Below are 56,822 nucleotides of genomic sequence, written 5' to 3'. Positions count from 1 at the left end.
TCGTCGATGGCCTGCTTGCCCAGGATCACCACGTCCGGCTGCTCCTTCTCGATCAGCTTGAGCAGGGTGCGCGCGGCGGTCAGCGGCGAGACCGGGCCATCGGCGACCACGTGCACGGCGCGATTGGCGCCCATGGCCAGGCCGTTGCGCAGGTGCGCGGCCGCGTCGGCCGGGGCGATGGTCGCCACGACCACTTCGGTGGCCACGCCCTTGTCGCGCAGGCGCAGAGCCTCCTCCAGGGCGATCTCATCGAAGGGGTTGGGGGAGAGCTTGACGCCCTCGGTCACCACGCCGGAGTTGTCCGGCTTGACCTGGATGCGCACGTTGTAGTCCACCACGCGCTTGTAGGCGACGAGAATCTTCATCTGAAAGGGGTCCTTCAGCAGCAAGGGGGAGCATCCGGTCTCGAAATGGAAAGCCGGTCCGGAACGCCAAGTCTAGCTGGCTTGCGTTGACCGTGCGACCGCGTATGGCAGGGCTCGCACTGTCTTGAGCCGGTTCAAGTGGCTACTCTAACCTTCGGTTACGTCGTCCATCCCAATGTCCTCATCCACGGTGCGTCCGCCATACGGCCTCCTGCTCGCAATTGCCGTTGCCGGCATGGTCTTGCGCCTACTGTTCGTACGGGCGATTCCCTTGCAGCCCGTGGCGGATTTCGCTCGCTACGTGGAAGTTGCAAGCAGTATCGCTAGCGGCGAAGGGTTCCGTATATCTGGCATTCCTTATATTTCCCAGCCGCCTTTGTATCCGGGAATCTTGGGTTTTTGGTTCATGCTGACCGGCGTCAGCATAGAAGCGGGGAAGATTCTCAATCTCGTTCTATGGATTGGGACGTTCTCAACCTGGATTTGGCTGGGCGCTAGACTGCAGCTGCGTCCAGCTTGGCAAGTTGCCTCGTTAACCGTGCTTGCGTTTCATCCGGCGTTGATCGCTTATTGCAACGTGCTTGGAACCGAGTCGTTGTCAGTCTTTCTCGCCGTGCTAGGCATAGCGGTGGCGGTCGCGCGCGTGCCCAGTCGCCCACTGCTGCTAGGCGCCGTCTTGGCGTTGACCGCGTTGAACAGGCCGCAGATGTTGCCGTTGCCGGCGTTCGGGGCCTTGGCTTTGTTTCTGCGCGATGGAAATCATCTTGCGACGTGGCGACGGGTCGGCGCGATGCTGCTGGGCTTTGCGTTGATGCTTGGCCCTTGGGTTGCGCGCAATACAGCGATTTTTGGTGAAGTTGTTCCTGTAAGCGCCAATAGTGGATACGTCCTATTGGTCAACAACAACGATGCCAATGTCCAGAGTGGATGGATGCCGTTGGGGAGTGTGCCGTTGCGAAATGAGGATAGAGTCCTTTTCGAAAAGGCAGGATTCTCAGACGATTTCTTTTCGGCGCAGAGCGAAGACTGGAAGCTTCGCCACTGGACGCCTGCTGCCGACGCCATTGGGGCTGGCGTTGCGCGTCGCTGGATTGCTGAGCATCCCGGCCGCTTTCTGAAGTTGGCTCTGCTTCGCCTGTCGGGATCCTTTGATGTCGGAAGTCTTATGCACTGGCCCTTCCTGGAAAGGGGAGGCTCGCCTGTCTGGCTGGGTAAGTTGACAGCGGTATTGAATATCGGGGTGGCGGTTTGGGCGGTGATCGCACTACTGCGCATGAGCCGTCGTCCAGACGACTGGGAGCTTGTGGACTGGCTGGCGGTTGCTACGCTCGGATTGGGTGTGATATCGATCTTGGTGTTCGAGGGGCAGGGTCGCTATCTTCTGCCTCTCATGCCGGCAGCAGTGTTCGTTATCGCTGCTTCGGGAAGGCTTACGTCGCCGGGGCGGTTGTCCGGCTCGAAGCGTACATTGGGTCCTGCGGGCGGTTGAATCCCCGCGCGATGCCCACTAAGAGAGTATGTAGACGGTACTTGATTGGTCACGGGTCGCGCTGGCTTTATCTGTACGAGCTTCATCTTTGACGCGGTGGCGCTCGGTGCCAAGGCAGCCAACTCTGGCGCGCTAACCCCTTGTGAACTGTCCTCCAGGCGGCCGCTAGCTGGCGCGGGGCTTCTAGCCGGGTGGGCGTGACCGTGCGACAGCGTATGGTTCCCAGGCGCCGAAGTCCGGTCTCGATGACCGTCCTGTTCACGGAGCATGCCCGACACGCTCTATCCTTTCGCGCTGCCGCCAAAGGTGGCCCTCATGCATGATCAGGAGACATCAGTGGGACAGACGTGGTTGGTCACCGGAGGAGCTGGTTTCATCGGCGGGAACTTCGTCCTCGAGGCAGTCGCCAGAGGCGTCAAGGTGGTCAACCTCGACGCGCTGACCTATGCCGGCAATCTCCGGACCCTGGCCTCGCTGGAGGGCAACCCGGGCCACGTATTCGTCCGCGGCGATATCGGCGATGGCGCGCTGGTGTCTGCGCTGCTGGCGGAGCATCAGCCCGACGCCGTGCTGAACTTCGCGGCTGAGAGTCATGTCGACCGCTCCATTGATGGACCCGGCGCGTTCATCCAGACCAATGTGGTCGGTACGCTCGGTCTGCTGGAAGCCGTGCGGGACTACTGGAAGTGCCTGCCGGCCGCGCGCGCCGAGGCGTTCCGTTTCCTGCATGTGTCCACCGACGAGGTCTACGGCACGCTGGGCGAGACCGGCAAGTTCACGGAAGAAACGCCGTATGCGCCCAACTCGCCCTATTCGGCGTCCAAGGCGGCCTCCGACCACTTGGTGCGTGCGTTCCACCATACCTATGGGCTGCCGGTGCTGACCACCAACTGCTCCAACAACTACGGCCCGTATCACTTCCCCGAGAAGCTCATCCCCCTGGTGATCACCAAGGCGCTGGCCGGCGAGCCGCTGCCGGTGTACGGCGATGGCAAGCAGGTGCGCGACTGGCTGTTCGTGTCCGATCACTGCGAGGCGATCCGGACGGTCCTGGCCAAGGGACGCGTGGGCGAGACCTATAACGTCGGCGGCAACTCGGAAAAGCAGAACATCGAGGTCGTCAAGGCCATCTGCGCGCTGCTGGATCAGCGCCGACCGCGCGAGGACGGCCAGCCGCGCAGCAGCCAGATCACCCATGTCACGGATCGACCGGGCCATGATCGCCGCTACGCGATCGACGCCTCGAAGCTGAAGAACGAGCTGGGCTGGGAACCCCGCCACACCTTCGAGCAAGGCATCGCGCAGACGGTGGACTGGTACCTGGCCAATCAGGACTGGGTCAACGGCGTGCTCGACGGCAGCTACCGGCTCGAGCGCATCGGAGGTGTGCAATGACCACTTCACTGAGAAGTCCGCGCATGGATGCGAGGTCCGTTGCGAAGGATGCGCGTCGCGGCATCATCCTCGCCGGCGGCTCGGGCACGCGGCTGTATCCGATCACCAAGGGCGTCAGCAAGCAGCTGCTGCCGGTGTACGACAAACCCATGATCTACTACCCGCTGAGCGTGCTGATGCTGGCGGGCATCCGGGAAGTGCTGGTCATCAACACCCCGCACGAGCAGGCGCTGTTCCGGCAGCTGCTGGGCGATGGCTCGCAGTGGGGCATGGAGATCCAGTACGCCATCCAGCCCAGTCCCGATGGCCTGGCCCAGGCCTACACGATCGGTCGTGACTTCGTGGACGGCAAGCCGAGCTGCCTGGTGCTGGGAGACAACATCTTCCACGGCCACGGCCTGACCGAGACGCTCCAGCGCGCGGATGCGCGCCGTGAGGGTGCGACGGCGTTCGGCTATTGGGTCAATGACCCGGAGCGCTACGGCGTGGCCGAGTTCGATGCCAGCGGCAAGGTGATCGACATCGAGGAGAAGCCGGCCAAGCCGCGCTCCCATTACGCGGTGACGGGGCTGTACTTCTATGACGGCCATGCGCCCGAGCATGCGGCGTCGCTGAAGCCCTCGCCCCGTGGCGAGCTGGAGATTACCGATCTCAACCGCCGCTATCTCGAGGCCGGGCAGCTGCATCTGGAAGCGCTGGGCCGCGGCTACGCCTGGCTGGACACCGGCACGCACAAGTCCTTGCACGAGGCTTCCAACTTCATCGAGACCATCCAGCAACGGCAGGGCCTGCAGGTCTGCTGCCCGGAGGAGATCGCGTTCGGGAACGGCTGGATCGACGCCGCGCAGCTGGAGCGTCTGGCGGCGCCGTTGCTCAAGAACGACTACGGCCGTTACCTGCACGCGCTGGCTGCCCGAGGAGAAGTGGTTTGAAGCTGATCGAGACGTCGCTTCCAGGCTGCACCATCATCGAGCCGGCCGTCTTCGGCGACGAGCGCGGCTTCTTCATGGAGACCTGGAACGCCGCGCGCTACGGCGAGCTCGGCCTGCCCGATCGTTTCGTGCAGAGCAATGTCTCGTCCTCGTCCAAGGGCGTGCTGCGCGGCCTGCATTACCAGTGGCCCAATCCGCAGGGCAAGCTGGTCAGCGTGCTGGAAGGCGAGGTCTACGATGTGGCCGTCGACGTCCGCCTCGGTTCGCCCACCTTCGGTCGCTGGGCCGCCGTGGTGCTGAGCGCGCAGAACAAGCGCCAGTTCTGGATCCCCGAAGGCTTCGCGCACGGTTTTGCGGTGCTGTCCGAGCGCGCGCTCTTCAGCTACATGTGCACCAACGTCTACGACAAGACCGCCGACGCGGGCGTGCGCTGGGACGATCCGGCCATCGGCATCGACTGGCCGATCGGCTCGCCGAACCTGTCCGACAAGGACGCGGCCGCCTCGCTGCTGGCTGAGGTGCCGCAGGCGCGCCTGCCGGTCTACACGCCGTGACGCTCCTGCTGCTGGGCGCCAACGGTCAGGTCGGCCGGGAGCTGCGCCGCGCGCTGGCGCCGCTGGGCGAGGTGGTCTGCACTACGCGCAGCGGCACGCTGGAAGACGGTGCGGCATGCGAAGTCGCCGATTTCGATCGGCCCGAGAGTCTGCCGGCGCTGCTGGATCGCCTCGCGCCTACCGTCGTGGTCAATGCCGCGGCGTACACCGCGGTGGACAAGGCGGAAGAGGATCGCGATGCGGCATTTCGCGCCAATGCGGAGTCGCCTGGCGCCCTGGCGCGCTGGTGCGCCGAGCATGGCGTGCCGCTGGTGCACTACTCGACCGACTACGTGTTCGATGGTCAGGGCACCGCGCCTTACGCCGTCGATGCGCCGACCGCGCCGCTAGGCGTGTATGGCGCCAGCAAGCTGGCGGGAGAAGAGGCGGTCCGCGCGGCCGGCGGCCAGCATCTGATCTTCCGCACGGCATGGGTCTACGCCTCGCATGGCAAGAACTTCCTCCTGACCATGCTGCGCGTCGGCGCGCAGCGCGATGAGCTGCGGGTGGTGGCCGACCAGATCGGCACGCCCACCTCGGCGGCGCTGATCGCCGACGTCACCGCGCAGGTACTGCGACAGGGAACGAAAGCCTCCGGCACCTGGCATCTGACCACGGCGGGCCAGACCAGCTGGCATGGGTTCGCCGAGGCCATCTTCGCCCGCGCCGTGGCGGCCGGCCTGCTGCCGCGCGCTCCGCAGGTGGTGGCGATCCCGACGTCCGAATATCCGACCCCGGCGCGGCGTCCGGCCTATTCCTGCCTGGACACGACGACGCTGCGACGCGACTTCGGTATCGACCTGCCGGCGTGGGAAACCGCGCTCGACAGCGTGGTGGCCGAACTGAGGTAAGGCTTTCGTGACGGCTGTTGCGCTTTGCGCGGCGGCCTTCGCACGCAGATCGTGCTCGTCTGGCCAAGCCATCGGCGGTTATGGCGCCGTGCCGTATCGTAGGCTCGCTTCCATCCCCCACGAGGTTGCGATTCATGAAGATTGCGGTGGCCGGTACCGGCTATGTTGGCCTGTCCAATGGCGTGCTGCTGGCGCGGCACCATGAGGTGGTGGCGCTGGACATCGTGCCGTCCAAGGTCGAGCTGATCAATCAGGGCCGCTCGCCCATCGTCGATGCCGAACTGGAGGCCGCGCTGGCGCAGGGCGGCCTGAACTTCAAGGCAACGCTGGATCCGGTCGAGGCCTATGCCGACGCGCAGTTCGTCATCATCGCCACGCCGACCGACTACGATCCGGACACCAATTACTTCAACACCCGCTCGATCGAGGCGGTGATCGCCCAGGTGCTGAAGATCAACCCGGCCGCGACCATGGTGATCAAGTCGACCGTGCCGGTGGGCTATACCGAGAAGGTGCGCCAGCAGTTCGGGACGGACAACATCCTGTTCTCGCCGGAGTTCCTGCGCGAGGGCAAGGCGCTGTACGACAACCTGTATCCCTCGCGCATCATCGTCGGCGAGCGTTCGCCGCGCGCGGAGGTGTTCGCCGGCCTGCTCAAGGAAGGTGCGCTGAAGCAGGACGTGCCGGTGCTGTTCACCGAGCCGACCGAGGCCGAGGCGATCAAGCTGTTCGCCAACACCTACCTGGCCATGCGCGTGTCCTACTTCAACGAGCTGGACACCTATGCGGTGACCCATGGCCTGGACAGCCGGCAGATCATCGAAGGCATCTGCCTGGACCCGCGCATCGGCTCGCACTACAACAACCCGTCCTTCGGCTACGGCGGCTATTGCCTGCCCAAGGACACCAAGCAGCTGCTGGCTAACTACCAGAGCGTGCCGCAGAACCTGATCCGCGCCATCGTCGATTCCAACACCACGCGCAAGGACTTCATCGCCGCCGACGTGCTCAAGCGCAAGCCGCGCGTGGTCGGCATCTACCGCCTGATCATGAAGGCCGGCTCGGACAACTTCCGCGCCTCCAGCATCCAGGGCGTCATGAAGCGGCTCAAGGCCAAGGGCGTGGAGGTGATCGTGTACGAGCCCACGCTGAGCGAGGCGGAGTTCTTCCGCTCGCGCGTGGTCAACGATCTGGACGCGTTCAAGCGCGAGGCCGACGTGATCATCAGCAACCGCATGGCGCCCGCGTTGAACGATGTCGCCGACAAGGTCTATACGCGCGACCTGTTCGGCGACAACTAGGGCAACGATCGGCGCAGCAGAGTGAGAAGTGAGTAGCGCATGCCGCTCACTTCTCACTCCCGAGTTTTCACCCCTGCAGCAGCGCCGAAATCTCGTCGGTCTTCTGCTTCAGCAGCGCCGCGTCGCCGCGGGTTTCCACGTTCAGGCGCAGCAGCGGCTCGGTGTTGGAGCTGCGGATGTTGACACGCCAGTCGCCGAAGTCGGCGCTGGTGCCGTCGGTGTAGTCCAGCTGCGGCTTGAGGTCGGCGTAGTGGTCCATGACGCGCTGCACGGCGGCCTTGGCGTCGCTGACCTTGAAGTTGATCTCGCCGCTGCACGGGAACTTGGCCACGCGATCGGCGACCCAGTCGCCCAGCGAGCGGCCCGAGGTGGACACCAGCTCGGCGATCAGCAGCCAAGGGATCATGCCCGAGTCGGCGTAGGCGAATTCGCGGAAGTAGTGGTGCGCGCTCATCTCGCCGCCGTACACGGCGTTCTCGGTGCGCATCTTCTCCTTGATGAAGGCGTGGCCGCTCTTGCACAGCACCGGCACGCCGCCGGCGGCCTCGACCATCTCGACGGTGTTCCAGGTCAGGCGCGGGTCGTGGACGATCTTGCCGCCGGGCTGCTTCTTCAGGATCGCCTGGGCCAGCAGGCCGACCAGGTAATAGCCCTCGATGAACTGGCCGTGCTCGTCGAAGAAGAAGCAGCGGTCGAAGTCGCCGTCCCAGGCGATGCCGAAGTCGGCGCCGTGCTGCTTGACCGCATCGGCGGTGGCGGCGCGGTTCTCCGGCAGCAGCGGGTTGGGGATGCCGTTGGGGAAGTGGCCGTCGGGCTCGTGATGGATGCGGATGAACTCGAGCGGCAGGTGCGGGGCGAGCAGGTCGACGATGGCGCCGGCGCCGCCGTTGCCGGCGTTCACCACCACCTTGAGCGGCTTGAGCGCGTCGGGCTTGATGTAGCTCAGCAGGTGCTGGATGTAGGCCGACTTGTCCGCGCGGTGTTCTTCCTTGGCGGTCGGCGCGGTGGCCGGCGCGGTGTCGGCCTCGGCCTTGTCGCGGATGTCGAACAGGCCGGTGTCCGAACTGATCGGGCGGGCCTGCTCGCGCACCAGCTTCATGCCGTTGTAGTCCATCGGGTTGTGGCTGGCCGTGACCATCACGCCGCCGGCTGCCTTGAGGTGATCGGTCTGGAAATAGACCTCCTCGGTGCCGCACAGGCCGATGTCGATCACCTCGCGGCCCTTGGCTCGCAGGCCCGCGGACAGCGCGTCCTGCAGCCCGGCGCTGGTCAGGCGCACGTCATGGCCCAGCACCACCGGCCCGGCGTCCAGCATGTCGGCCAGCGCCACGCCGATGCGGCGGGCCAGGTCCTCGTCCAGCTCGTCGGGCACGCGGCCGCGGATGTCGTAGGCCTTGAATGCGGGTAGCGCCATGGGCGGGAGTCCTTAAGAAGATTTGGGGGGCGGGGAGTGTAACGGGCCGAAGGGAAAGGACGCGTGGTGCCAGCAGGGGCGGCGCGGCCTCGGCGGCCATGCGTTCGGCAGCCCGGTGGGCGGCTGAGGGGTCGATGGAGGAAGCCCGGAGACGTCGTTCCCTGCACGGCAGTGGTCGTCTTTCGCCGGCTCGGCCGTGGGCGCGTGGCGGCGCATGGTCGCGCAGAGCGGCGCTCGAAAGACGCGTCAGAGCGGACGCAGCCCAGCGATTGGCGCGGAAGCACCAGCGTGGCCGCGTAAGAGAGATCCTCGTCCGGTCGGCCGGCGCAGCGCGGGCCGCCTGCTGCAGAGCAAGAAGGGCGCTGCCTTGGCGCATCCCGTCCTGCCTGCGCGCGGTCACGGCACGCAACGCATCGGTAGCCCAGGATGGGCATCACGCATGATGATGAATTCAATAATTAATCATTACTTGTTCTGATTGAGCTGCGCTTTGTAGAGTCGGTCGCACTCGCCCCAGGCCGCGATCCGCTCGCGACCGGCAGGGGCACGACCACAGACGCACCAGGCGTGCGTCGACACCGGGAGGGTGTGATGTCCGACGGAACCGCGAAAGCGGAGGCACGGTCGCGCGTCGACAGTGCTGCCGACCTGTTCGTCCAGGCCCTGGCCAGGGTCGGCGTGCGCTATTTCTTCGCCAACGGCGGCACCGACTTCCCGCCGATCGCCGAGGCCTTCGCCCGTGCGGCCCTGGATGGCACGCCCAGCCCGAGGCCGATGGTCATCCCGCACGAGAACGTCGCCGTGGCCATGGCGCACGGCAGCTACATGATCGACGGCCAGCCGCAGGCGGTGATGGTCCACGTCAATGTCGGCACGGCCAACACCATCAATGCCGCGCTCGATGCCAGCCGCGACCAGACCCCGGTGCTGCTGTTCGCCGGGCGTTCGCCGTATTCCGAACGCGGCCGCCACGGCACGCGCACGCGCTACATCCACTGGGCGCAGGAGATGTTCGACCAGGCCGGCATGATCCGCGAAGCGGTCAAGTGGGACTACGAACTGCATCTGCCCGAGCAGGCCGGCGAGATCGTGCAGCGCGCGCTGCAGGTGGCGATGACCTCGCCGCGCGGCCCGACCTATGTGACCCTGCCGCGCGACGTGCTGGCCGAAGCGGTCGGCGCGCATGCGGTCGCACCGCAGCCGCTGAAGCCGCCGGCCGCCCCGCGGCCCGATCCGGACGACATCGCCACGCTGGCCGGCTGGCTGCGCCAGGCGCAGCGTCCGCTGATCGTGACCGCCAGCGCCGGTCGCACCGAGGCCGGCTTCGCCGCGCTGTCCACGTTCGCCGAGCGCTTCGGCATCCCGGTGGCGGTGTTCCACCCGCGCTTCCAGAACATCTCCGCTGAGCATCCGCTGTTCGCCGGCTACGACCCGGCGCCGCTGGTGGCCCAGGCCGATCTGATCCTGGCGCTGGACTGCGATGTGCCGTGGGTGCCCGCGGTGCAGAAGCCGCCCGCCGATTGCCGGGTCGCGCATCTGGGCGAGGATCCGGCCTATGTGCGCTACCCGATGCGCAGCTTCCGCACCGATCTGGCCCTGTCGGGAACCACCGCAGTCCTGCTGCAGGCCCTGACCCAGGCCCTGCACGACGCCGGTGGCATCGACCCGCAGGTGGTGCAGGCGCGCACCGAGGCCTGCGTCGAACGCACCGCCGCGCTGCGCGCGCAGTGGCGGCAGGCCGCGGCGAACCCCGCGGGCGCGATCACACCGGAATGGATCAGCGCCTGCATCGCCGAGGCCGTCGGCGAGGACGCGATCATCGTCAACGAGTACCCGCTGCGCCAGCCGCAGTGCTCGCAGACCCGGCCCAATACCTACTTCGGCCTGAGCCCCGCCGGCGGCCTGGGCTGGGGCCTGGGCGCGGCGCTGGGGGCCAAGCTGGCCGCGCCGGACAGGCTGGTGGTGGCCACGCTGGGCGATGGCGCCTACATGTTCGCCAATCCCACCGCCTGCCACTGGGTCAGCGAGGCGCATGCGCTGCCGGTGCTCACGGTGATCTTCAACAACGCGCTGTACGGCGCGGTGCGCAACTCGACCAAGGCGATGTACCGCGATGGCCACGCCGCGGGCGACGCGCACCGCATGCTGGCCGAACTCTCGCCTTCGCCGCGCTTCGAGCATGCCGTGGAAGCCAGTGGCGGCCTGGGCCTGCGCGTGGAGCACGCCGACGATCTGCCGACGGCCCTGGCGCAGGCGGTGGCCGCGGTCCGTGGCGGCCGCCAGGCGCTGGTCAACGTGATCTGTGAGTACTGAGCAGGCCATCGCGATGTCGTCCCCGGTGCGCGAAGCGAACGCGGCCCCGGCACATGGCTGGGGCACTGGCGGCCTGAGCGGCGCGGCCGCCGCGCTGCGTCGTCGCTATCCCACCATCGACGACCTGGAGCGCGCCGCGGGCCGGCGTGCGCCGCGCTTCGCGCGTGACTTCGTCGCCAATGGCCTGGGCGACGATGTGTGCCTGCGCCGCAACCGCGCCGCGCTGGACGCGTGCCAGATCGTGCCGCGCTACGGGCTGGACGTGCGCCAGGTCGACACCGGCGTGAGTTTGTTCGGGCAGCGCTACGCCATGCCGCTGGGCGTGGCGCCGATGGGCCTGGCCGGCCTGCTGCGCGCCGGTGCCGACGAGGCGCTGGCCGCGGCGGCGCAGGCGGCGCGGGTGCCGTATGTGTATTCCTCGGTGGGCAACGCGACCATCGAGCGCATCGGCCAGCTCGCGCCGGACGTGTTCTGGTTCCAGCTCTACGCCGTACCCGCGGACGACCACCGCGTCTCGCTCGACCTGGCCCGGCGCGCGGCGCGCGCGGGCGCCAGGGTGCTGGTGGTGACGCTGGACGTGCCGGTCCGCGCCAAGCGTTCGGGCGATGTGCGCAACGGCCTGGTGGTGCCGTTCAAGCCGCGCCCGCGCACCGTGCTGGACGTGCTGCGCGCACCGCGCTGGGCGCTGGACCTGCTGCGCCACGGCCAGCCGCGCTTCGGCAACTTCATTCCCTATGCGGGCGACGCGCCCAGCACCCGGCAGCTGGCGAGCTATGTGTTCCAGCAGATGGCCGGGCCGATGACCTGGGATGCGCTGGTGCGCATCCGCGATGCATGGCCGCACGCGCTGGTGGTCAAGGGCGTGCTGCATCCGGACGATGCGCAGACCGCGCTGTCGATCGGCGCGGACGGCGTGCTGGTGTCCAACCATGGCGGGCGCCAGTTCGATGCGGCGCCGGCGGCGCTGGAGGCCTTGCCGGCGATCGTCGAACGCGTCGGCCAGCACGCCACGGTGCTGGTCGACGGTGGCCTGCGCCATGGCGTCGATGTGCTGCGCGCGCTGCGCTGCGGTGCCCACGCCGCGCTCGCCGGCCGCGCCTTCCTGTGGGGCCATGGCGCGGCCGGTCCGGCCGGCGCGGCGCATGTGGCCGCGCTGTTCCAGGAGGAATTCAGGATCGCGCTGGCCCAGGCCGGCGTGCGCACGCCCGAAGAAGCCCGCGCAGGAGGCCGCGCGGCCAGCTCCTGATCCGATGTCTTCGCTTACCACCATCCACACGATCCGCAGCGTCACCACGCGCCCTGGGAGGGGCAGGTCGATGAACAAGCAGCACCGGCAACTCGCGCCGCGCCCGGCCACCCGGCAGGACGTGCGCGCATGAACCTCACCCTCATCGCCATCGTCGGCGGCTACATGCTGGCGCTGGCCGCGATCAGTTTCTGGGCCCGACGCTATGCCAAGACCGCGCACAGTTTCACCAGCGGCGGCAGCAACTTTCCGGCGATCCTCATCGGCTTCCTGCTGATGAGCGAATTCATCGGCACCACCGCCAGCGTAGGCACCGCGCAGGTGGCTTACAAGCAGGGCATTTCCTCGGCCTGGAACCTGGCCGCGCTCGGCGTGGGCTTCGTCCTGTTCGCCTTCCTGATGGCCCGGCGCTTCAAGGACATGCAGGAAAACACCATCTCCGGCGCGATGGCGCGCACATACGGGGAGCCGGTGCGCTTTGCGACCTCGGTGATCATGATCTTCGCCCTGCAGATCGTCGCGATCTCGGTCTACACCAGCGGCGGGGCGGTGCTGGCCGGGCTGCTCAAGATCGACCGCACCCTGGCGATCGTGATCGTCGGCGTGATCGGGGTGCTGTACGTCAGCCTGGGCGGCATGCGCTCGGTCATCTACACCAACGTGCTGCACGCGATGGTCAAGTACCTAGGCATCGCCATCGCGCTGGGCTATGCCCTGTCCAAGATCGGCGGCTACGAGCAGCTGCACGCGCGGCTGCCGGCCAGCATGTTCAGCCTGACCGGCGTGGGCTGGGGCCAGATCGGCGCGTGGATGGTGGCCGGCGTCGGCGCGGTGCTGGCCACCCAGTACGTGGTGCAGGCGATCGCGACCGTGCCCGACGGCCGGCGCGCGCGCGCGGCCAGCTTCTACTCGGCCCTGCTGATCGTGCCCTTCGGCATCGCCGCGGCGATCGTCGGCATGTGCTGCGTGCTGCTGTTTCCCAACATCAATGCGCTGCAGGCCTTCCCGACCCTGGTCGCGTCGATGAACGACTTCATGGCTGGCCTGGTGGTGGCGGGCCTGGCCGGATCGCTGTTCGGCACCATCTCGGCGCTGAGCATGGGCACGGCCACGCTGATCTACAAGGATTTCTACGCGCGGTTCTTCCAGCGCGACAAGACCGATGAGGTCAGCGCGCTGCGCTTCGTGCGCATCGCCACGATCGTGGTCGGGCTGATCCCGATCCCGCTGGCGGTGGCCTCCACGGAGGTGCTCAACGTCACCTTCCTGGCCAAGTCGCTGCGCGCCACGCTGGCCGTGCTGCTGCTGATCGCCTTCTATGCGCCGCGCTTCGGTTCGCCGCGCGGTGCGCTGGCCAGCATCCTGCTGTCGCTGTTCGTGACCATCGGCTGGTACCTGGCCGGCAATCCGTTCGGCATCGACAACGCCTATGTCGCCCTGGCGATTCCCCTGGTGGTCATGGCGCTCAGCCATCCCTTCCGCGGCAAGGGCCGGGTGGCGGCGGGCGTGAAGCTGGAACACGGAACACGATGACGCAAGCCGACACCCGCTCGCACGACGAAACGCTGGCGCCCGGCCAGTGGACCGGCCGTTCCCTGCCGCGCGTGGAAGATGCCGCCCTGCTGAGCGGGCGCGGCCGCTACTTCGACGATCTCGGCACGCCGCCGCGCACCCAGCATGCGGCGATCCTGCGCTCGCCGCATGGCCATGCGCGCGTGCTGCACGTGGATGCCGACAAGGCGCGGGCCCTGCCGGGCGTCTGCGCGGTGCTGACCGGGGCTGACATCCAGCGGCTGACCACCAGCCTGGTGGTCGGCGTCAAGGCGCCGATCGAATGCTGGCCCATCGCCACCGACCGCGTGCGTTACGTCGGCGAGCCGGTCGCGGTCGTGGTGGCGCGCGACCGCTACCTGGCCGAAGACGCGATGGAGCTGATCGAGGTCGAGTACGAGGCGCTGGACGCGGTGGTCGATCCGCAGCTGGCCATCGCACCCGATGCGCCGGTGCTGCACGAGGGCCTGGGCGGCAATATCGCCAGCGAGCGGTCCTTCCGCTACGGCGATCCTGAGACCGCCTTCGCACAGGCCGCCCATCGCGTGTCGGTGGAGGTGCGCTATCCGCGCAACAGCTGCACGCCGATCGAATGCTATGGCGTGCTGGCCGAGTACGACCCGGGCATCGACGGCTACGACGTGATGGCCAACTTCCAGGGCCCTTTCAGCATCCATGCGGTGATCTCGCGGGCGCTGAAGGTGCCGGGCAACCGCCTGCGCCTGCGCACGCCGCCCGAGTCGGGCGGTAGCTATGGCATCAAGCAGGGCATCTTTCCCTACATCGTGCTGATCGCCGCTGCCGCGCGCGTGGCCCAGTGTCCGGTGAAGTGGGTCGAGGACCGGCTCGAGCATCTGTCCGCCTCGGTCTGCGCGACCAACCGCGACACGACGCTGACGGCGGCGGTCGACGCCGATGGCCGCGTGCGCGCGCTGGCCTGGGACCAGCTGGAGGACTGCGGCGCGCACCTGCGTGCGCCGGAGCCGGCCACCCTGTACCGCATGCACGGCAACATGACCGGTGCCTACGCGATCGCGCACGTGTCCATCCGCAACCGCGTGGTGCTGACCAACAAGATGCCAACCGGCCTGAACCGCGGCTTCGGCGGTCCGCAGGTGTACTTCGCTTTGGAACGGCTGATGCAGCGCATCGCCATCGAACTCGGCCTCGATCCGCTCGAGGTCATCCGCCGCAACCTGGTGCCGGCCGAGGCGTTCCCGTATCGCACCGCCACCGGGGCGCTGCTGGATTCGGGCGACTACCGCACCGCGGTGGACCGCGCCGTCGAGGAGGGCGGCCTGGCCGAGTTGATCGCACGGCGCGATGCCGCGCGCGCCGAAGGCCGCCACTACGGCATCGGCTTCACCGCCGCGGTCGAGCCCAGCGTGTCCAACATGGGCTACATCACTGCGGTGCTCACGCCCGAGCAGCGCGCCAAGGCCGGGCCGAAGAACGGCGCGCAGGCCACGGCGACCATTCAGATCGACGCGGTCGGCTCGGTCAGTGTGCACGTGGCCTCGGTGCCGCAGGGGCAGGGCCATCGCACGGTGCTTGCGCAGGTGGTGGCCGATGCCTTCGGCCTGACCCCGCGCGAGATCCGCGTGGTGACCGAGATGGACACCGCGCGCGATGCCTGGTCGATCGCCTCGGGCAACTATTCCAGCCGCTTCGCCGCCGCCGTCGCTGGCGCCGCGCATATCGCCGCCATGCGCCTGCGCGAGAAGCTGGCCAGGATCGCCGCCGCCCAGCTCGGCTGCGCGTGGCAGCAGATCGAATTGGTCGAGGGCACGCTGCGGCACAAGGGCAGCGATGCAAGGCCGCTGCCCTTCGCGCGCGTGGCCTCGTCCAGCCATTGGGCGCCGGGGACCCTGCCGGACGAGGTGGACCATGCGATCCGCGAGACCGCGTTCTGGACGCCGCCGCAGCTCACCGCGCCCGATGCGCAGGACGGCGTCAACAGCTCGCTGTGCCACGGCTTCATCTTCGACTTCTGCGGCGTGGAGATCGACCGCGACACCGCACAGGTGCGCATCGACAAGTACGTGACCATGCACGACTGCGGCCGCATCCTGCATCCGGGAATGGTCGAAGGCCAGGTCAACGGCGGCTACGCGCATGCGCTGGGCGCGGCGCTGTACGAGGAGCACAGCTACGGCGCCGACGGCAGCTTCCTGTCCGGCACCTTCGCCGACTACCTGGTGCCGACCGCGATGGAAGTGGTCCCGCCGCTGATCCTGCATCACGAGACGCCGTCGCCCTTCACGCCGCTCGGCGCCAAGGGCGTTGGCGAGGGCAACTGCATGTCCACGCCGGTATGCCTGGCCAATGCAGTGGCCGACGCGCTGTCGATCGCCGATGTCGAACTGCCGCTGCTGCCCGCGCGCCTGGCGCTGCATCTGCACGGGGAGGAGGCCCCGCCCTCGCGGCCGCTGGCCAAAAAGGCCGCGCCGCCGGCCAAGCCGGGCGAGCGCAAGCTCACCGGCGAGGGCTTGGCCAGGGTTGCCGCGTCGCGTCAGCAGGTGTGGAACATGCTGCTGGATCCGGACACGCTGGCCTCGGTGATCCCCGGCGCGCACGGCATCGAACGACCTTCGCCGACCGAGTTCACCGCCGATGTCACGCTCGGCATCGGCCCGGTCAAGGGCCGCTACAAGGCCAAGGTCGGCCTGCACGATCTCGACGAGCCCGAATCGCTCACGCTCAAGGGCACCACCACCGGTGCGCTGGGCTTCGGCAACGGCAGCGGCGCGGTGACCCTGAAGGAACCATCGCCGGGCCACACCGAGATCCATTACCGCTACGAAGTGGTCATCGGCGGCAAGGTCGCCTCCATCGGCGGGCGCCTGCTGGACGGCGCGGCCAAGGTGGTGATCGGCCAGCTGTTCGACGGCTTGGCCGCGAAGGCCGGCGGCGGCAAGGGCGGTATCGCCGGATGGTTCAAGCGCGTGCTGCGCAGGTTTGGAGTGGGTCTGTGAAGCCGGCGCCGTTCGACTATCTCCGCGCCGAATCGCGCGAGGAGGTGCTGGCGCAGCTGCACGAGCACGGCGATCAGGCGCGCATCATCGCCGGCGGCCAGTCGCTGGTGCCGATGCTGAGCATGCGCCTGGCTAAGCCGGCGCTGCTGGTGGATGTCATGCATGTCGAATCGCTGGCCAGGATCGAGGCCACCGAGGCCGGCATCCGCATCGGCGCCGGCGTGCGCCAGGCGGCGCTGCTGGAATGGAGCGCACGCGATCCGCGCCTGCCGCTGCTGGCCAGGGCGCTGCCCTGGGTCGGCCATGCGCAGACACGCAACCGCGGCACCGTGGTCGGCTCGATCGCCCATGCCGACCCCAGCGCCGAGCAGCCGCTGTGCCTGCTCACCCTGGGCGGCACGCTGCAGCTGCGCCAGCGCAGGAAGGCGCGTTCGATCCCGGCCTCGGAGTTCTTCGTCGGCATGATGGCCACCGCACGCGGCGATACCGAGCTGATCGAGTCGGTGACCTTTCCCGCCGCGCAGCCGGGCACCGGCTATGCCTTCGGCGAAGTGGGCCGCCGGCACGGCGACTTCGCCATCGTCGCCTGCGCCGCGGTCGCCACCGAACATTCCGTGCGCCTTGGCGTGGGCGGGGTGGCCGACGTCCCCACCGTGCGCGAGCTGCCGCTGCCGGGCGCGTCGGATTTCGACGACGCCCTCAACCAGTACGCCTGGGACCTGGACGCCCGCGACGATCTGCACGCCACGGCGCGCTATCGCCGTGCGCTGGTGCGCCGCCTGGGCCGCGAGACCATCGAGGAGGCCCTGCGATGCCGAAACTGATCGCCAGCCTGCGCCACACCGTCAGCCTCACGCTCAACGGCCGCCGGGTCGAGGGGCAGGCCGAGCCGCGCATGCTGTTGTCCGACTTCCTTCGCCACGAGCTGGGCGCCACCGGCACCCATGTGGGCTGCGAACACGGCGTCTGCGGCGCCTGCACCGTGCTGATCGACGGCGTGCCGGCGCGCTCGTGCCTGGCGCTGGCCGTGCAGAGCGACGGTGCGCAGGTGCAGACCGTGGAAGGGCTCTCGCCCGACGGCGGCCACACGCTGGGCGTGCTGCAGGAGGCCTTCCGCGCGCACCACGGCCTGCAGTGCGGCTTCTGCACGCCCGGGATCCTGATGTCGCTGGACGGCTTCCTGCGCGCATCGCCCGACGCCAGCGAGGACGAACTCAGGGAGATGCTCTCCGGCCATCTGTGCCGGTGCACCGGCTACGCAACCATCATCAAGGCCGCCCTGCACGCGCAGCGGCTGTTGAAAGAGGAACGCGCACATGCTTGATCTCGGCACCAGTTTCCTGGCCAGCGTCGAACGCGACCCCAAGGCCCTGGCCATCGTCGATGGCGACACGCGCCTGACCTATGCGGCCTGGTACCGGGCCATCTCCTCGGTCGTCGCGGCGCTGGACGCCGCCGGCGTGCGCCACGGCGACCATGTGGTCAGCGTGCTGCGCAACCGCTGGGAAGCGGCCACGCTGCACTGGGCCTGCCAGTTCGCCGGCGTGATCCTGACCCCGCTCAACTGGCGCGCCACCGCCGAGGACGTGGGCTTCTGCGTGCACGACGCCGAGGCGCGCGTGATCGTGTACGAGGACGCGCCCTCCAAGTCGATCGCCGCCGCCGGCCTGGACGAGTCCGTGCTGCACGTGACCCTGGACATCGAGCGTCCCGGCGCGCAGCGCTTCGCCAGCTGGCTGGCCCTGGACGCGCCGCCGGCCACGCCGCGCGCCACGGCCGATGACTGGTCGCTGATGCTCTACACCTCGGGCACCACCTCCAAGCCCAAGGGCGTGCCGCGCCGCCACCGCGCCGAGCGCGCCGCGGCCATCGCCCATGTCGCGCAGAATCTCTACGGCAACGGCGAGCGCACCTTGGGGGTGATGCCGCTATACCACACGATGGGCGTGCGCTCGCTGCTGGCCAGCTCGATCATCAACGGCGTATTCGTCTGCCTGCCCAAGTTCGACGCGGCCCGCGCGCTGGCCCTGATCGCCCAGGAGAAGATCGACAACCTCTATCTGGTGCCGACGCTGTACCACGACGTGGTCCATCACCCGGACTTCGCCGGGACGGATGTGTCCTCGGTGCGCAAGCTCGGCTATGCCGGCGCGTCGATGACCGATGGCCTGCTCAGGAAGCTCGATGAGGCGTTCAGGCCGGACCTGTTCGTCAACCACTATGGGTCCTCGGAGGTCTACACCTTCACCATCGAGGACGACGCGGCCGGCAAGCCCGGCAGCGCCGGACGCTCGGGCATCAACCAGATGGTCCGCGTGGTCAAGCTGGAGGCGAGCACGGGCGAGGAGCGCGCCGCGGTCAACGAGGAAGGCCAGATCGTCGCGCTGCTGGCCGGCGACGAGGCCTTCGAAGGCTACTGGCGCCGCCCGGACGCAGACGCCAAGGCGCTGCGCAACGGCTGGTACTTCACCGGCGACACCGGCTATGTGGACGAGGAGGGCGATCTGTTCGTCACCGGCCGCGTCGACGACATGATCATCTCCGGCGGCGAGAACGTCTCGCCGGTGGAGATCGAGAGCCATCTCTCGCTGCATCCCAAGGTCGATGAGGTGGCCGTGGTCGGCCTGCCGGACGAGCGCTGGGGCAGCGTGGTCACCGCCTTCATCAAGGCCAATGCGCCGGTCACCCGGGAAGAGCTCGACGCCTGGTGCCGCGATTCCAAGCTGGCCAACTTCAAGCGCCCGCGCGACTTCGTGTTCGTGCAGGACATTCCCAAATCGCCGGTCGGCAAGCTGCTGCGCCGCAAGCTCACCGCCGGCGAATACGCCCTGGCCCCTTGAAGCCTCTTCTTTCCCCTACCCACAAGGCAGAACCCCATGTCCAAGACCATCGAAACCCTCGACGGCTTCCGCATCGAAGTCGACGCCGACGCCCAGCGCGGCGACATCGTGCTGGACCGCGCGCCGTTCAACACCATCAGCATGGACCAGCGCGACGCGCTGCGCCTGGCGTTCGAGCGGCTCGACGCCGATGCGCGCGTGCGCGTGATCGTGCTGCGTGCCGAGGGCGAGCACTTCTCCTCCGGCGGCTACATCATGGGCTTCCTGGAGGCCTCGCCGGAGCATGTCTCGCATCTGGCCTGGAACATCGCCGCCCCGGCGCGCGCCAGCAAGCCGGTCATCGCCGCCAACCGCGGCTACACGTTCGGGGTGGGTTTCGAGATCTCGCTGGCCTGCGATTTCCGCATCGTCTCCGAGACGGTCGAGTACGCGCTGCCGGAACAGAAGCTCGGCCAGATCCCGGGCTCGGGCGGCTCGGCGCGCCTGCAGAAGATCGTCGGCATCACCCGCACCAAGGACATCGTCATGCGCTCCAAGCGCATCAAGGCGCAGCAGGCCTACGACTGGGGCATCGCCACCGAGCTGGTCGCCGACGGCGAGCTGGAAGCGGCCACCGACGCGCTGGTCAAGGAGCTGATCGGCTTCTCGCCGCTGGCCCAGCGCACCGCCAAGAAACTGCTCAACGATACCGAGGACGCCTCGCTGTCCATCGCGATCGAGCTGGAAGGCCATTGCTACAGCCGCCTGCGCAGCTCGGACGACTTCCGCGAAGGCGTGGAGGCCTTCCACGCCAAGCGCAAGCCGAACTTCCAGGGCCGCTGATCGCGGGCAACGGCGCAGGCGCGCTGTGCCCCGCGCCACCACGCGGGTGCGGCGCGCGTCGATCTTCTTCCTGGCCAGCGCCGGTTGCGGTGGGCCGCGTAGGGTAGTGCGATGACGCAAGTGTTCGACGAGGTGATCGTAGGCGGCGGATCGGCCGGCTGCGTGCTGGCCAACCGGCTCTCGACCCATCCCGCCCGGCGCGTGCTGCTGGTCGAGGCCGGCATCGACACGCCACCGGGCCAGGTGCACGAGGCGTTGCTGGACAGCTATCCGATGGCGCTGTTCCATGGCGAGCGCTACATCTGGCCCGGGCTGTCGGCCTCGACCACGCGCGCTGCGGATGGCCGCGTGCTGTCGCGCGCCTACGAGCAGGGCCGGGTGATGGGCGGCGGCTCGTCGATCAACGTGCAGGCGGCCAATCGCGGATTGCCGCGCGATTACGACGCCTGGGCCGCGCTGGGGGCCGAGGGCTGGGACTGGGACGGCGTGCTGCCGTACTTCCGCAAGCTTGAGCGCGACCTCGACTGCGACGGCCCGCTGCACGGCCGCGACGGGCCGATTCCGATCCGCCGCATCAGGCCACAGGCATTCCCGCCCTATGCGACCGCGGTGACGCAGGCGCTGTCCGCCAGCGGCCTTTCCATGCGGCTGGACCAGAATGGGGACTTCGAGGATGGGCTGTTCCCACCGGCGTTCTCCAACGAGCACGACCGGCGCGTGTCCAGCGCGACGGGCTATCTCGACGCGAGCGTGCGTGCGCGCCGCAACCTGGCGATTCGCGCCAACACACGCGTGGTCGGGCTGAAGTTCGAAGGCCGCCGCGTGGTCGGTGTCGAGCTGGAGCGAGACGGCGTGCGCGAGTTGGTCTACGCCGGGCGCGTCAGCCTCACCGCCGGCGCGCTGCAGTCGCCGGCGCTGCTGATGCGTGCGGGCGTCGGCGATGGCCAGGCGCTGGCGGCGCTCGGGATCCAGGTCATCGCCAATCGCCCCGGCGTGGGCCGCAACCTGCACGATCATCCGGCGCTGACGCTGTGCCAGTACCTGCCGCGCGCGCTGCGCCTGCCGCCGAGCTATCGCCGCGCCAGCTTCGTGGCCATGCGCTACAGCTCGGGCATCGAAGGCGGCAGCGCATCGGACATGTACCTCACCGCCTCGGCGCGCGCCGGCTGGCATGCGCTGGGCCAGCGCCTGAGCCTGTTCTTCCTGTGGTGCAACCAGCCGCACTCGCAGGGGCGCGTGCAGCTGGTCTCGGCCTCGTCCGACGACTATCCGAAGGTCGATCTCAACCTGCTCTCCGCGCCGGCCGATCTGCGACGGATGATGCACGGCGTGCGCCAGCTGGTGCGGCTGGCCGTGTGCGAGGCGCTCAATCCGGACATCGACGATCTGTTCCCGGCCGGCTTCACGCCGGCGATCAAGCAGCTCAGCGCGGTCACGCGCCGCAACGCGCTGCTGACCGGGTTGCTGGGCGCGCTGCTGGACGTGCCGGCGTCGCTGCGCCAGCGGGTGCTGCGCCGGGTGATGAACGGCGGGCGTTCGCTGGCGTCGGTGCTGGGCGACGATGCGCGGCTGGAAGCCTTCGTGCGCGCCAACGTGTTCGGCGTGTGGCACGCCAGCGGCACCTGCCGCATGGGCCGCGCGGACGATCCGAGCGCGGTCGTGGATCCGGCCGGCAAGGTGATCGGCGTGGACAACCTCTACGTCGCCGACGCCTCGGTGATGCCGCGCCTGCCGTCGGCCAACACCAACATTCCGACCATCATGATCGCCGAGAAGATCGCGGACGGCATGCGCAAGGCGGTGTGAGCCGCACCAACGTCCAAAGCCGAAGCAGAACCCCCAGCGCGTCATTCCCGCGAACGCGGGAACCCAGGGACTTCGCTCTTCGCCTTTGCCGGCGCGTCAACGGACGCTCGCCGCCTCACCCACTCAGCAGCGCTCGCCGCAAACCTACTGCCCCGCCTCCGCATCCACGCCCTGCCGCCACCGCTTCACCGTCCCCGTCTCGATCTCGAACAGATCCAGCACCCGCCCCACCGTATGGTCGACCATCGCATCGATCGACTCGGGGCGCGCATAGAACGCCGGCACCGGCGGGGCGATGATCGCGCCCATCTCCGAGAGCTGGGTCATGCTGCGCAGGTGGCCGGTATGTAGCGGCGTCTCGCGCACCATCAGCACCAGGCGACGGCGCTCCTTCAGCACCACGTCGGCGGCGCGCGTGAGCAGGCTGGAGGTCACGCCGGTGGCGATCTCGGACATCGAGCGCATCGAGCACGGCGCGACGATCATGCCGCGCGTGCGGAACGAGCCGGAGGAGATCGAGGCGGCGATGTCCTGGTGCGCATGGACCTGCGTGGCCAGCGCCTTGACCTCGGCGATCTTCAGGTCGGTCTCGTGGGCGATGGTGATCTCTGCGGACTTGGACATCACCAGGTGCGCGGGGATCCGCAGCGCCTTGAGCATCTCCAGCAGGCGCACGCCATAGATCACGCCGCTGGCGCCGGAGATGCCGACGATGAGCGGCGGGTTCTGCTGCGGGTCTGCACGCATCGGCTGGTCTCCAGAGTCGGCCATCACGGCGTGGCGCCGGCCACGCCCGGCGCCTGGTAGATGTGCTTGAGTTCGGTGAAATCGGCCAGCGCGTCGTAGCCGTGCAGACGGCCCAGGCCGCTCTGGCGATAGCCGCCGGTCTCCACTTCGGCCAGCAGCCGGTTGTGCTCGTTGATCCACACCGTGCCGTTGCGCAGGGCGCGGGCCACGCGCAGGGCGCGCGCGCCGTCGTGCGTCCACACGCTGGCCGACAGGCCGAACACGGTGTGGTTGGCCCGCGCGATGGCCTCGGCCTCGTCCTCGAACGACTCCAGCACCAGGAACGGGCCGAAGATCTCGTCCTGGACGAAGTCGGCACCGCTGTCGCGGTGATACACCAGCGCGGGCTTGAAGAACGCGCCTTCGGCCAGCGCGCCGTCGGGCACGCCGCCGCGCAGCAGCACCTGGTCGGCGAGCTCGCAGGCCTGGGCGACCTGGGCGGCGACGCCATCGCGCGCGCGCCGGTCGATCAGCGGGCCGATCTGCGAGGCCGGATCGATGCCGGGGCCCAGGCGCAGCGACTCCAGCGCGCCGGTCAGCGCCTGCTTCATCTCCGAGAGCCTGCTCTTGTGCACCAGCACGCGCCGCGCCGCGGTGCACTGCTGGCCGGAGAGGATGGTCGCGGCGGCGGCCAGCCTGGGCGCGACCGCGTTCACCTCGGCGTCGGGGAACACCAGGCAGGCCGAGTTGCCGCCGAGTTCCAGCGAGAGCTTCTTCATGCTGTCGGCGGCGTTGCGCATGATGGTCTTGCCCACCGCGGTCGAGCCGGTGAAGCAGATCACGTCCACCGCGTGCGAGGTGGCCAGCAGCGAAGCGCCGGCGCTGCCGGCCTCGCTGAAAACGTTGACCACGCCGGCCGGCAGCTGCGGATGCTGCAGCAGCGGGGCCAGGATCGCGGCGTTGAACAGCGTGGTCTGCGCGGCGGGCTTGACCACCACCGTGCAGCCGGCGGCCAGCGCCGGGCCGAGTGCGCGCACCAGCAGCACCGCCGGCGCATTCCACGGCACGATGATGCCGGCCACGCCGGCCGGCTCGCGCAGCACGGTGGACAGCACGCCGGGCTCGGGTTCCAGCACATGGCCGGGAATGTGGCGGGCCAGGCCGGCGTAGTACTCGATCTCGGAGATCGCGCCGGCCACCTCGCCGCGCGACTGCGCGATGACCTTGCCGTTCTCGAGGGTCAGCAGCTCGGCCAGTTCATCGGCGCCTGCCTGCAGGGCGGCGGCCCAGTCCAGCAGCACGCGCTGGCGCAGGCGCGGCGAGGCGGCCCAGGCGCCGTGGTCGAAGGCGCGGCGGGCCGCGTCGATGGCGGCCTGCGCCTCGGCCGCGCCGCCGTCGGCGTACTGGCCGAGGGCCTGGCCGTTGGCCGGGTCCTGGCTGGGAAGGAAGGCGGTGCCGACGGCCTTGCCGTCGATCCAGTGCATGGCGGGGGAACGGGTCACGGAAGCGTCCTGGGTGCATGGCGCACGACGATCCGGACGCGTCTGTGGCGGGACATCCCGCGCGGGACGGCGCCGGCCCGCGGCCGCGCCGATGCGCGCTGCATCCCACCGCGCCTCCCGACCGCCGCGCCCGGAGGAAATCGAGGCTCGGCGGCGGCGCGCCCGCGGACGGCGCGCCACTCCCGAGGGCGACGCTAGCGCGGGCTAGGCATCAAGTCTAATAATCAGTCTTTATTTTTTTTATCAGATGATCTGATAAGGATCGGCTCCAGCGCCTCGCGCGTCTCGTGCAGCGCCTCGCGCAGGCGCTCGACCAGCAGCATCGCCGCCGGCCCCAGCGGATGCCGCGCCTGGTGGATGACGACCAGATGGCGGGTGATGCGCGAGCGGCCGATCGAATATCCCACCAGCGAGCCATCCAGCAGCTGCCGGTGCACGGCGATGCTGGGCAGCACGGTGAACCAGTCGCTGCGCGCGACCAGGTCGGCGATGGAGTCGGTCGAGTCGATCTCCAGCTGCGGTTCCAGCTCGACGGTGAGCCCGGCCATGTGGCGCTCCAGCTCGGCGCGCAGGCCGTGGCGCTTGGACGGCAGCACCAGCTTCAGCGCGGCCACGTCGCCGAGCGAGCGGATCTTCGGCGGGGCGTTGCCGCGCGCGCCGACCAGGACCATCTCTTCTTCCAGCAGCGGGATCATCTCCAGCCCCAGGCGGCGCGCCGGCCGGTTGATCACCGCCACGTCCAGGCGGCCGGCGTTGACCCATTCGATGAAGGTCTGCGAATAGCCATCGGCGATGGAGATCCGCACGTCCGGATAGTCGGCCGAGTAGGCCATCAGCACGCCGGGAATCACGCTGCGCGTGACCGAGGACAGCACGCCGATGGAGACCTCGCCGGAGACGGTGCCCGACAGGTTGGCCATATGCGTCATCGCCGCGGCCAAATCGCGCTGGATCGGCGTCACCAGCCGGTGCAGCGTGCGGCCGGCGGCGGTCGGCACCATGCGCTTGGGGGTGCGCTCGAACAGCTTCTGCTCCAGCTCGCGCTCCAGCTTGGCGATCTGCATCGACAGCGCGGGCTGGACCACGTTCATGCGCTGCGCCGCGCGCGTGACGCTGCCTTCTTCGTACAGCGCCAGGAAGTAATTGATCTGTCGCAGGTCCATCGCCCCCTCCGGGATGAGGTCAGAAAATCTGATGGATCATATCTAAATTCATTATTTGGAATTATCGACTTCCTGGGCGAGGCTGCGGCCGTTGCCCCTTCCGGGGTGCGCCCGTCGGGCTGGCCATCGCCGCCAAGCGCGACGCCGGCGCGGCTTCGCCGCGCACGGCCACAACTCGAGCAACGTTCATCCATTTCCGAGGAGGGGAAACATGAGCGGAACCACGACCTCGCCAGGCGGGGCGACGGGGGCGGCTGCGCCCATTCCACCGCGCAAGGTGCTGCTTGCGGCCTTCGCCTCCACCTTCGGGTGGGCGCTGGATCTGTTCGACCTGTTCCTGCTGCTCTACGTCGCCCCGATCGTGGGCCGGCTGTTCTTCCCCTCGCACACGCCCACGCTGTCGCTGGCGGCGGTCTATGCCTCGTTCGCGGTGGCGCTACTGGTGCGCCCGCTGGGCTCGGCCGTGTTCGGCGCCTATGCCGATCGCAAGGGCCGCAAGCTGGCGCTGATGGTGGCGATGGTCGGCGTCGGCCTGGCCACCGCGGCCTTCGGCGTGCTGCCGACCATCGAGCAGGTCGGCCTCCTGGCGCCGGTGCTGTTCCTGGTGCTACGCGTGGTGCAGGGCCTGTTCGTCGGCGGCATCGTCGCCTCCACCCACACCATCGGCACCGAGTCGATCCCGCCGCGGTATCGCGGTCTGGTATCCGGCCTGGTCGGCGGCGCCGGCGCCGGCATCGGCGCGCTGATGGCCTCCTTCGCCTACTTCGTGCTGTCGGGCATCTTCCCCGATGCGCAGTTCGACCAGTGGGGCTGGCGCTTCATGTTCTTCACCGGGCTGATCAGCACGGCCTTCGGCCTGATCATGTTCAAGTTCCTCGAGGAATCGCCGGTCTGGAAGCAGTTGCAGGAAGCCAAGTCCAGCGGCAAGGTCGCCGCCGCGCCGAAGGTCTCGCCGCTGCGGCGCGTGTTCGGCCGCGAGTACCGCAAGGTCATGCTGGTCAACCTGCTGATCACCTTCGGTGGCGGTGCGACCTACTACCTGACCTCCGGCTACCTGCCGACCCTGCTCAACCTGGTGGCCAAGGTGCCGCACGGGGAGAGTTCGCACATCCTGATGTGGGGCTCGGTGGCGGTGATCGTCAGCGCGCTGTTCTTCGGCTGGCTCAGCGACAAGGTCGGGCGCAAGCCGAGCTTCATCGTCGCCGGCCTGGCCGCGCTGGTCGGCCTGCCGCTGCTGTTCCATGGCGTGAGCGGTGCGGCCGGTTCGGTCGACACGGTGCTGCTGTACGCGGTGGCGATCTCGCTGATCGGCGGCGCGGCGATCGCGCCGATCATGATCTTTCTCAACGAGCGCTTCTCGACCGATCTGCGCGCCAGCGGCACTGGACTGAGCTGGAACATCGGCTTCGCCCTGGGCGGGACCATGCCGACCTTCGTGTCCCTGGCCAGCGCCACGCCCGCGCAGATTCCGACGGTGCTGGCGGTGTTCACCGGCGTGATCGGCCTGATCTACCTGATCGGCGCGGTGGTCATCCCCGAGACGCGCGGCAGGACGCTTTAGACCGCGCGCGATCGCCCAGGCCCCGCGCCGGGTGGTCCGCTCGCGACTCCTTGCCGGCACCCGGGCGTGCCGGTGTTCCCACACGGCGCGCGTAGCCCCTGGCGTGCGGCCGACCGATGGAGGCAACCATGGCTGATTCCAATCCCCGATCCGGCAACACGCACGGCGCGCTGTCGTTGCGTCAGTGGCTGGACCGCCTGTCCGCGCGCGGCGAGCTGGCCGTGGCCCGCGACGGGCTCAGGCTGCGGCACGAGATCGCGGCGGTCGCGCACAAGCTGGACGGGCGCCAGGCCACGTTCTTTCCCCGTCCCGATGGCGCGCATGCGATCCCGGTGATCTCCGGCATCGTGTCCGACCGTGGCTGGATGGCCGAGGCGCTGGGCGTGGCGCAGGACGAGCTGCTGGCGCGGTTCCAGCACGCCGCGTCCAACCCGATTCCGTGGAAGGAGGTCGGCGACGCCCCCGCGCAGGAGGTGGTGCACACGCAGATCGATCTGCTCAGGCAGCTGCCGATCCCCACCCACAACGAACACGACAGCGGCGCCTACATCACCGCCGGCCTGCTGATCTCGCGCAGCCCGGAAACCGGCATCCAGAACGTCGCCATCCACCGCTGCCAGATCAGCGGCAAGAACCGCATCGGCGTGCTGCTGCTGCCGCGCCACACCGACCACTACTACCGCATGGCCGAGAAGGACGGCAAGCCGCTGCAGATGGCCATCGCCATCGGCGTGGACCCGGCCACGCTGCTGTCCTCGCAGGCGATCGTGCCGGTGGACCACGACGAGCTGGAGATCGCCGGCGCCTTGCACGGCCAGCCGCTGGAAGTGGTCAAGTGCACCACCAACGAGGTGCGCGTGCCGGCGCAGGCCGAGATCGTCATCGAGGGCAGGCTGCTGGCCGACGAACGCGAGGAGGAAGGGCCGTTCGGCGAATTTCCGCAGTACTACGGCGAGCGCGCGCGTCGCCATGTGATCGAGGTCGACGCGATCACCCATCGCCACGATGCGGTGTTCCACACCATCGTCGGCGGCGGCCTGGAGCACCTGCTGCTGGGCGCGATCCCGCGTGAGGCCACCATCCTCAATGAGCTGCAGCGCAGCTTCCCCGGCGTGCGCGATGTGCACCTGGCACTGGGCGGGGTCGGCCGCTATCACCTGTACGTGAAGCTGGACAAGCGCCAGAACGGCGAGGGCAAGAACGTCATCCTCGGCGCGTTCGCCGCGCACTACGACATCAAGCATGTGGTGGTGGTCGACACCGACGTGGACATCCATGACCCGCAGGAAGTCGAGTGGGCGGTGGCCACGCGCTTCCAGGCCGATCGCGATCTGGTGGTGATCGGCAACAGCCAGGGCTCCAAGCTCGATCCGTCCACCGACGATGGCGTGGGCGCCAAGATGGGACTGGACGCCACCATCCCGGTCGATGCGCCGGAGATGAAGTACAAGCGCATCCGCATTCCCGGCGAAGACACGCTGGACCTGCAGGCCGTGATCACCGGCCGCCAGGACTGGCGCGGCCCATCCGACCGCGCCGCATGAACACCTTCGGGAGGGGGAGCGCCATGCGCAAGTGCAAGATCGCCGTCCTGATGACCACGGCGCTGGCCGCGGGCATCCCCGCCGCACAGGCGCAGATGGCCAGCCAGGACGCCGGCTATCCGCTGGCCGCGCAGGGCTGGGGCGGCAAGACCGGTGCCGACACCTGGATGTCGCGCTATGTGGAGGACTGGACCGCGCTGCGCGATCCGGCCAAGCGCACCGGCGTCTTCGACGGACTCAAGTACATCCCGTTCAACGACAGCGGCGACACCTATCTGAGCGTAAGCGTGGAGCAGCGCTTCCGCGGCGACTATTACAGCGCCATCGGCCTGCGCGAGGGCGCGGCCTCGCAGTCGCCGTGGCTGTATCGTGCCTTCCTCGGTGCGGACCTGCATGTGGGCGAGCACGTCCGCGCGTTCACCGAGCTGGCGCATGGCGGTTACGACGGCCGCAACGTCACCAGCTTCCCGGCTTCGCAGCGCGACGACGCGTTCCTGCAGCAGGCCTTCGTCGATCTGACCGGCAAGTGGGGTGATGCCGAGGTCGGCGTGCGCGTGGGGCGACAGGATTTCCAGGACGGCCCGCAGTGGCTGGTGACCACGCGCGAGAACTCCAACACCCGCGTCACCTTTGACGGCGTGCGTGCGTGGGCGATCGGTGCGGACCGTCGGCTGGACGTGTTCGACTATCGCTATGTCGATCAGCAGGGCGGCTATTTCGACGACGGCACGCTGTCGGGCAAGCGCTTCAGCGGTGCGCTGGCCGGCTTCCGGATGGCGGGCACCGGCCTGTACCTGGAGCCTTTCTGGTTCCATGCCCGCGACGACAACAAGGCCTGGGGCGGCAAGGTCGCCAGGGAAACGCGCGACTACTTCGGCATGCACTTCTACGGCACGCATGGCGCGCTGACGTTCGACACCGCCGCGATGTACCAGACCGGCGACTTCGGCGAGCGTGACCTGCGCGCCTACTCGGCGTACTCGACCTTCAACTGGAAGCTCTCCGGCACCGGCTGGGCGCCGCAGGTCGGCTTCCACGCCGACCTGAGCTCCGGCGGCGGCGCCTACGGCAGCGGCACGCTGCGCAACAGCTCGATCCTGTTCGGCAGCGGGCCGTATCACAGCTGGGCGACCTGGTTCGGCAGCACCAACTACATCGCCTTCGCGCCGATGTTCCAGTTCGCGCCGAGCAAGACCACCAGCGTGCAGCTGCAGTATCAGCGGATGTGGCGCCAGAGCACCGATGACGCCATCTACAGCGGCGCCGGCACCGCTTATGCCGGCACGCAGCGGACCGACGGCAGACGCATCGGCGACCTGCTGCGGCTCAACGCCACATGGAAGGTCAGTCGGTATGTGGCGTTCACCGCGCGCGCCGAGCGCTTCCTGGCCGCGGGGGCGATGGAGGATGCCGGCTACGGCGACGCCACGTTCATCGGCGGGTTCATGACGTTCCGCTTCTGAGGGATGCCTTGGGCTTGCGGGGATTCGCCCGGTCGAGGAGGCGTCCTCCGGTTGCCGTACCGCAGCGCACGGACGAAAGTGCAATAGGCAGCGCGAGGGGGCGGTCCGCTAGAATTTCAGTCCTCTTTCCCGGCGGATATCGCGATGATCCCGACGTCTTCAGCGCGCCCGATGCGCGGCAAGGTGTATGAGAGCGCGCAGGCGGCGCTCGATGGCGTGGTGGCGGACGGCCAGACCCTGGCGGTCGGCGGCTTCGGCCTGTGCGGCATCCCCGAGGCGCTGATCGCCGCGCTGCGCGACACCGGCGTGCGCAACCTCACCGTGATCTCCAACAACGCCGGCGTCGACGGCTTCGGCCTGGGCCAGCTGCTGGCAACGCGCCAGATCCGCAAGATGATTTCGTCCTACGTGGGCGAGAACAAGGAGTTCGAACGGCAGTTCCTGTCCGGCGAGCTGGAGCTGGAGTTCAACCCGCAGGGTACGCTGGCCGAGCGCCTGCGCGCCGGCGGCGCGGGCATCCCGGCCTTCTTTACCGCCACTGGCTACGGCACGGTGATCGCGCAGGGCAAGGAGACGCGCGAGTTCGACGGCAAGCACTACGTGCTGGAGACCGCGCTGCACGCCCATGTGGCCCTGATCAAGGCGTGGAAGGCCGACACCGCCGGCAACCTGCTGTTCCGCAAGACCGCGCGCAACTTCAACCCGGCCTGCGCCATGGCCGGACAGGTGTGCGTGGCCGAGGTCGAGGAGATCGTCGAGGTCGGCAGCTTCGATCCCGACCAGGTGCATCTGCCGGGCATCTATGTCGATCGCCTGGTCCTCAACGCGCATCCGGAGAAGCGCATCGAACAACGCACCGTGCGTGCCGCAGGAGACAAGTGATGGCCTGGACCCGCGAACAGATGGCCGCGCGCGCCGCGCAGGAGCTGGCCGACGGCATGTACGTCAACCTCGGCATCGGCCTGCCGACGCTGGTGGCCAACTACATTCCCGAGGGCGTGGACGTGTGGCTGCAGTCGGAGAACGGCCTGCTGGGCATCGGCCCGTTCCCGAGCGAGGACGAGGTGGACGCCGATCTGATCAACGCCGGCAAGCAGACCGTGACCGCGCGGCCGGGCGCCAGCTTCTTCGGCAGCCACGACTCGTTCGCGATGATCCGCGGCGGCCATATCGATCTGGCGATCCTGGGCGCGATGCAGGTCAGCGAGCGGGGCGACCTGGCCAACTGGATGGTGCCCGGCAAGATGGTCAAGGGCATGGGCGGGGCGATGGACCTGGTCGCCGGCGTCAAGCGCGTGGTGGTGCTCATGGAGCACGTGGCCAAGGACGGCAGCCACAAGCTGCTGCCCGACTGCGATCTGCCCCTGACCGGCGTGGCCGTGGTCGACCGCATCATCACCGACCTGGGTGTGTTCGACGTCACCGCCGAGGGCCTGAAGCTGGTGGAGCTGGCTGATGGGGTGAGCCGCGAGGAGATCGTGGAGAGGACGGGAGCGCGTCTGGCTGCCGGTTAAGCGGATCGGGCGAACGCGTTAGTCGCCATCGCTGTTCTCGAGTAGGCCGAGTACTGCTGCCGCGGTGCGATGCCCGTGACCAGAGGCGTGCACGACATGAATAAGCGTGAGTTCGATGGCGTGCGCGAGGGTGCCGTCGATCTGGCCTTGCTCGGGCTCGAAGTCCTCGGGCGACAGATGCGCGTCAAGCAGCGGGCGCAATGCCTCCAGTCGTACCCAGTACATGCTGCCGGAAGGGAAGACCGTTGCAGTCGGCGCGATGGCAGGCAGCCCACAGCGCACTTCCAGAAAGTCCAGCGCATCCGCATTTGCGCCCATGAACCGCTCCAGCGGCAGCACGTGGCCTTCGGGTGCGATCAGGCCCAGGTCGGGCGTCTGGTGTGCGTGTTCCAGCAGCGCGACGGCGCGCTGGCCGGCCAGGCGCTCCACCAGTTCCCGCCGCCACTGCGCGCCGTTGTCGCGGTGCACGGATTGTTTGGTGTGCAGTTTCAGCACCCATTCCACACCGGCCTCGAGCAGGCGATCGGCTACATGCAGGAAGGGCAGCACGTCGCGGCCCCGGTTCTCATAAGCGGCGACCTCCCAGTCCAGGCCGCAGCCCGCGAGCAGGTCGCGCAGCGCATCGGCCTTCTCCGGCGAGGTGGTGAAGATGGCGCGCCACGCCAGGCCAGAGGCGCGCAGCGAGGCCACGAGGTCCGGCACGGCCTCCAGGTACCACGCGTGCACCACCACGTGCGGGCGTCGATCCGGCGCGGGCACCGGCAGCAGCGCGTTGCGCGTGGCATTGAGCCAGGCGTGGCCCAGGCGGATATCCGGCTCCAGCACGGCGCCCTCGGCCCATTCGTTCCACGCGTTGACGAACACCAGGCGTTCATCGCGGCGATCGGAGGGCAGGCGCTGCGCGATCGTGGCGCGCAGCCAGTCGCGATAGCCACGCGGCGAAGCATGCAGATAGCTGCGCCCATGGCCGGCGCGCCGCGGCTCGTTGTCCCAACCGGGATTGACGGCGGGGTAGCGCGGATAGCCCGGATCGGGGCGCGCGACGATCTCCCGCGCCAACGCGCGCCAGTCCAGCGCGCTGCCGCCGTACTCGGGATTGATCAGACGCTGCCGCGCCGTCAGGTCGGGCGGGGTGGCCAGATTGGGCGGAAACTCGATCGCCGCATCGAAGCCGATGCTGTTGGGCACCGGCCGCTCGAATCCCTGGACATAGGCCAGATGCAGCTCGCCGACGCCGTGCTCCCGACACCACTGGCGCCAGCGCGCGGCGGTGGCCGCGGCATCGGGCAACAGGCCAGGGCGATAGACCAGCAGCAGCGGCTTGCCGTCCACGCGCAGATAGCGCGGATCGCGCAGGTACTGGGCGACATGGGCGATGAAGGCCAGGTCGTCGGCCTCACTGTGCTGCTGGTCGATCAGCGTCACGCCGCTGCGGCCGTCCCAGTTGCGCGCCCAGCGCTCGTTGGCCCAGCACAGGCACAAAGGCAGCGCCAGATCGGGCGTTTCCAGCCAGCGTTGCAGCGGCGTCTCGAGCAAACGCTTGCCGCCGAACCAATAGAAATAAGCGCAGAAACCCTCGACGCCGTGCTCGCGCGCCAGCGCGGCCTGCCGGCGCAGCGTGTCGACATCGCGCAAATCGTAGAAGCCCAGATCCGAGGGAAGCCGCGGCTGCTGATGTCCCTCGAATTGCGGCAGCGCCTGGGTCACGTTGCGCCATTCGGTGAAACCCTCGCCCCACCACGCGTCGTTCTCCGGGATCGGATGGAACTGCGGCAGATAGAAGGCGATCACGCGCGCCGGCAGCGGCGATGGCAGCGGCACGGGCGCCTGAGGCGGCTGATAGCCGATCGCCGCCCGCACCGCGCGCACCGTCGGCCGACGCGATGAAAGCCCCGCATCCTGTCGCCCGCGCGGGGCGGGCGGCAGCCAGCCGTGGAAGCGCTGCAGCAGCCGATTGCGAACGCGATCGCGCTGCGCCTGCGACATCGGCATCAGGCGGAACACCGCACGCGCGGTCGTGAACAGCAACCTGCGCAGGCGTGGAGAATGCGGACTCGGCATGCTCAAATGATCCCAGAATCGACGCTGGCAGGCACCCGCAGGCTTGGGATGACACGCAACGACGCGCTGCTGGCACTGCGCACGCACTGGCTCGCTCCCGAGGACGCGCAGGCCTTGCAGCAGCAGCTGACCGAAACTCTGCCCTGGTCCATCCACCGCATCCGCCTGTTCGGGCGCTGGGTGGATTCGCCGCGGCTGAGCTGCTGGATCGGCGATCCGCAGGCGGTGTATCGGTATTCGGGGCAGACCTTCGCGCCGCATCCGTGGACGCAGGCGCTGGCGGCGCTGCGCGATCGCCTGCGCGAGGAGCTGGGGGTGCCGTTCAACAGTGTGCTAGCCAATCTGTACCGGGATGGGCGCGATGCGATGGGCTGGCACAGTGACGACGAGCCGGAGCTGGCGGCCGAGCCGGTGATCGCTTCGCTCAGTCTCGGCGCGGCGCGGCGCTTCGTGCTGCGCCGGCGCGACGACCACGCGGTCAAGCAGACGCTGGTGCTCGCGCCGGGCAGCTTGCTGGTGATGCGTGGGCCCTGCCAGCGCGACTGGCAGCATGCGCTGCCGCGCACCGCCAAGCCGGTGGGGCCGCGCCTCAACGTCACCTTCCGCCACATCCGGCCGCTGCGGCGCTGAAAGCGAGGCCGGACGCGGCAGGCGCGTTCAGCGGATCTACGGGGAGGCGCGCGGCGGTGTGGCCGGCTGCGCGGCGGCGGTGGTCAGCGTCCAGCCGACGATCTGACCGGTCAGCTGCACCAGCGCCTGGTCAAAGGCCGGCACCACCTGGGCGATGTCCGTGCCGGCGGCCGGCTGGGCGACGCTGAAGGTGCGCGAGGCGAGCACGCTCTGGTCGAGGTTGCGCACCAGCTTGGCATTGACCACCAGCGTGGCCGCCGGCGTGGCGCCGCCGGCGTAGTCCGATTCGAAGCGGCGCACGTCCAGCAGCAGCTTGTAGGTGCCGTGGATGCCGGATTCGGCGCTGCCCACGCCGCCGGTCTTGCCGCTGTCCTCGAACGTGCGCAACACCGCGTCCTCCAGCATGCTGGTGGCGCTCTGCGCCCAGGACGCACCCTTGTAGACCTGCAGTTCGTCGGGGCTCGGGCGCACCGCGATGCGTGCGCTGTCGAGCAGGCGCGGCGCGGTCGGCTTGGTCACCACGATCGAGGCCGCCACCTGCGGCCAGGCCGGTTCGGGCGTCACCTGCACGGGCGGTGCGTAGATGGTGGTCGGCGTGCGCGCGCCGCCGCCCAGCAGGGACGAGCAGCCCGCCAGGGCCAGGGTCGAGGCCAGCGTCAAAAACAGCAGCGGCGCCTTCATTTGGGTTCGAACTCCTTGGGTGCGTCGCGGCCAAGCAGGTAGCGCGCGGGGTTGCCTTCCAGCCGGTCGCTGACCTGGCGCAGGTCGCGGATCAGGCCGCGCAGCTCGCCCAGCGTGGGCCCGAGCTGGCCCAGGCCGTCGTTGGCGAAGCTGTTGATGGCCTGGCGGTTCTCGCCCAGGATCGCGTCGGCGTTGCCGGCGGCCGAGTCGAGCTTGGCCAGAGCGGCATCCAGCTTGGCCAGCGTGGCCGGCAGCTGCTGCACGACGTGGCGGTCCAGGTCGCTGAGGGTGCCGTTGGCGGTGGTCAGGGTGCGGTCCAGGTTCTGCGCCGCGTCGCGCGCGGACACCAGCAGCGCCTGCACGCCGGCCTCGCGGTTGGCGATGTCGCCGCTGATCGACTGCAGGTTCTGCAGCGTGGAGGAGATGGCCGCCACGTTCTTGTCGCTGAGTACCTGATCGAGTTTCTCGACGATGCGGTTGGCCGTGTCGGTGATGTTCTGCAGCGCCGAGGGGCTGGTGCGGATCACCGGCACGTCGCGCTTGTCCACCTCGGTCAGCGCGCGCGATTGCGGCGAGCCGCCGCTGAGCTGGATGATCGATGGGCCGGTCAGGCTGGTGATGGCCAGCTTGGCGGTGGTGTCGGTCTTGACCGGCGTGCTCGAATCCAGGCGCAGCTGGGCGATGACTTGGCTGGGGTCGTTGGGCGCCAGCGAGAGCTTGGTGATCGAACCGACCGCGATGCCGTTGTACTGCACCGGGCTGCCCACGCTCAGGCCGGTGACGGCCTCGCGGAACACCACCTGGTAGGCCTGGAAGCTGCGCTCGGACGAATACTTTGCCGCCCACAGCCCGAACAGCAGCAGGCCGATGCCCACGATGATGGTGAAGGCGCCGATCAGGACGTAATTGGCCTTGGTCTCCAAATCCGGTGCTCCGCTAGTCGTTAACGCGCATCGCGCGCGGCCCGGGCCCGTGGCCCGTGGAAATATTCCTGCACCCACGGGTGATCGAACTGCTCGACCTCGGACAGCGGCGCGTTGACCACCACCTGCTTGTCCGCCAGCACCGCCACGCGGTCGCAGATAGCGTACAGGGTGTCCAGGTCGTGGGTGATGATGAACACGGTCAGGCCCAGCGCTTCCTGCAGGGTCTTGATCAGCGTGTCGAACGCGGCCGCGCCGATCGGGTCCAGCCCGGCGGTGGGCTCGTCCAGGAACAGCAGCGGCGGGTCCAGCGCAAGCGCGCGGGCGATGCCGGCGCGCTTGCGCATGCCGCCTGACAGCTGCGAGGGCAGCTTGTTGACCGTGTCGGCCGGCAGGCCGGCCAGCTTCACCTTCAGCAGGGCCAGTTCGTAGCGGAAGGTCTCGGGCAGCTCGGGGTGGTGTTCCTTCAGCGGCACCTGCACGTTCTCGCCCACGGTCAGCGAGGAGAACAGCGCGCCGTCCTGGAACAGCACCCCGGTATTGCGCTCGATGCGCTGGCGCGCGGCGCGGCCGCCGTGGCGCGCGTCCTCGCCCAGCACCTCGATCTGGCCGGCCTCGGGGATCTGCAGCCCCAGGATGCTGCGCATCAGCACCGACTTGCCGGTGCCCGAGCCGCCGACGATGCCGATGATCTCGCCGCGCCGCACGGTCAGGTCCAGCCCGTCGTGCACGGTCTGCGCGCCGAAGCGGTTGACCAGCCCGCGCACGCGGATCACCGCGTCGGTCTCGTCCTGCCCGTCCTGCTGTGCATCGTCAGGCGCGGGCGTGGCGGCGAGCGCGTTCACCAGCCCACCTGCATGAACCACAGCGCGGCGAAGGCGTCGATCACGATCACCAGCGAGATCGTCTGCACCACGCTGGAGGTGGTGCGCTCGCCCACCGACTGCGCCGTGCCCTGCACCTGCAGGCCTTCCAGGCAGCCGATCAGGCCGATCACCATGGCGAACACCGGCACCTTCACCAGGCCGACCAGCATGTGGCGCAGTTCGATCGTGTCGTGCAGGCGCGCCAGATACATCTGCGGCGGGATGTTGAGGTCGAAGGCGCCGACCGTCACGCCGCCGGCCAGGCCGGCCATCATCGCCACGAAGGTCAGCAGCGGCAGGGTGAACAGCAGCGCGAGCAGGCGCGGGATCACCAGCAGGTCGATCGGGTCCAGGCCCAGCGTGCGGATCGCATCGACCTCCTCGCGGCTCTTCATCGCGCCGATCTGGGCGGTGAACGAGCTGGCGGTGCGGCCGGCCACCACGATCGCGGTCATCAGCGGCGCCAGCTCGCGCAGGGTGGCGATCGAGACCAGCTCGACCACATAGATCTGCGCGCCGAAGTCACGCAGGATCGTCGAGCCGAGGAAGGCGATCACCGCGCCGACCAGATAGGACAGCAGCGCCACCAGCGGCACCGCGTCCAGGCCGACCTGTTCCATGTGGTGCACGGTGGAGGTCAGGCGCAGGCGGTGCGGCTCGTGCACGATGCGCATCAGCTTGACCAGGTTCTCGCCGGTGAAGCTGACCAGGGCCATGATCGCCCGGCCGTTCTGCTGGACCTGGTAGCCCAGGCGCGCCAGTGCGGCCAGGAAGCCGTAGTCGCGTTTCCTGCGGGGCCGGTCGTCGACCACGTCCTCGATGCTGGACACCAGCGCCTGGTGGTCCTGGCGAAACAGCAGGTTCTCCAGCGGCAGCTTGTTGCGGCTGGCGTAGCGCAGCAGCGCCAGCACGCCAGCCGAATCCAGCCGCGACACCCCGGTAGCGTCCAGCGTCTGCGCGTCCTCGGGAATGGCGGTGAGCTGGCGGCCCACATCCAGGGCGCAGGCCAGCGTCCAGTTGCCCAGCAACCGGGCCCGCGTGGGCTCGGCCGGGTCGATGCGGACCTCGGGCTGTGTCGGGGCGGGCGTGGTCATGGCGGTCTGGCCGCGAGCATACAGGCTATGCCGGTGAAGGTCAGGGTCACGCCGACCAGGGACCGGCGGCCCAGCGGTTCGCGCAGCCACAGCGCGCCCAGGATGACCAGAAAGACAGAGGCCGACTCGTTGAGGATCGCCGCCACCGCCGCCGGCGCGTACTTGTAGCCGCCCAGCCACAGCACCATCGACAGGCCCTGTCCGCACATCGCGGCCAGCACCAGCCGGCCCCACGGCACCGGTTCGGGGTCGAAGCGGAAATGCGCGCGCGTGCGCGGCCACGCCGCCAGTGCCAGCAGGCCGGCCACCGCGCCGAGCAGGCGCAGCAGGGTGATCCACAGCAGCGAGTGCGCCTCCAGCACGCGCTTGAGCATCACGATCGACACCGCCATCAGCGCGATCGAGGCCGCGCCGATCAGCACCCCGCGCAGCGCATGCGCCGGCCGGGTCTGCCAAGTGCCCGTGGGCCGGGCGATCAGCAGCACGCCGCCGGCCACCAGCGCGAAACCCAGCCACTGCCACGGGCCCAGCCGCTCGCCCAGGAAGGCATAGCCCATCAGCAGCACCAGCGGGCTGTAGAGATTGCCGACCACGCCCATGCGCCCGGCGCCGAGCTCGTTGAGCGCGCGGAAGTACAGCGTATCGGCCACGGCGATGCCCATGATCCCGCTGACCAGCGTCAGCAGCAGCGCGCCGACGCTCAGGCTGGGGAGCTGGCCCTGGGTGGAGACCAGCGCCAGCGGGGTCAGCGCCAGCAGCACCAGGCCGTTCTTGAACAGGTTCAGCGTCGGCGGCGGCAGGGTGCGGCCTAGCTGCCGGGCCAGGATCACGCCGAACGCCCAGGTCGCCGCGCTGCCCAGGGCCATGGCTTCGCCCAGGCCGATGTTCATAGGGAGCAGGGGAGCGGCATGGGCACGCGGTCGCGAAAGGAGCAGCCCATCAGTGTAGGAGAACGCGCGCCCCCGCCTACACTAGGCGTCAACTCCCGAAGCCGTGTCGATGTCCCGTCCACCCGCGCCCGCCACCTACGCCCAGCGCATCGCCTTTGTCTGCGAGATCGCCGCGCGCCTGCATCGCTACGGCACCACCGCCCAGCGCCTGGAGGGCAGCATCCTGGCCCTGTCGGCGCAGCTGGGGCTGGACTGCGAGCCCTGGTCCAACCCGACCGGCATGATCCTGAGCTTCAGCGATCCCAAGCGCGCGCTGGGGGCCAGCGACACGACCCGCGTGATCCGCCTGGCCCCGGGCGAGAACGATCTCTACAAGCTCAGCGAAGCCGACCGCATCGCCGACGCGGTCGCCGGCGGGCAGATGAGCCTGGCCGAGGGCCATGCCGCGCTGCGCGCGCTGGACCAGCTGCCCACGCGCGGTTTCCGCCTGATGCAGATCCTGGCCTACGGGCTGGCCGCCGGCGGCGTGGCCGGGCTGTGGCGGCTGCCGTGGCTGGACATCGCCACCGCCACGCTGATCGGCCTGCTGATCGGCGTGCTCTCGCAGCTGACCGACCGTCGCCCGCAGCTGCGCGAGGCCAGCGATGCCATCGCCTCGCTGGTGGCCGGCCTGGTGGCCATCCTGATCTCCAATCTGGTCGGCCCGCTCAACCTCAACTCGGTGATCATCACCGCGCTGGTCGTGCTGCTGCCGGGCATGAGCCTGACCAACGCCTTCAACGAGCTCACCAGCCAGCACTGGGTGTCGGGCACGGCGCGCTTCGCCGGCGCGGTCACCACGGTGATCAAGCTGGCCGTGGGCAGCATCATCGCCGTCACCCTGGCCCAGCTGCTGGGCCTGTACCCGGAGGTGCGCGCGCTGCGGCCGCAGCCGGACTGGGTGGAATGGGGCGCGCTGGTGATCAGCGCCTTCGCCTTCGCGGTGCTGTTCAAGGCGCATCGGCGCGATTACCCCTGGGCGATGGGCGCGGCGATCTGCGGATATCTGATTTCGCGTTACGCCGGCAAGGCCTGGGGCAGCGAGGTCGGCCTGTTCCTGTCGGCGCTGGTGATGACGGCGCTGGGCAATGCGTTCGCGCGTTATTACAACCGGCCCGGTGCGCTGATCCGGCTGCCCGGCATCATCATGCTGGTGCCGGGCAGCGCCAGCCTGCGCGTGCTGATGAATCTGGCCAGCGGGGCCAACAGTCCGGATTCGACCCTGCTGGTGGTGCTGCAGATCCTGATGGCGCTGGTGGCCGGCCTGCTGTTCGGCAATCTGCTGATTTCGGCGCGCAAGGCGCTCTAGCGCTTCGATTTGATTGCGCGTGAAAACAAAAACGCCGGCAATGCCGGCGTTTTTGTTTGTGCGAGGACGGCCGGATTATTTCTTGCCAGACTTGATCAGGAAATCCTCGACCTTCTTGCCGCTGGCGACCAGCGCGGCCAGCCAGCGCGGCTGCTTGCCGCGGCCGGTCCAGGTTTCCTTGCTGTTGGCCGGGTTCCGGTATTTCGGCGCGACCTTGCCCAGCTTGCGGCCGGCGGTCGGGGATTTCTTGGCGGCCTTGCCGCGGGTCGGCGCGGCGCTGCCGCCGCCGAACAGTTCCTCGATCGAGTAACCCTCGGCCTTGGCGAACTTCAGGATGCGGGCACGGACCTTGGTGATGGGCGTGCGCTTGGAGATCACGGTCTGGCGTTTCTGGGCCTGGGTAATCAGCGAGGCCAGTTCTTTGGCCGACAGGCCGGACAGATCAATCGACATCGAATAACTCCGGAAAGGGAAGGGATAACCATGCCCATCCTTGGCGAAAGCGGACCGATCCTAATCCAATCGGGTTATCGATGACAAATGTTTTTTATTATTCGCCAATATGACAAAGCCGGCATGCGCCGGCTTTTTCGATTCCATGGCGGGAGATTCCCGCGCCGATCAGCCCGCGCGCAGGCGCTCGAACAGGGCGGCCTTGTCCAGGTTCTCGGCCGCCTCGGCGCGGCGCGCGCGGTACTCGAAGGTGCCGGCGGCCACGCCGCGTTCGGACACCACCACCCGATGCGGAATGCCGATCAGCTCGATGTCGGCGAACATCGCGCCCGGGCGCAGGCCGCGGTCGTCGAGCACCGCATCCAGGCCGGCCGCCTGCAGCTCGCCCAGCAGCGATTGCGCCGCCTCGGTCACCGCGGCATCGCCCTTCGGGTTGATCATGCACACGGCCACCTGCCACGGCGCCATCGCGCTCGGCCAGATGATGCCGTTGGCGTCGTGGTTCTGCTCGATCGCCGCGGCCACGATGCGCGAGACGCCGATGCCGTAGCAGCCCATCGACATCACCGCGGCCTTGCCGGTCTCGTCCAGCACAGTGGCCCCCAGGGCCTGGGCGTACTGCCTGCCGAGCTGGAAGATGTGGCCGACCTCGATGCCGCGCGCGAGCTTGATCTGGCCGCCGTCGGCGGCCAGGTCGCCTTCGACCACGTTGCGGATGTCGGCCACCGCATCGGGCTCGGGCAGGTCGCGGCCCCAGTTGACCCCGGCGATGTGGAAGCCGGCCTCGTTGGCGCCGACGACGAAGTCGGCCAGCGCGGCGACCTCGCGGTCGGCGATCACGCGGATGGCCTTGGCCGGCTTTACGGGTCCGAGGAAGCCGGGCTGGCTGCCGAGGTGCTCCAGGATCTCGGCCTCGGTGGCCATGCGGTAGCCGGCCATGCCGGCGACCTTGCCCAGCTTGATCTCGTTGACCTCGTGGTCGCCGCGCACCAGCACCAGCACGAAGCCGTCCTCGCTCATGGTGGCGATCGACTTGACCGTGCGCTGCAGCGCGATGCCCAGCAGCGCAGCCACGTCCTCGCAGGTCTTCTGCGTGGGCGTCTCGACGCGGCGCAGGGCTTCGCCGGGCGCCGGGCGCGGCGCGGGCTCGGCCGCGATGGCGGCCTCGACGTTGGCCGCGTAATCCGAGGCGGTGGAGAAGGCCAGCGCGTCCTCGCCCGAGCCGGCCAGCACGTGGAATTCCTGCGAGGCATCGCCGCCGATGGCGCCGGAGTCGGCCAGCACCGCGCGGAACTCCAGCCCCAGCCGGGTGAAGATGCGCGTATAGGCCGCATGCATGTTGCGGTACTCGCGCACCAGATCATCGGCGTGCAGATGGAACGAGTACGCATCCTTCATCAGGAACTCGCGCGAGCGCATCACGCCGAAGCGCGGCCGGATCTCGTCGCGGAACTTGGTCTGGATCTGGTAGAAGTTCACCGGCAGCTGCTTGTAGCTGGACAGCTCGTTGCGCGCGAAGTCGGTGATCACTTCCTCGGCGGTGGGCGCGTAGCAGAACTCCTGCTCCTTGCGGTCCTTGATCTTCAGCAGCTGCGGGCCGAACTTGGCCCAGCGCCCGGACTCCTCCCACAGCTCGCGCGGCTGGATGGTCGGCATCAGCAGCTCGATCGCGCCGGCGCGGTTCATTTCCTCGCGCACGATCGCCTCGACCTTGCGCAGCACGCGCAGGCCCAGCGGCGACCAGGTGTACAGGCCCGAGGCCAGCTTGCGGATCATGCCGGCGCGCAGCATCAGCTGGTGGCTGACCAGCTCGGCGTCGTTGGGGGTTTCCTTGGTGGTGCGGAGGTGGAACTGCGACAGGCGCATTGTGGAGGTATCGCTGGCGGAAAGCCGCCATTTTGCCAGCTGCGCGCCACGCGCGCCGGTCGGCTGGGCGCGACCGGCCCGGGATGGAGGACAGGCCCTAGCGGGCGCTATCGCGTTCCAGCGGGATGCGCTCGTAGGCGGTGCCGGCCGGGGGCGGGCGATCGGTGATGTGCAGCACGCCGTCGGCGTCGTGCCAACGGTACAGCGAAGGCCGCGGCTCGCCCTGCGCCTGCGCGGCCTTGGTGACGTGACGCGCCGGGTGGCCGAACCACCAGGCCAGGCCGCCGCCGAGCAGCAGCAGCGCCAGGACCGCCCAGACGACCCGCATCGTCGCTCAGGCGCCCGGCGGGCGGGTGCTGCCCTCGGCCTTGGCGGCGCTCGGCGTGCAGTAGGCCTTGACCGCCGCCTCGGCCAGCTCGCGCTGGCTGGCGCGCTCGCTGTCGGTCAGCAGCGCGCCCGGCTTGCCGTCGGCGCCGGCCTGGCGCACCGGGGCGTTGTTGGACAGGATGCGCTGGTTCAGGCGCGCGGTCGTGCACTGCGCGTTCTCGGCCGGGGCCTCCTTGGCGCTGGCCGTGGCCTCGCCGCGCGCCATCGCGTCGGCCGGGTTGATCTGCCTGCCCTGCAGATTGCTCTTGGGCGGCGGCACGTCGGAGTAGTGGGTCACGCCCTGGGCGTCCTTCCACTGGTACATGCTCTGGGCGTTGGCCAGCGGCGCCGCCAGCAGGGCCGACAGGATCAGGCAGGTGGACAGGCGCATGGCAGGCTCCGGGATGGCACAGCGGGCGGAATGGCGGCGATTGCAGCACCCCGGGCCCGCACTGGCAAGCGCCGGCATGACGGCGTGAGGGCCGCCGGCAACGCTAAACTGTGGGAATGGACCCGCTTCCCCAGCCCACCCGTGCGCGCGGCATGTATCTGCTGCCGAACCTGTTCACCACCGCCGGGCTGTTTTCCGGCTTCTACGCGATCATCGCCGCGTCCAATGGCGAATTCGTGTCCGCCGCGATCGCGGTCTTCGTCGCCGCGCTGATGGACGGCGTCGACGGCCGCGTGGCCCGCCTGACCGGCACCAGCAGCGAGTTCGGCGTGCAGTACGACTCGCTGGCCGATCTGGTCAGCTTCGGCATGGCCCCGGCCCTGGTGATGTACCACTGGTCGCTGTCGGCGCTGAAGCTGGACGGGGAGATCATCGGCCGGGTCGGCTGGGCGGTGGCCTTCCTCTACGCGGCCTGCGCGGCGCTGCGCCTGGCGCGGTTCAACACCCAGGTCGGCACGGTGGACAAGCGCTGGTTCGTCGGCCTGGCCAGCCCGGCGGCGGCCGGGCTGATGATGTCCTTCGTCTGGGCCTTCGCCGACGGCAAGCTGGAGTGGACCGGCGAGCAGCTGCGCTATGTCGCGCTGGGCGTGACCATCGTGGCGGCGCTACTGATGGTCAGCCGTATCCGCTTCTGGAGCTTCAAGGGCAGCGGCAAGGGCGGCGCCAAGGCCGACCGCATCCCGTTCCTGCTGGTGGTGCTGGTGCCGGTGGTGATCGCGGTGCTGGTGATCGACCTGCCGCGCACGCTGTGCGTGATCGGCGTGCTGTACGCGCTGTCCGGCCCGGTGATGTGGGCCCTGCAGCGCCGGGGGCGCCGGGAGCCGGCGGCGTGAGCGAAGCCGGCAGCCCGCTGTGGACCGGCGAGCAGCACGCCTGGCTGCGCGCGCTCGGCCACACCGTGTGGGTGCCGGGCCAGCTGGCTGCGGCGGAAGCGCCCGCCTTGGACGCGCCGGCCTTGGACGCGCCGGCCGCGCCCGTGCGCCGGCCGCCCGCGCCGCCGGCGCAGCCCGCGCGCGAGGCGGCTCCGCCGCCTGCGCCCTCCGCGCCGCCGCGCCGTCCACCGCCTGCCGCAGCCACCGACAGCGCGCCGGTCGCGCCGCGCCGTGCGCCGCCGCGCGGCTCGCTGCTGCCGGATCGCCTGCGGATCGAGCTGCTGCGCGCCTCCGGCCTGAACCCCAACACGCCCGAGGCCGCGGCGATCATGGCTGCCTGGCCCGACAGCGCGAGCCTGCGCGGCAACGCGGCGGCCAAGCGCGCGCTGTGGCCGCAGCTGCGCGCGCTGCGCCGCAAGCGCCTGCCATGAGCGCGGTCCAGTCCGACGCCGGCGGTGCCGCGAGCCTGCGGCCGATGCGCGAGGCGGACCTGGACGCGGTGATGGCGATCGAGCAGCGCGCCTATCCCTTTCCATGGACACGCGGCATCTTCCGCGACTGTCTGCTGGCCGGCTATCCGGCCTGGCTGCTGGTCGAACACGGGCTGACGATCGGCTACGGCGTGATCAGCCTGGCTGCCGACGAGGCGCACATCCTCAACGTCTGCGTGGCGCCCGAGCGCCAGGGCCGCGGCCTGGGCCGCCAGCTGCTGCGCGCGCTGGTGCAGGGCGCGCGCGAGCGCCGCGCCGAGCGGGTGTTCCTCGAGGTGCGCCCGTCCAATCCGCATGCCATCGCGCTGTACCACAGCGAAGGCTTCAACGAGATCGGCCGCCGCCCGCGCTACTACCCGGCCAAGGACGGGCGCGAGGACGCCATCGTCATGGCGATCGAACTGATCGACGGCGAGATCGACCGCATGCCGCCGCTGTAGGGCGCTGCCGTGTGCCGCGCGGCTGATCGAAAGCAGAAATACTTCGTGGGAGCCGCCATGGCGGCGAGGCTCTACCGGTAAAGCCCCATCGCCGCCATTGGCCAAAAAGGCCACAAGGGCGGCCCCGCCTGTAGAGCGGAGCTTGCTCCGCTGCGTTCCGGCCGGATCGTCGGGAAGCCTCAGCGGAGCCCCCAAGAGGGGATTGCCACAAGCTCCGCTCTACAAGGCGGCTGCGACTCGATCTGAGAGACCGTTGCTCCCACAAAATCCTTGACGCCATGCCGGCTTGCTCAAGCCAGCCGCAGCACCGCCACACCCAGGGCGATCACCCCCGCAGCGAGCAAACGAGCCCGCGGTGGCCGCTCCTTGAGCAGCAGCACCGAGATGCCCAGGCCGAACACGATCGCGCTTTCACGCAGGGCCGCCACCAGCGCGACCGGCGCGCGGGTCATCGCCCACAGCGCCAGGCTGTAGGACAGCAGCGTGCCCACCCCGCCCGCCAGGCCGTGCGCGGCGTTGCCGCGCAGGTAGGCGAGAAAGGCTGCGCGCCGCGCCAGCAGCGCCCAGGCCAGCAGCGGCAGGGCGGTCAGCGCGAACAGCCACAGCGTATAGCTCAGGGGATGGCCGGAACGCCGCGCGCCGGCGGCATCCAGCAGGGTGTAGCCGGCGATCACCGCGGCATTGAGCAGGGGCAGGGCCGCATGGCGCAGGCGACCACTGCCCAGCGCCATCGCCAGCACGCCGGCGCACACCACGGCGATGCCCAGCCAGGCGAGCGGTGCGAGGTGTTCGCCCAGCCACAGCACGCCGACGACGGCCACCAGCAGCGGCGCGGCGCCACGCATCAGCGGATAGGCCTGGCTCATGTCGGCCACGTGGTAGCAGCGCGCCACCAGGGCGAAGTACAGCGCCTGCAGCAGGGGCGAGACCACCAGGAACGGCCAGCTCGCTGAGGCCGGTGCGGGCAGAAAGGGCAGGGCGCAGGCCGCGATCAGTGCGGCGAAGCTGGACACCAGCACGGTGGTCAGCAGCTTGTCGGGCGCGCCTTTGACGAGCGCGTTCCAGCTCGCGTGCATCAGCGCGGCGAACAGCACCAGGCAGAAGACGCTAAGCGGCATGGGCAGGCATGAAGCGGAGATGGGAGTGAGGCTGGGTGAGGTGAGGCTGGGTGGGAGCCGGCATGCCGGCGATGAGGCTTTACCGGGAAAGCCCTATCGCCGGCATGCCGGCTCCCACCAAGCTACCACCAGCCTCATTTCGAGCTATCAGCAGGCTCACCTCGAGCGATCAGCAGCCTTGCATCAAGCAATCAGCAGGCCCGTATCAAGCAGCTAGCGGGCTCACCTCAAGCAGCTAGCAGGCCCGCTTCAAGCGATCGGCAGGCTCGCATCCGGCTTCTACAAGGCGCCGCCGCAGGATCACAGCTTGGCGCGCTGCTCCCGCAGGGCGGTCAGCTGCGCGGTCCAGTCGGCCAGGCGCACGCGCTCCTGTTCGACCACCGCCGCCGGCACCTTGTCGCTGAACTTGGCCAGCTTGGCCTCGCTCTTCTCGCGCTCGCCGGCGACCCGGGCGATCTCCTTGTCCAGGCGCGCGCGCTCGGCGTCCAGATCGACCAGGCCTTCCAGCGGCACCAGCAGGCGCAGCTCGCCCACCACCGCGGCGGCCGAGGCCGGCGCGTCGGCGCCGTCCAGCCAGTCGATCGACTCGAGCTTGAGCAGGAAGCGCAGCTGCGAGTCGAAGCGCGCCACGCGCGCACGGTCCTGCGCGTCGCCGACCTGCAGCAGCAGGCGCACGCTCTTGCCCGGGGCGACCTGCAGTTCGCTGCGCACCCGGCGCAGGGCGCTGATGGTCCGCTTAAGCCATTCCACGTCGTCCTCAATCTGATCGTAATCATCAGAAAAGTACTGAGTGACATCAAACATCGTGGGATAGCGTGCGAGAGAAACGCTTTTTCCAGCCACGCCCACGCGCGGGGCGACCTGCTGCCACAGTTCCTCGGTGACGAACGGCGTCAGCGGATGCAGCAGGCGCAGCAGCTGCTCCAGCACAAACAGCAGGGTATGGCGGGTGCTGTCGGCGGCGGCCGCGTCGGCCAGCGCGGGCTTGGCCAGCTCGACGAACCAGTCGCAGAACTGGTTCCAGGCGAACTCGTACAGGCACTGCGCCAGCAGGTCGAAGCGGTAGCTGGCGAAGTGCTCGGCGGCCTCGCCGGACACGCGCGCCAGGCCGGCCAGGATCCACTTTTCCGCGTCGGTGACCGGCTGCGGGGCGCCGGCGAACTGCGCGCCCTCGGTGTTCATCAGCACGAAGCGCGTGGCGTTCCACAGCTTGTTGCAGAAGTTCTTGTAGCCCTCGGCGCGGCCCAGGTCGAACTTGATGTCGCGCCCGTGCGTGGCCAGCGCGGCGATGGTGAAGCGCAGCGCGTCGGCGCCGTGGGCGGCGATGCCGTCGGGGAACTCCTTGCGCGTGGCCTTCTCGATCTTCTCGGCCAGGCGCGGCTGCATCAGCCCGCTGGTGCGCTTGGCGACCAGATCCTCCAGCGCGATGCCGTCGATGATGTCCAGCGGGTCGAGCACGTTGCCCTTGGACTTGGACATCTTCTGGCCCTGCGCGTCGCGGATCAGGCCGGTCATGTAGACATCGCGGAACGGGATCTTGCCGGTGAAGCTGTCGGTGGCCATGACCATGCGCGCCACCCAGAAGAAGATGATGTCGAAGCCTGTGACCAGTACATCCGAGGGCAGGTAGCGATCGAAGCCGCGCTGCTCCATCGTCTGCTCTTGCGGCCAGCCCAGCGTGGAGAACGGCCACAGCTGCGAGGAGAACCAGGTCTCCAGCACGTCGCTGTCCTGGGTCAGCACCACGTCGTCGCCCAGGCCGTGCTCGGCGCGCACCTGCGCCTCGTCGCGGCCCACGTAGTACTTGCCGGACGCGTCGAACCACGCCGGGATGCGATGGCCCCACCACAGCTGGCGGCTGATGCACCAGTCCTGGATGTTCTCCATCCAGTGGCGGTAGGTGTTGATCCAGTTCGGCGGGACGAAGCGGATCTGGCCGGATTCGACCAGCTCCAGGCCGCGCTTGGCGAGCCCGTCCATCTTCACGAACCACTGGTCGGTCAGGTAGGGCTCGATCACCTGGCCGGTGCGGTCGCCGCGCGGCACCTGCAGCTTGTGCGGCTTGGTCTCCACCAGCAGGCCGAGCGCCTCCAGGTCGGCCAGCACCGCCTTGCGCGCGGCATAGCGGTCCAGGCCCTGGTACTTGTGCGGCGCGTTCTCGTTGAGCGCGGCGGTGGGCGTGAACAGGTTGATCATCGGCAGCTCGTGGCGCACGCCGACCTGGTAGTCGTTGAAGTCGTGCGCCGGGGTCACCTTGACCACGCCGGTGCCGAAATCGCGGTCCACATAGTCGTCGCCGATCACCGGGATGGTGCGCTGGCTCAGCGGCAGCGCCACCGCCTTGCTGATCAGCCCGGCGTAGCGCGGATCCTCCGGATGGATCATCACCGCCGTGTCGCCGAGCATGGTCTCCGGGCGCGTGGTGGCCACCACCAGGTAGTCGCGGAACTCGCGCAGGGTCTCCTGGCCGTCGGCGTCCACTTCGACGTGCTCATAGGTGGCGCCATCGGCCAGCGGATAGCGGATCGACCACAAAAAGCCGTCTTCCTCGACGTTCTCCACCTCCAGGTCGGAGATCGCCGTCTTCAGCACCGGGTCCCAGTTGACCAGGCGCTGGCCGCGGTAGATCAGGCCCTGCTCGTACCAGCGCACGAAGGCCTCGGTCACCGCCGCCGAGGGCTGCGGGTCCATGGTGAAGGTGCTGCGTGACCAGTCGGCCGAGGTGCCGAGCCGGCGCATCTGGCGCTCGATGGTGTCGCCGGACTGCTGCTTCCATTCCCAGACCTTGGCGATGAAGCCCTCGCGGCCCAGCGAATCGCGCGTTTCGCCCTTGCCCTCCAGCGCCAGGTTGCGGCTGACCACCATCTCGGTGGCGATGCCGGCGTGGTCGGTGCCCACCTGCCACAGCGCATCGAAGCCACGCATGCGGTGGTAGCGCATCAGCGCATCCATCAGCGTCTGCTGGAACGCGTGGCCCATGTGCAGCGTGCCGGTGACGTTGGGCGGCGGCAGCAGGATGGTGTACGGCGTGCCGGTGCCGGAGGGCTTGAACGCGCCGTCGGCTTCCCACTGCGCGTACAGGCGCGCTTCGAAGGCTTTCGGGTCGTAGCTGGAGGCGAGGGTGGTCATAGGCGGGACATCGGCAATCGGGAATGGGGAATCGACAAGGCGGGGGGCAGCGTCGGCCGCGATCGGTGAAGCGGGATCAGGATCCCCGATGCTCCATCCCGACTCCGGGCTTCATCACATATCGTGCTTGTTGAGTGCGAACCCGCGCGCCTGGTACTGGCGCCAGCGTTCGCGCAGCGGTTCGCGCGCGGCCGGGTCGGCCGGGACGACCTCCAGCACGCGCTCGCAGGCGCCGGCATAGGCGGCGTCGCGCAGGTTGATCACCAGCGGGCGCGGCGCGGCGTCTAGCTCCGGCGCGGCGATTAGCACCGGGGTGATGTCGTCGTCCTCGTCGGTGCCGGCGATCTGGTGCGGCACGTAGGCATCGTCCTCGAAGGCCCACAGCAGCTCGTCCAGCTCCTCGGCCTGGGCGGCATCGCGCGCCAGGATCAGCGTGGGCTGGTTGGAAGCGTAGGCCCGCTTGGCCAGTTCGCAGACCAGGTTCAGCGGCGCCTCGAGGAAACGCGGCTTGGCGATCAGGTAGAAGTCGGCGCGCATGGGGGCTGGGAGTGGGGAGTGGGGAATCGGCAATCGAAGGAGCGGTGCGCGGCAAGGTGGCCGCGCATCGGCGACGGATCGGGACTCGGGCGTCTCACCATTCCCGATTCCCGTTTCTCAATTCCCGGCCGTGCCAAAGGCGCGGTCCAGCAGCCACTGCGCAAGCAGGTTCACCGGGCGGCCGGTGGCCATGCCGCGCTTGCCCTCGTCGTTGGCCACGCCGGCGATGTCCAGGTGCGCCCAGCGCTGGCCCTCGGTGAAGCGCGCCAGGAAGCAGCCGGCGGTGATCGCGCCGCCCCAGCGGCCGCCGATGTTGTAGACGTCGGCGAAGGTGGACTCGAGCTGGGACTGGTACTCGTCCCACAGCGGCAGGCGCCAGGCGCGGTCGTAGACGTGCTCGCCGGCGCTGAGCAGTTCCTCGCTCAGGTCGTCGTGCTTGCTCATCAGGCCGGCGGCATGGCGCCCCAGCGCGACCATGCAGGCGCCGGTGAGCGTGGCCACGTCGACCAGGGCCTCGGGCTTGAAGCGCTCGGCGTAGGTCAGCGCGTCGCACAGGATCAGGCGGCCTTCGGCGTCGGTGTTGCCGACCTCGATGGTGCGCCCGGACATGGAGGTGATGACGTCCGAGGGACGATAGGCGTTGCCGTCGATGGCGTTCTCCACCGCCGGCACCACCACCACCAGGTTCAGCGGCAGCTTCAGGCCGACCGCCGCCACGAACGTGCCCAGCACCGTGGCGCCGCCGCACATGTCGTACTTCATCTCCTCGATGCCGCCCTGGGTCTTCAGGTTGACGCCGCCGGTGTCGAAGGTGATGCCCTTGCCGACCAGCACGTAGGGCTTGGCCGACGCATCGTCCGCGCCGTTCCACTTGAGCACGATCAGGCGCGGGCGGTTGGCCGAGCCGCGGGCCACGGCCAGCAGCGAACCCATGCCCAGGGCCTCCATCGCCGCGTCGTCCAGGATCTCGGCCTGGGCGCCCTCATGCTGGGCGGCGAAGTCCTGCGCCTGCTGGGCCAGGTAGGCCGGGGTGCAGACGTTCGGCGGCAGGTTGCCCAGCTCGCGGGTGAACTTCACGCCGTTGGCGATGGCGATGCCCTGGGCCAGCGCGGCGGCGTCGCTGCCGAGGAAGGCGACCTGGGCCAGCGCCTGCGGGTCGGGCTTCTTCTTGCCCAGCGTGGCGGTGTAGCGGTAGGTGGCGTGCTCGGTGGCGGCCACGGCCTGGCGGATCGCCCAGGCGGCGTCGCGGCCGGGGACCTCCAGCTCGGTCAGGGTCACCAGGGCCGAGGCGGACGGGCCGTCCTTGAGCGCGCGGGCGGCCTCGGTCAGCGCCTTCAGGTAGGTCGGCACGTTGAACTTGGCCGGCTCGTCCAGGCCGACCAGCAGCACGCGCGGGGCCTTCACGCCGGGCAGGTCGTAGAGAGCGGTGATCTTGCCGCTGCGGCCCGGGGCGTCGCCGCGCTGGGCCAGCGCGGCCAGGCGGCCCTGGCTGGCGGCGTCGATGGCGGCCGCCGACGGGCTCAGGGTCTTGTCCGCATAGACGCCCACGACCACGCAATCCACTGCGGCGGTGGTGGGCGTGTCGTGGTTCAGGGTGAATTCCAGGGCCATTGCGCAATTTCCGTCGAGTCGGTTTCACCAGCAGTTACGTACAATCGCCGGCCGCCGCGATGCTGGATGCCCCGGCGCCGACTCGGTCCGCGCGTGCGCGCACCGGCATTCGAACCTGCAATTGTAAGGCAACCCCATCCGATGCCGAAGCTGGACCGCTACCTGTTCTCCGAGTTCACCCAGAGCTTCCTGGCCGCGCTGATGGTGCTGCTGATCGTGAGCATGGGCGGCCTGCTGGTCGACGTGCTGGGCGATGTGGCCAACGGCAAGCTGCCGGCCGGGCTGCTGCTGTCCCAGCTGGGGCTGGCCACGGTGCAGTTCCTGCCCCTGATCCTGTCCCTGGCGCTGATGCTGGGCCTGATGCTGGCCATCGCCCGCCTGTACCGCGACTCGGAAATGGCGGTGCTGACCTCGATCGGCGTGGGCCCGCGGCGCCTGCTGCGCCCGCTGCTGCTGCTGGTGGTGCCGATCGTGGCGATCGTGGCCACGGTCTCGCTGTGGGCCGGCCCGCTGTCGCTGCGCACCAGCCAGGCGATGATCGACAACGCCAACCGCTCGCTGATCCTGGCCGGGCTGGAGCCGGGCCAGTTCACCGTGCTCAGCAACGGCGGGGTGGTCTACGTCAACGGCATGTCCAGCGACGGCACGCGCCTGTCCAAGGTGTTCATGCAGCGCCAGCAGGGCGACCGGCTGGACGTGGTCACCGCCAAGACCGGGCACATGTACTTCGAGGGAGAGACCTCGCGCTTTTTGAAGCTGGAGGACGGCTACCGCGTGGAAGGCCCGGCCGGCGACGGCAAGGACTACCGCATGATGCGCTATGCCAGCAACGAGGTCGCCCTGCCCGACGGCAGCGACAAGAAGACCCAGGACGATCCCGAGCTGCTGCCGACCAGCCAGCTGCTCGGCGATGCCCGGCCGGAGGCCAACGCCCAGCTGCAGACCCGCATCACCCCGCCGCTGCTGTGCCTGGCCTTCGCCCTGCTGACCCTGCCGCTGGCGCGCAGCGCGCCGCGCCAGTCGCGCTACGGGCGGGTGATGCTGGGCTTCCTCGGCTACCTGGTGGCCTTCCTGATGATGATCAACGGCAGCCAGTGGCTGGCCAACGGCAAGCTGCCCGGCGCGCTGGGCCTGTGGTGGCTGAGCCTGCCGCTGCTGGCGCTGGGCGTCTGGGCCTATCTGCGTGACGGCCGGCTCTCCCGCCCGAAGGGAGCGCGCGCATGAGGTTCACCCCGCGCATCCACGACCTGTACGTGGGCAAGGTGGTGCTGGGCACCGTGCTGCTGGTCTGGGCGGTGCTGCTCGGCCTGGATGTGACCAACGGCATCTCCGGCCAGCTGCGCGACGTCGGGCGCGGCAACTTCACCTTCACCCACGCGATCGTGTTCACCCTGTACACGGTGCCGCGCCGGGCCTACACGCTGTTCCCGACCGCCGCGGTGATCGGCGCGCTGATGGGCCTGGGCCAACTGGCCGCCAGCTCCGAGCTGACCGCGCTGCGCGCGCTGGGCCTGTCGCGGCGCCGGCTGAGTCTGTCGGTGGCCGTGACCCTGGCGATCCTTACCGCCGGCATGGTGCTGTGCATGGAGACCGCCGGCGCCTGGGGCCAGACCCAGGCCGACAACCTCAAGGCGGCGGCCAAGTTCGGCAACGTGGCGCGCGGCATGTACGCCGGGCTGTGGGCGCGCGAGGGCGATACCTTCCTCAACGCCCAGTCCGGCGATCTGGTGGCCGGCGCCGACGGCAATTCGCAGCTGCAGCTGCAGGACGTGCGCCTGTATCAGCTCGACGCCGACGGCCGCCTGGCCTCGATCACCCACGCGGCCAACGCGGTGCACGTCACCGACAGCTGGCTGCTGAGGAACGTCACTCGCACCACGTTCGCGCCGCGCTCGGTGCAGCAGGAGAAGCTGCCGCAGGAGAACTGGCCCTCCAAGCTCGATCCGGCCGCGCTGGCGGCCACGCTGGGGCAGCCGCGCTACATGTCCGCCGCCGACCTGTCGCGCAGCATCGACTACCGCACCCGCAACAGCCTGGATGCGCGCGACTACGAAGAGGTCTACTGGGGGCGCTGGTTCTATCCGATCAACGTGCTGGCACTGTGCCTGGCGGCGATCCCGTTCGCGTTCGGCAGCCTGCGCAGCGGCGGCATGGGCAAGCGCCTGTTCCTGGGCATCATGTTCGCGCTGGCGTTCTGGCTGCTGCAGCTGCTGTTCGGCCGCATGGGCACGGCGCTGCGCCTGGATTATCGCCTGGCCTACACCGCCACGCCGGTGCTGATGCTGGTGATCTCGTACTGGCTGTTCAAGCGCAGAAGCAGCTAGACGGCAGGAGTGAGCGAAGGCGGCGCGCCGCGCCTTCCTCGCGCTTGCTCACTCCTCACTCCTCGCTTCACCGCTCACTCCTCGCCTCACCAGCCGCGTGCCGCTGGCGCGGTCATGCCAGGTCAGGCGCTCGCGGTCGATCCAGGCCCACCAGAAGCCCAGGCCGCCGCACAGCAGCGACAGGGTGCCCACGCCGTAGCGCAGCCACAGCGCGCCCCAGGACGGACGCGCGGTGGAGGCGCCGGCCACCGCGATCTTCCACGGGCGCATGCCCAGGGTCTGGCCGCCGCGGCGCCAGCTCAGCGTGGCGTACAGACCGGTCACCAGCCAGCAGCACAGCCACAGCAGCCACTGCAGGGCGCTGAACGGGGCGATGTTCTGCCGTGCGGCGTGGTGGCCCAGATAGGTGTAGCCGGCGGTGAAGGCCGCGGATACCGCGAACCACAGCGCCAGCGCCGGCCAGGCGTCGTAGAACAGCGCCAGCAGCCGCCGGCCGACGTAGGCGCGGCGGGGCGCAGGCAGGGCGAGCGGGGCGGCGTCGGGTTCGGCGGACATGGCCGTCAGCATAGAGCGCGCCCGGGCCGGCGCGCACCGCCGTGTCCCTTGGCGGCGGGTCCGCCGCCTCGATGGCAGGCGCTACCCTTGCCGGCATGAGTACCCCCGCCGAACGCCGCCAGCGCGTGGCCGAGCTGCCGCCCTGCGGCGATGCCGACCAGCGCCATATCGACCGTTTCCTCGACGCCATCTGGGCCGAAGGCGGCCTGGCCCGCGCCACCCTGGACAGCTACCGGCGCGATCTGCAGGGCTTCGCCCGCTGGGGGAGCTGGCGCGCTGGCGAGCCACCGGCTCGCGCGCCAGCGAGCGCCCCGCCGGGGATGGCCGCCACGGACAACGTGCTGGCGAGTGCCGATCGTGCCCTGATCTTCGACTATCTGGCCTGGCGCACGCGCCAGGGCTATTCGCCGCGCAGCAACGCGCGCCTGCTCTCGTGCCTGCGGGCCTTCTACGGCCAGCTGGTGCGCCGCGGCGAACGCGCGGACGACCCGACCGCGCTGCTCGATCCGCCCAAGCTGCCGCGCGCGCTGCCCAAGGCGCTGTCGGAGAGCCAGATCGACGCGCTGCTGGCCGCGCCCGACGTGGACACCCCGCTGGGCCTGCGCGATCGCGCGATGCTGGAGCTAATGTACGCCTGCGGCCTGCGCGTGAGCGAGCTGGTCGGCCTGGCCGACGCCGGCGTCAACCTGCGCCAGGGCGCGCTGCGCGTGCTGGGCAAGGGCAGCAAGGAGCGGATGGTGCCGCTGGGCGAGGAATCCCAGCACTGGCTGCAGCGCTATCTCGACGGCGCGCGCGCGCAGCTGGCGGGCAAGCGCGGCGCGGCGCGGGGCGACGGCCGCACGCCGTTGTTCATCGACGCGGCCGGCCAGCCGCTGAGCCGGCAGGCGTTCTGGGGGCTGGTGAAGCGCTACGCGGTCCTGGCCGGGATCGACGCCGCCAAGGTCAGCCCGCACGGCCTGCGCCACAGCTTCGCCACCCACCTGCTCAACCGCGGCGCCGACCTGCGCTCGCTGCAGCTGATGCTGGGCCACAGCTCGCTGTCCACCACCCAGATCTACACCCTGGTCGCCCGCCAGCATCTGCAGCAGCTGCACGCGAAGCATCATCCGAGGGGGTGAGCGCCAAGCTAGGGCTCGCTCGGCCGGGGGGCGTCATCGCGCGCCCCAACTGCGCCATTCAGGGTCGCATGGCGCAGCCGGCGCCATCGGCGCGCTGCTGTGGGAGCAACTGTCTCCTCAACGCTAGCGGCCGCCCGTTTGTAGAGCGGAGCTCGCTCCGCTGGGGCCTTCCCCACGAACCGAACGAAGAGCAGCGGAGCAAGCTCCGCTCTACAGGTGGGAGCCGCCCTTGTGGCCTCTTCAGCCAATGGCGGCGATGAGGCCTTCCCGGGAAAGCCTCTCGCCGGCATGCCGGCTCCCACCGAGCACAGCGGGGCATGCCGCTCCTGGGGCGGAGCGTCGCTGGCCAAGCCCTTCAGCCGGCCTGTGCGAGAATCCGGTCCGATGCCCCGCCTGGCGGGGCCCCGCGCCGAGCGCCGCCCGCGGCCGCCGGCCCCGAACCAGGAAGTCCCACGATGCGCCGTCTTGTCCCCCTCGTCCTGCTGACCGGCCTGAGCCTGACCGCCTGCGCCAAGTCGCCGCAGTCCGCCGCCGATACCGCCAAGCCCGCCACCGCCACCGCTGCGGCCGCGCCGGCCGGCAACGACCAGGTCGAAGCCCGGGTCCGCGCCGCGCTCAAGCAGCTCAATCCCCAGGTCGACGTGGACTACATCGGCAAGGCCCCGCTGCCGGGCTTCCGCGAGGTGATCGCCGCCGGCCAGCTGGTCTACATCAGCGACGACGGCAAGTACCTGGTCCAGGGCAACGTGATCGACGTGGCCCAGCGCAAGGACCTGATGCAGGGCAGCGACGCGCTGGCCCAGTACCGCCAGAACCTGCTCAAGTCGGTCAAGCAGGCCGACCGCATCGTGTTCGCGCCGGCCAATCCCAAGTACACCGTCAGTGTGTTCACCGACATCGAGTGCGGCTACTGCCGCAAGCTGCACAGCCAGATCGCCGACTACAACAAGCAGGGCATCGCGGTGGAATACCTGGCCTGGCCGCGCATGGGCCTGGGCAGCCAGGACCACAAGGACATGATCTCGGTCTGGTGCGCGGCCGATCGCCGCAAGGCCCTGACCGAGGCCAAGGCCAGCGGCCAGGTCACCGCGCGCGACTGCAACAACCCGGTGAACATGGAATACAACGTCGGCCAGCGCCTGGGGGTCAACGGCACCCCGGCCGTGTTCGCCCCGGACGGCAACCAGATCGGCGGCTACCTGCCGCCGGCCGAGATGCGTGCGGCGCTGGACAAGCTGGCGGCCGCCGACGCCGCCAAGGCCAAGAGCGCCGGCATGCCGTAAAGGCGTGGGAGCAACGGCCTGCTCGAATCCAGCAGCCGCCTGCCTGTAGAGCGGAGCTTGTGGCGATCCCCTCTTGGGGACTCCGCTGCTTTTCGGCCGGATCATCGGAAAGCCCCAGCGGAGCAAGCTCCGCTCTACAGGTGGGGGCGCCACGGCGGCGATGAGGCTCTTCCGGGAAAGCTTCGCGCCGCCATGGCGGCGCCCGCCGCCGGTACAATGGGCGGCCCCGCTCCACGGCTCCCACGGTTCCCGGACATGATCGTCCTCGAAGGCCAGCCGGCCTTGTCGCAGTTCCGCCGCGCGCGGCTCGAATCCCGCCTGCAGTCCGTCGCCCCCCAGGTCCGCCTCC

The 56,822-nt window shown here is 69.3% G+C and carries 49 protein-coding genes and 1 pseudogene (2 of these 50 only partly in view); 30 read left to right on the top strand and 20 right to left on the bottom strand.

Annotation, left to right across the window (positions count from 1 at the left end; translation table 11 throughout):
- Positions 1–365, bottom strand: partial view of an electron transfer flavoprotein subunit beta/FixA family protein gene (locus tag WFQ05_RS14285; protein WP_337054297.1) — the 5' portion only. It extends 382 nt beyond the left edge of the window; 365 of the gene's 747 nt are visible here — the first part of the coding sequence; the start codon lies at positions 363–365; the stop codon falls past the left edge of the window.
- Between the two features lie 175 nt (positions 366–540).
- Here WFQ05_RS14285 and WFQ05_RS14280 point away from each other — a divergent pair, with 175 nt between their 5' ends.
- The 6 genes from WFQ05_RS14280 to WFQ05_RS14255 all read left to right on the top strand — a co-directional run bounded on the left by WFQ05_RS14280 (position 541) and on the right by WFQ05_RS14255 (position 6,926).
- On the top strand, positions 541–1,854 hold the full coding sequence (locus WFQ05_RS14280) for a hypothetical protein (protein ID WP_337054296.1): 1,314 nt from the start codon (positions 541–543) through the stop codon (positions 1,852–1,854).
- A gap of 315 nt (positions 1,855–2,169) precedes the next feature.
- Entirely contained in the window at positions 2,170–3,249 is a 1,080-nt protein-coding gene (gene rfbB, locus WFQ05_RS14275; RefSeq protein WP_337054315.1) for a dTDP-glucose 4,6-dehydratase, read from the top strand.
- A gap of 23 nt (positions 3,250–3,272) precedes the next feature.
- Positions 3,273–4,181, top strand: coding sequence for a glucose-1-phosphate thymidylyltransferase RfbA (rfbA, locus tag WFQ05_RS14270; RefSeq protein ID WP_337054295.1), 909 nt, complete (start codon positions 3,273–3,275; stop codon positions 4,179–4,181).
- Positions 4,178–4,735, top strand: a complete 558-nt coding sequence (gene rfbC, locus WFQ05_RS14265) for a dTDP-4-dehydrorhamnose 3,5-epimerase (protein ID WP_337054294.1) — start codon at positions 4,178–4,180, stop codon at positions 4,733–4,735. Before rfbA ends, rfbC begins: the two co-directional genes overlap by 4 nt.
- On the top strand, positions 4,732–5,625 hold the full coding sequence (gene rfbD / locus WFQ05_RS14260; protein ID WP_337054293.1) for a dTDP-4-dehydrorhamnose reductase: 894 nt from the start codon (positions 4,732–4,734) through the stop codon (positions 5,623–5,625). The genes rfbC and rfbD overlap by 4 nt, the downstream gene beginning before the upstream one ends.
- A gap of 134 nt (positions 5,626–5,759) precedes the next feature.
- Entirely contained in the window at positions 5,760–6,926 is a 1,167-nt protein-coding gene (locus WFQ05_RS14255; protein WP_337054292.1) for a nucleotide sugar dehydrogenase, read from the top strand.
- A 67-nt stretch (positions 6,927–6,993) separates the two neighbouring features.
- Here WFQ05_RS14255 and WFQ05_RS14250 read toward each other — a convergent pair whose 3' ends face one another.
- Positions 6,994–8,340: a phosphomannomutase gene (locus tag WFQ05_RS14250; protein WP_337054291.1), complete on the bottom strand. Its 1,347-nt coding sequence runs from the start codon at positions 8,338–8,340 to the stop codon at positions 6,994–6,996.
- Positions 8,341–8,931: 591 nt separating this feature from the next.
- Between WFQ05_RS14250 and WFQ05_RS14245 the strand changes: the two genes are divergently transcribed.
- The 9 genes from WFQ05_RS14245 (at position 8,932) to WFQ05_RS14205 (ending at position 21,893) form a co-directional block, all read left to right on the top strand.
- Positions 8,932–10,653, top strand: a complete 1,722-nt coding sequence (locus tag WFQ05_RS14245; RefSeq protein WP_337054290.1) for a thiamine pyrophosphate-requiring protein — start codon at positions 8,932–8,934, stop codon at positions 10,651–10,653.
- A gap of 13 nt (positions 10,654–10,666) precedes the next feature.
- Positions 10,667–11,899 carry an alpha-hydroxy acid oxidase gene (locus WFQ05_RS14240; protein ID WP_337054289.1) on the top strand — a complete coding sequence of 411 codons (1,233 nt, stop codon included), beginning with the start codon at positions 10,667–10,669 and terminating at the stop codon, positions 11,897–11,899.
- 129 nt (positions 11,900–12,028) lie between these two features.
- A complete protein-coding gene (locus tag WFQ05_RS14235; protein ID WP_337054288.1) occupies positions 12,029–13,432 on the top strand; it encodes a sodium:solute symporter family protein in 1,404 nt (467 codons plus the stop codon).
- A complete protein-coding gene (locus WFQ05_RS14230) occupies positions 13,429–16,425 on the top strand; it encodes a molybdopterin cofactor-binding domain-containing protein (protein WP_337054287.1) in 2,997 nt (998 codons plus the stop codon). The genes WFQ05_RS14235 and WFQ05_RS14230 overlap by 4 nt, the downstream gene beginning before the upstream one ends.
- Positions 16,422–17,249 carry an FAD binding domain-containing protein gene (locus WFQ05_RS14225; RefSeq protein WP_130523103.1) on the top strand — a complete coding sequence of 276 codons (828 nt, stop codon included), beginning with the start codon at positions 16,422–16,424 and terminating at the stop codon, positions 17,247–17,249. The genes WFQ05_RS14230 and WFQ05_RS14225 overlap by 4 nt, the downstream gene beginning before the upstream one ends.
- Positions 17,237–17,749, top strand: a complete 513-nt coding sequence (locus WFQ05_RS14220) for a (2Fe-2S)-binding protein (RefSeq protein WP_337054286.1) — start codon at positions 17,237–17,239, stop codon at positions 17,747–17,749. The genes WFQ05_RS14225 and WFQ05_RS14220 overlap by 13 nt, the downstream gene beginning before the upstream one ends.
- The gene (locus WFQ05_RS14215; protein ID WP_130533899.1) at positions 17,742–19,265 is read left to right on the top strand and encodes an AMP-binding protein; all 1,524 of its coding nucleotides are present in this window, start codon (positions 17,742–17,744) and stop codon (positions 19,263–19,265) included. Before WFQ05_RS14220 ends, WFQ05_RS14215 begins: the two co-directional genes overlap by 8 nt.
- 36 nt (positions 19,266–19,301) lie before the next feature.
- Positions 19,302–20,087 (top strand): enoyl-CoA hydratase-related protein, encoded by a 786-nt coding sequence (locus WFQ05_RS14210; RefSeq protein ID WP_130523106.1) that lies wholly within the window; start codon positions 19,302–19,304, stop codon positions 20,085–20,087.
- 111 nt (positions 20,088–20,198) lie between these two features.
- A complete protein-coding gene (locus WFQ05_RS14205) occupies positions 20,199–21,893 on the top strand; it encodes a GMC oxidoreductase (RefSeq protein WP_337054285.1) in 1,695 nt (564 codons plus the stop codon).
- Positions 21,894–22,037: 144 nt separating this feature from the next.
- Here the strand turns inward: WFQ05_RS14205 and WFQ05_RS14200 are convergent, their stop codons facing one another.
- The 3 genes from WFQ05_RS14200 to WFQ05_RS14190 all read right to left on the bottom strand — a co-directional run bounded on the left by WFQ05_RS14200 (position 22,038) and on the right by WFQ05_RS14190 (position 25,284).
- On the bottom strand, positions 22,038–22,640 hold the full coding sequence (locus WFQ05_RS14200; protein ID WP_130523108.1) for a UbiX family flavin prenyltransferase: 603 nt from the start codon (positions 22,638–22,640) through the stop codon (positions 22,038–22,040).
- A 23-nt stretch (positions 22,641–22,663) separates the two neighbouring features.
- Complete coding sequence (locus WFQ05_RS14195) at positions 22,664–24,121, bottom strand: aldehyde dehydrogenase family protein (protein WP_337054284.1); 1,458 nt, start codon at positions 24,119–24,121, stop codon at positions 22,664–22,666.
- Positions 24,122–24,345: 224 nt separating this feature from the next.
- Positions 24,346–25,284 carry a LysR family transcriptional regulator gene (locus tag WFQ05_RS14190; protein WP_130523109.1) on the bottom strand — a complete coding sequence of 313 codons (939 nt, stop codon included), beginning with the start codon at positions 25,282–25,284 and terminating at the stop codon, positions 24,346–24,348.
- A gap of 211 nt (positions 25,285–25,495) precedes the next feature.
- On the opposite strand from WFQ05_RS14190, the gene WFQ05_RS14185 reads away from it, so the two are divergent.
- The 5 genes from WFQ05_RS14185 (at position 25,496) to WFQ05_RS14165 (ending at position 31,366) form a co-directional block, all read left to right on the top strand.
- Complete coding sequence (locus WFQ05_RS14185) at positions 25,496–26,845, top strand: MFS transporter (RefSeq protein ID WP_337054283.1); 1,350 nt, start codon at positions 25,496–25,498, stop codon at positions 26,843–26,845.
- Positions 26,846–26,973: 128 nt separating this feature from the next.
- Positions 26,974–28,389, top strand: coding sequence for a UbiD family decarboxylase (locus tag WFQ05_RS14180; RefSeq protein ID WP_337054282.1), 1,416 nt, complete (start codon positions 26,974–26,976; stop codon positions 28,387–28,389).
- Positions 28,390–28,412: 23 nt separating this feature from the next.
- On the top strand, positions 28,413–29,852 hold the full coding sequence (locus tag WFQ05_RS14175) for an alginate export family protein (RefSeq protein ID WP_337054281.1): 1,440 nt from the start codon (positions 28,413–28,415) through the stop codon (positions 29,850–29,852).
- Between the two features lie 171 nt (positions 29,853–30,023).
- The gene (locus WFQ05_RS14170; RefSeq protein WP_337054314.1) at positions 30,024–30,734 is read left to right on the top strand and encodes a CoA transferase subunit A; all 711 of its coding nucleotides are present in this window, start codon (positions 30,024–30,026) and stop codon (positions 30,732–30,734) included.
- Complete coding sequence (locus tag WFQ05_RS14165; RefSeq protein ID WP_337054280.1) at positions 30,734–31,366, top strand: CoA transferase subunit B; 633 nt, start codon at positions 30,734–30,736, stop codon at positions 31,364–31,366. The genes WFQ05_RS14170 and WFQ05_RS14165 overlap by 1 nt, the downstream gene beginning before the upstream one ends.
- Before the next feature lie 18 nt (positions 31,367–31,384).
- Here the strand turns inward: WFQ05_RS14165 and WFQ05_RS14160 are convergent, their stop codons facing one another.
- On the bottom strand, positions 31,385–33,433 hold the full coding sequence (locus WFQ05_RS14160; protein WP_337054279.1) for a glycoside hydrolase family 99-like domain-containing protein: 2,049 nt from the start codon (positions 33,431–33,433) through the stop codon (positions 31,385–31,387).
- Between the two features lie 42 nt (positions 33,434–33,475).
- Here WFQ05_RS14160 and WFQ05_RS14155 point away from each other — a divergent pair, with 42 nt between their 5' ends.
- Positions 33,476–34,057 carry an alpha-ketoglutarate-dependent dioxygenase AlkB gene (locus WFQ05_RS14155; RefSeq protein ID WP_337054278.1) on the top strand — a complete coding sequence of 194 codons (582 nt, stop codon included), beginning with the start codon at positions 33,476–33,478 and terminating at the stop codon, positions 34,055–34,057.
- A gap of 36 nt (positions 34,058–34,093) precedes the next feature.
- Here WFQ05_RS14155 and WFQ05_RS14150 read toward each other — a convergent pair whose 3' ends face one another.
- From WFQ05_RS14150 to WFQ05_RS14130, 5 genes are all read right to left on the bottom strand, one after another.
- Positions 34,094–34,738, bottom strand: a complete 645-nt coding sequence (locus WFQ05_RS14150) for an ABC-type transport auxiliary lipoprotein family protein (RefSeq protein WP_337054277.1) — start codon at positions 34,736–34,738, stop codon at positions 34,094–34,096.
- Positions 34,735–35,661 carry an MlaD family protein gene (locus WFQ05_RS14145; RefSeq protein ID WP_130515304.1) on the bottom strand — a complete coding sequence of 309 codons (927 nt, stop codon included), beginning with the start codon at positions 35,659–35,661 and terminating at the stop codon, positions 34,735–34,737. The genes WFQ05_RS14150 and WFQ05_RS14145 overlap by 4 nt, the downstream gene beginning before the upstream one ends.
- A gap of 20 nt (positions 35,662–35,681) precedes the next feature.
- Positions 35,682–36,437 (bottom strand): ABC transporter ATP-binding protein, encoded by a 756-nt coding sequence (locus tag WFQ05_RS14140; protein ID WP_130531012.1) that lies wholly within the window; start codon positions 36,435–36,437, stop codon positions 35,682–35,684.
- A 65-nt stretch (positions 36,438–36,502) separates the two neighbouring features.
- Positions 36,503–37,621, bottom strand: coding sequence for an ABC transporter permease (locus WFQ05_RS14135; protein WP_337054276.1), 1,119 nt, complete (start codon positions 37,619–37,621; stop codon positions 36,503–36,505).
- Entirely contained in the window at positions 37,618–38,511 is an 894-nt protein-coding gene (locus tag WFQ05_RS14130; protein WP_337054275.1) for a DMT family transporter, read from the bottom strand. Before WFQ05_RS14130 ends, WFQ05_RS14135 begins: the two co-directional genes overlap by 4 nt.
- 109 nt (positions 38,512–38,620) lie before the next feature.
- Here WFQ05_RS14130 and WFQ05_RS14125 point away from each other — a divergent pair, with 109 nt between their 5' ends.
- Positions 38,621–39,859 carry a threonine/serine exporter family protein gene (locus WFQ05_RS14125; protein WP_130515310.1) on the top strand — a complete coding sequence of 413 codons (1,239 nt, stop codon included), beginning with the start codon at positions 38,621–38,623 and terminating at the stop codon, positions 39,857–39,859.
- 93 nt (positions 39,860–39,952) lie between these two features.
- Here the strand turns inward: WFQ05_RS14125 and WFQ05_RS14120 are convergent.
- The 4 genes and pseudogenes from WFQ05_RS14120 to WFQ05_RS14105 all read right to left on the bottom strand — a co-directional run.
- Positions 39,953–40,312, bottom strand: a pseudogene (locus WFQ05_RS14120) (H-NS histone family protein); the annotation flags it as partial.
- Positions 40,313–40,480: 168 nt separating this feature from the next.
- Positions 40,481–42,178: a proline--tRNA ligase gene (locus tag WFQ05_RS14115; RefSeq protein WP_337054274.1), complete on the bottom strand. Its 1,698-nt coding sequence runs from the start codon at positions 42,176–42,178 to the stop codon at positions 40,481–40,483.
- A 97-nt stretch (positions 42,179–42,275) separates the two neighbouring features.
- The gene (locus WFQ05_RS14110) at positions 42,276–42,506 is read right to left on the bottom strand and encodes a DUF4124 domain-containing protein (protein ID WP_306993653.1); all 231 of its coding nucleotides are present in this window, start codon (positions 42,504–42,506) and stop codon (positions 42,276–42,278) included.
- A 6-nt stretch (positions 42,507–42,512) separates the two neighbouring features.
- Positions 42,513–42,935, bottom strand: coding sequence for a DUF4124 domain-containing protein (locus tag WFQ05_RS14105; RefSeq protein ID WP_130530627.1), 423 nt, complete (start codon positions 42,933–42,935; stop codon positions 42,513–42,515).
- A gap of 116 nt (positions 42,936–43,051) precedes the next feature.
- Between WFQ05_RS14105 and pssA the strand changes: the two genes are divergently transcribed.
- The 3 genes from pssA to rimI are packed head-to-tail and all read left to right on the top strand — an operon-like array spanning position 43,052 to position 44,798.
- Positions 43,052–43,828 (top strand): CDP-diacylglycerol--serine O-phosphatidyltransferase, encoded by a 777-nt coding sequence (gene pssA / locus WFQ05_RS14100; protein WP_286576565.1) that lies wholly within the window; start codon positions 43,052–43,054, stop codon positions 43,826–43,828.
- Complete coding sequence (locus WFQ05_RS14095) at positions 43,825–44,298, top strand: hypothetical protein (RefSeq protein WP_337054273.1); 474 nt, start codon at positions 43,825–43,827, stop codon at positions 44,296–44,298. Before pssA ends, WFQ05_RS14095 begins: the two co-directional genes overlap by 4 nt.
- Entirely contained in the window at positions 44,295–44,798 is a 504-nt protein-coding gene (rimI, locus tag WFQ05_RS14090; protein ID WP_130515324.1) for a ribosomal protein S18-alanine N-acetyltransferase, read from the top strand. Before WFQ05_RS14095 ends, rimI begins: the two co-directional genes overlap by 4 nt.
- Before the next feature lie 290 nt (positions 44,799–45,088).
- On the opposite strand, the gene WFQ05_RS14085 is transcribed toward rimI, so the two are convergent.
- The 4 genes from WFQ05_RS14085 to WFQ05_RS14070 form a co-directional block, all read right to left on the bottom strand.
- Complete coding sequence (locus WFQ05_RS14085; protein WP_337054272.1) at positions 45,089–45,916, bottom strand: EamA family transporter; 828 nt, start codon at positions 45,914–45,916, stop codon at positions 45,089–45,091.
- Between the two features lie 300 nt (positions 45,917–46,216).
- The gene (locus tag WFQ05_RS14080) at positions 46,217–49,045 is read right to left on the bottom strand and encodes a valine--tRNA ligase (protein ID WP_337054271.1); all 2,829 of its coding nucleotides are present in this window, start codon (positions 49,043–49,045) and stop codon (positions 46,217–46,219) included.
- A 114-nt stretch (positions 49,046–49,159) separates the two neighbouring features.
- Positions 49,160–49,582 carry a DNA polymerase III subunit chi gene (locus WFQ05_RS14075; RefSeq protein WP_130523125.1) on the bottom strand — a complete coding sequence of 141 codons (423 nt, stop codon included), beginning with the start codon at positions 49,580–49,582 and terminating at the stop codon, positions 49,160–49,162.
- A gap of 117 nt (positions 49,583–49,699) precedes the next feature.
- Entirely contained in the window at positions 49,700–51,193 is a 1,494-nt protein-coding gene (locus WFQ05_RS14070; RefSeq protein WP_337054270.1) for a leucyl aminopeptidase, read from the bottom strand.
- Positions 51,194–51,334: 141 nt separating this feature from the next.
- Here WFQ05_RS14070 and lptF point away from each other — a divergent pair, with 141 nt between their 5' ends.
- A complete protein-coding gene (gene lptF, locus WFQ05_RS14065) occupies positions 51,335–52,417 on the top strand; it encodes an LPS export ABC transporter permease LptF (RefSeq protein ID WP_130515332.1) in 1,083 nt (360 codons plus the stop codon).
- Positions 52,414–53,517, top strand: a complete 1,104-nt coding sequence (gene lptG, locus WFQ05_RS14060) for an LPS export ABC transporter permease LptG (RefSeq protein WP_130523127.1) — start codon at positions 52,414–52,416, stop codon at positions 53,515–53,517. Before lptF ends, lptG begins: the two co-directional genes overlap by 4 nt.
- A gap of 48 nt (positions 53,518–53,565) precedes the next feature.
- Here lptG and WFQ05_RS14055 read toward each other — a convergent pair whose 3' ends face one another.
- On the bottom strand, positions 53,566–54,072 hold the full coding sequence (locus WFQ05_RS14055) for an RDD family protein (RefSeq protein ID WP_130523128.1): 507 nt from the start codon (positions 54,070–54,072) through the stop codon (positions 53,566–53,568).
- 95 nt (positions 54,073–54,167) lie between these two features.
- On the opposite strand from WFQ05_RS14055, the gene WFQ05_RS14050 reads away from it, so the two are divergent.
- The 3 genes from WFQ05_RS14050 to purL all read left to right on the top strand — a co-directional run.
- Positions 54,168–55,190 carry a site-specific tyrosine recombinase XerD gene (locus tag WFQ05_RS14050; protein WP_205956201.1) on the top strand — a complete coding sequence of 341 codons (1,023 nt, stop codon included), beginning with the start codon at positions 54,168–54,170 and terminating at the stop codon, positions 55,188–55,190.
- A gap of 455 nt (positions 55,191–55,645) precedes the next feature.
- A complete protein-coding gene (locus tag WFQ05_RS14045; protein WP_130515340.1) occupies positions 55,646–56,473 on the top strand; it encodes a DsbC family protein in 828 nt (275 codons plus the stop codon).
- 255 nt (positions 56,474–56,728) lie between these two features.
- Positions 56,729–56,822, top strand: partial view of a phosphoribosylformylglycinamidine synthase gene (gene purL / locus WFQ05_RS14040; RefSeq protein ID WP_337054269.1) — the 5' end (the start) only. It continues 3,950 nt past the right edge of the window; only the first 94 of its 4,044 coding nucleotides appear in the window; the start codon lies at positions 56,729–56,731; its stop codon lies off the right edge, out of view.

Origin of the sequence: Pseudoxanthomonas sp. USHLN014 (assembly GCF_037153335.1) — a bacterium.
Classification (GTDB): domain Bacteria; phylum Pseudomonadota; class Gammaproteobacteria; order Xanthomonadales; family Xanthomonadaceae; genus Pseudoxanthomonas_A; species Pseudoxanthomonas_A winnipegensis.
Note: the sequence above shows the minus strand (reverse complement) of the source record. Positions and strands in the feature narration are given on the sequence as shown.

Coding starts and splice junctions, on each gene's coding strand:
- WFQ05_RS14280 (WP_337054296.1), top strand. CDS start 541: ATGTCCTCATCCACGGTGCGTCCGCCATACGGCCTCCTGCTCGCAATT.
- rfbB (WP_337054315.1), top strand. CDS start 2,170: ATGCATGATCAGGAGACATCAGTGGGACAGACGTGGTTGGTCACCGGA.
- rfbA (WP_337054295.1), top strand. CDS start 3,273: ATGGATGCGAGGTCCGTTGCGAAGGATGCGCGTCGCGGCATCATCCTC.
- WFQ05_RS14255 (WP_337054292.1), top strand. CDS start 5,760: ATGAAGATTGCGGTGGCCGGTACCGGCTATGTTGGCCTGTCCAATGGC.
- WFQ05_RS14250 (WP_337054291.1), bottom strand. CDS start 8,340: ATGGCGCTACCCGCATTCAAGGCCTACGACATCCGCGGCCGCGTGCCC.
- WFQ05_RS14245 (WP_337054290.1), top strand. CDS start 8,932: ATGTCCGACGGAACCGCGAAAGCGGAGGCACGGTCGCGCGTCGACAGT.
- WFQ05_RS14240 (WP_337054289.1), top strand. CDS start 10,667: ATGTCGTCCCCGGTGCGCGAAGCGAACGCGGCCCCGGCACATGGCTGG.
- WFQ05_RS14235 (WP_337054288.1), top strand. CDS start 12,029: ATGAACCTCACCCTCATCGCCATCGTCGGCGGCTACATGCTGGCGCTG.
- WFQ05_RS14230 (WP_337054287.1), top strand. CDS start 13,429: ATGACGCAAGCCGACACCCGCTCGCACGACGAAACGCTGGCGCCCGGC.
- WFQ05_RS14220 (WP_337054286.1), top strand. CDS start 17,237: ATGCCGAAACTGATCGCCAGCCTGCGCCACACCGTCAGCCTCACGCTC.
- WFQ05_RS14215 (WP_130533899.1), top strand. CDS start 17,742: ATGCTTGATCTCGGCACCAGTTTCCTGGCCAGCGTCGAACGCGACCCC.
- WFQ05_RS14210 (WP_130523106.1), top strand. CDS start 19,302: ATGTCCAAGACCATCGAAACCCTCGACGGCTTCCGCATCGAAGTCGAC.
- WFQ05_RS14205 (WP_337054285.1), top strand. CDS start 20,199: ATGACGCAAGTGTTCGACGAGGTGATCGTAGGCGGCGGATCGGCCGGC.
- WFQ05_RS14200 (WP_130523108.1), bottom strand. CDS start 22,640: ATGCGTGCAGACCCGCAGCAGAACCCGCCGCTCATCGTCGGCATCTCC.
- WFQ05_RS14190 (WP_130523109.1), bottom strand. CDS start 25,284: ATGGACCTGCGACAGATCAATTACTTCCTGGCGCTGTACGAAGAAGGC.
- WFQ05_RS14185 (WP_337054283.1), top strand. CDS start 25,496: ATGAGCGGAACCACGACCTCGCCAGGCGGGGCGACGGGGGCGGCTGCG.
- WFQ05_RS14180 (WP_337054282.1), top strand. CDS start 26,974: ATGGCTGATTCCAATCCCCGATCCGGCAACACGCACGGCGCGCTGTCG.
- WFQ05_RS14175 (WP_337054281.1), top strand. CDS start 28,413: ATGCGCAAGTGCAAGATCGCCGTCCTGATGACCACGGCGCTGGCCGCG.
- WFQ05_RS14170 (WP_337054314.1), top strand. CDS start 30,024: ATGCGCGGCAAGGTGTATGAGAGCGCGCAGGCGGCGCTCGATGGCGTG.
- WFQ05_RS14165 (WP_337054280.1), top strand. CDS start 30,734: ATGGCCTGGACCCGCGAACAGATGGCCGCGCGCGCCGCGCAGGAGCTG.
- WFQ05_RS14155 (WP_337054278.1), top strand. CDS start 33,476: ATGACACGCAACGACGCGCTGCTGGCACTGCGCACGCACTGGCTCGCT.
- WFQ05_RS14150 (WP_337054277.1), bottom strand. CDS start 34,738: ATGAAGGCGCCGCTGCTGTTTTTGACGCTGGCCTCGACCCTGGCCCTG.
- WFQ05_RS14135 (WP_337054276.1), bottom strand. CDS start 37,621: ATGACCACGCCCGCCCCGACACAGCCCGAGGTCCGCATCGACCCGGCC.
- WFQ05_RS14130 (WP_337054275.1), bottom strand. CDS start 38,511: ATGAACATCGGCCTGGGCGAAGCCATGGCCCTGGGCAGCGCGGCGACC.
- WFQ05_RS14125 (WP_130515310.1), top strand. CDS start 38,621: ATGTCCCGTCCACCCGCGCCCGCCACCTACGCCCAGCGCATCGCCTTT.
- WFQ05_RS14115 (WP_337054274.1), bottom strand. CDS start 42,178: ATGCGCCTGTCGCAGTTCCACCTCCGCACCACCAAGGAAACCCCCAAC.
- WFQ05_RS14110 (WP_306993653.1), bottom strand. CDS start 42,506: ATGCGGGTCGTCTGGGCGGTCCTGGCGCTGCTGCTGCTCGGCGGCGGC.
- WFQ05_RS14105 (WP_130530627.1), bottom strand. CDS start 42,935: ATGCGCCTGTCCACCTGCCTGATCCTGTCGGCCCTGCTGGCGGCGCCG.
- pssA (WP_286576565.1), top strand. CDS start 43,052: ATGGACCCGCTTCCCCAGCCCACCCGTGCGCGCGGCATGTATCTGCTG.
- rimI (WP_130515324.1), top strand. CDS start 44,295: ATGAGCGCGGTCCAGTCCGACGCCGGCGGTGCCGCGAGCCTGCGGCCG.
- WFQ05_RS14085 (WP_337054272.1), bottom strand. CDS start 45,916: ATGCCGCTTAGCGTCTTCTGCCTGGTGCTGTTCGCCGCGCTGATGCAC.
- WFQ05_RS14080 (WP_337054271.1), bottom strand. CDS start 49,045: ATGACCACCCTCGCCTCCAGCTACGACCCGAAAGCCTTCGAAGCGCGC.
- WFQ05_RS14075 (WP_130523125.1), bottom strand. CDS start 49,582: ATGCGCGCCGACTTCTACCTGATCGCCAAGCCGCGTTTCCTCGAGGCG.
- WFQ05_RS14070 (WP_337054270.1), bottom strand. CDS start 51,193: ATGGCCCTGGAATTCACCCTGAACCACGACACGCCCACCACCGCCGCA.
- lptF (WP_130515332.1), top strand. CDS start 51,335: ATGCCGAAGCTGGACCGCTACCTGTTCTCCGAGTTCACCCAGAGCTTC.
- lptG (WP_130523127.1), top strand. CDS start 52,414: ATGAGGTTCACCCCGCGCATCCACGACCTGTACGTGGGCAAGGTGGTG.
- WFQ05_RS14055 (WP_130523128.1), bottom strand. CDS start 54,072: ATGTCCGCCGAACCCGACGCCGCCCCGCTCGCCCTGCCTGCGCCCCGC.
- WFQ05_RS14050 (WP_205956201.1), top strand. CDS start 54,168: ATGAGTACCCCCGCCGAACGCCGCCAGCGCGTGGCCGAGCTGCCGCCC.
- WFQ05_RS14045 (WP_130515340.1), top strand. CDS start 55,646: ATGCGCCGTCTTGTCCCCCTCGTCCTGCTGACCGGCCTGAGCCTGACC.